This window comes from Bacillus sp. FSL W7-1582, from assembly GCF_038593325.1.
Classification (GTDB): domain Bacteria; phylum Bacillota; class Bacilli; order Bacillales; family Bacillaceae; genus Bacillus; species Bacillus altitudinis.
Map to the genome: position 1 here is coordinate 3,639,069 of NZ_CP151987.1, position 57,671 is coordinate 3,696,739.

The following is a 57,671-nucleotide window of genomic DNA, read 5'->3' on the forward strand; positions in this document are numbered from 1 at the left end:
AAACGCGATTTGATAATTCGGAGACAATGGGATTCCAATGAGGAACACTGCCATCAGCACCCCCGAAACCAAAATGACCGGCTTTCGTCCAAAACGATCTGACAGTACACCCGATAGACCATACGTGAGCACCCTGCCAATACCGAGTGCAGATATCATATAACTAATCCCCGCACTATTTGTATCTAATTGTTTGATCAAAAATGGCATATTAGAAGCCAAAATAATATTGACCATACCTAATAAAAAATAATTGATATAAAGACTAGAAGCCGTTCTCAAATACGGATTCCTCATGCTGACACACCCCTCAACACATTGCAATGAAGTGACAAATAATGGTTACGCTTACAAGATTCATGCGTGAGGAGAAACAGCTTTGCAACCTTCACGTACTTGAAACATCTCATCATTTCATACAGCTTACATGCCCTTCATTTATCAAGCATCTCTTCAAATTTTCACTAGCTCTTATTTTATATGAATGTGAAAGGTAATGATAGTGAATTGCTTAAATTTGAGGGAAATGCATATCCATATGCATATCTTTTCTTTTACGAGCTGAAACATTCATCAATAAAAAATAGGAGTGGGTATACACCACTCCTTAAAAGATTTCTGACACATCTATTCGTTCATTTCCAGTCCATTTTGACGAATCACATTCTGGTACCAGTAAAAACTTTTCTTAGGTGTGCGATTTAATGTTCCATTTCCATCGTTATCTTGATCAACATGGATAAACCCATAACGTTTTTCCATTTCTGACGATGAATAGCTGATTAAATCAAGAATCCCCCAGCTCGTGTACCCCATCAATTCGACTCCATCCTCAATCGCTTCTAACATCTGCTGGAAATGCTGTTCATGATAACTAATACGATAATCATCATTGATCGTTCCATCCTGCTCCACCTGATCGTTTGCTCCTAATCCGTTTTCAACAATAAATAGCGGTAATTGATAGCGGTCGTATAGATCATTTAAAGAAATACGAATACCAATAGGATCGATCTGCCATCCCCACTCACTCACTTCTAAATAAGGATTCTTTACGCCACCTATCGTATTTCCGCTGACCGTTTCCATCCCTTCACTGTTTTCAGTAGCAACAAGTGAATTGTAATAACTAAAAGAAATAAAATCGACGGTATGAACCTTTAATAACTCGTCATCTCCTAGCTGTTTCTCAATGTGAATGTTTTTTTCTTTGAACAGTCGATGGATAAAACGTGGATACTCCCCGCGCACCTGTACATCTGTGAAGAACATATTAAATTGATTGTTCTTCGATGCCTTTAAAACATCTTTTGGATTACAAGAATAAGGATACGTTGTTAATTTCGTCAGCATACAGCCAATTTTTGAACCCGGGATCATTTCATGGCAATACTTCACTGCCAGAGCACTTGCAACAAATTGATGATGTAGCGCTTGATAAACAGCCTGCTCTACATTATCAAAACGCTCTGACACGATTCCTCCACTTGTAAACGGATGGCGAACAATGCTATCAATTTCATTGAAAGTCAGCCAATACTTGACTTTATCTTTGTATCGATCAAATACCACTCGACTAAATTTCACAAAGAAATCAACAACAATGCGGTGAGACCATCCACCATATTGATTGACTAAGTATAGCGGCATTTCATAATGAGATAGCGTAACGAGTGGTTCAATATCATGTTTCTTCATTTCATCGAATAAGCGGTCGTAAAACAATAATCCCGCTTCATTCGGCTCTTCTTCATCTCCCTTTGGAAAAATACGTGTCCAGGCAATCGAGACACGCAACGTCTTTAATCCCATCTCTTTGAAGAGCGCCATGTCTTCTGGATAACGATGATAAAAATCGACACCTCTTCGTTTCGGATAACCTTCAGCGGTATCTGCACGCATCGCTTGTTGAATTTGTTCTTCATCCACTTTATTGTGCTTTTTATAGTCAGACTTGCTGAGGCCTTTTTTAAAAATCGCCACATCAGCAGTCGATAGCCCTTTTCCGTCTACATTCCATGCACCTTCTGCTTGATTAGCCGCAATAGCGCCACCCCATAAAAAACCTTCTGGAAACTTTCTAACTTGATTAGACATCTCTCTTCCTCCCTTAAGACGATCCATTATTTCTTAAAACCACTCGATTGACATGAATAATTAAATACATTTTTTCGTCATTGGATATGGTGTAATCCACATTTGTTTTAATATATTTCTCGATTTTCTCCACACATTTCACTTCTTCAGGGTATTTCCTCATGATTTGATCGATTAAATCATGGTCATCTGTTTCAAGCATTTTGTTCTCCAGCAACCGCTGAACAAAGAACTGTAAATGTGTTAAAAACCTGGAGTAATTAATCGTATCTGTTGGAATATCGATCTTATAATGCATTTTAATGATGTTTAGAATATCTTTGACCATATTGGTCATCATCACGATTTGATTCAAATTGTCTTCTGTCTGCTGCGCATTTACTAGATGAAAAGCAATATTCGCTGCTTCTTCTTCCGGTAATTGAATACCTAGTTGTTTTTTTATTAGATCGAGTGCGTGCATACCAATGCTAAATTCCTCGGGGTAAAATTTCTTCACTTCCCAAAGCAGGCGATTTTGTATCGTGAGATGTTCCTTAAAGCGCTTTGTAGCCATAAAAAGGTGATCTGTTAGAGAAATATAAAGATGCTCATTTAAGTGTGTGGATAATCGATGCTTCGCATAGGAAATAATCTCATCCGTTATGATTAAAAATTCCTCTGGAGTCTCTCTCATGAGCTCAGCTAAATCATTTGACGTGCTTTGATCTTCTAGCACATAAATCTTTTGTATATCTTCCTCTTGAATAAGACTGCCAGGCTTATTTTTAAACCCGATCGCCTTCCCCATTACGATGATTTCCTTTCCATCATCTCGTTTAGCGAGAACCACACTGGTATTCAGCACTTTTATAATTTCCATACCATATCACCTTCCTGGTTACATTCAAAATCTATTTATAAGACAGTTAAAAGTGGCTGCTGATGACCAGAAGGATTGGTTTTTCCCTCTTGGGTTAAAATTTCTAAATAATCAGCCGAATTTGTAATGATCACTGGTGTTGTTGTGTCATAACCAGCCTTTTGTATACTCTGATCATCAAATTCAATTAAAAGCTGGCCTTGCTTTACTGTATCACCTTTTTGAACATGTGAAGTAAAATGTTGTCCATTTAAGTTAACGGTATCAATCCCAATATGAATAAGAACTTCAACACCTAAGTCTGACTTTAGACCAATCGCATGATTTGTATGGAAAATCATTTCTACTTGCCCATCAAATGGAGCTACTACTTTTCCATCGCTAGGTTGGATCGCTGCCCCCTTACCCATCACTTCTTCAGAAAATACTTTATCATTTACTTTCGCTAATGGGATGACAGCTCCTTTGATCGGTGCATAAATGACCTCACGATTTCTTGTGTTTTCTGTTGTAGAGATAGGCTCATTGCTCTTCTGGACGACTTCATTTTCTGCATCTTTAAAGCCAATGATGTAAACAGCAATAAATGCGACTACCGCTGAAATGACTGCACCAATAATGGCAAACGTAAAGTTTGAAGTCCCTTTTTCAATGAAAATCGGCATAGTGGCAATTCCAGGTGAAACCATGACAAACGCTTTCAGTTTAATTAATCCAACAAATATACCTGAAACCCCTGCTCCAATCATACATGCAAGTAATGTTTTCTTAAGCTTTAAATGGACACCGTATAATGCAGGTTCTGTGATGCCAAATAAAGCAGAAATTCCTCCGGACATCGCAATTTGTTTTAACTTAGGATCTTTTGTTTTAAATGAAACTGCCAAAGCACCTCCACCTTGTGCAAAATTCGCCGCTAACATGGCTACTCCAATGAGCGCATCATATCCAGGCGAAGCAAGGGAAGCGATAACAACTGGATAGAACACCTTCTGCATGCCAAACATCACGATAAAAGGTAAGAAAACAGCTAAAATTGCAACAGCCGCCCATCCCGCAGTTTGTTGTATCCATAGCACTCCCGCTGCTAACCCTGCGCCCAGATACATACCGAGCGGCCCTAGAAACAGTAAACCAATCGGCGCGACAATGATCATTGTGATTAAAGGAACCATAAAAATTTTGACGGGTCCCGGTGATAATTTATCCGCAAGCCTTTCAACATAGGACATAAGCCAAACAATCAATATAATTGGAATAACCGATGCGCCATAAGATACAGCTTTCAAGGGTATTCCAGCAAAAGCAACTGGATCGCCACTGCTAAACAAAGCTGTTAAGTTAGGATGTAATAAAACCCCAGCCAAAGCCATGGATACCATAGGGTTTGTGCCAAATTTTTGCGAGCTTGTATAGGCTAACAAAATCGGCAAGAAGAAGAACGCCGCATCTGAAATGATTTTCAACACCAAATAGGTCTGACTATCTTCTTTCATCAAATTCAGCATCGGCAACAAAATCAACAAAGCCTTCAACATACCAGCACCGGCAATTGCAGGGATAATTGGTGCAAAAATGCCAGTGATTAAATTGGCAAAACGATTGAAGTATCCTTTGAAGCTATGATCTTTATTCTGGACAATTTGCCCGCTTGCTTCTGGGTTGTGATCAATAAGCTTTGCAAATTCTTTATAGACATAACCTACATCATTTCCAATAATAATTTGATACTGACCTGCTGTATCCGCTACTTGAATAACGCCATCAAGACGACTAATTTCTTCAGAGTTTGCACGTGAAGAGTCTTTTAATGTCAGCCTTAATCTCGTCATACAGTGGATCGCATTTTGAACATTTTCACTTCCACCAATATGCTTTAGAATGTCTTGAGCTAAGTCTTTATGGTTCATCAAAGTCACCGCTTTCATTTTTAATTATAGGAGCTCAGGCAACAAAAAAAGACCTGGATTGGGTGGGAATATACAAATACAGATATCCCATCCAATCTAGGTCTTGCCTGCCGAACAGTAACACGCCTTATTGAATGTACGCATTATTCTATTTTTAGCTTTTCATCGTTTCATGAAACCGCTTTTAACATGTTAATATCACTATAGTAAGTAATTTTTTAAACAAAAGCAACATTTTTCTTAAAAATCAAATAAAAAATGAATAAATATAGATCAAAGAGTCTGTTTTTATCAACCAAATGTACCTTTTCAGATGACTGATAGAGTGAGAAAGAATAAAACAAACTAAAAACGATGTCAACCTGACACCATTGAGAAACCCTGACTATCAAGAAAACCTTATCTCTTCGTCTCTACATCCCACTTTTAATCTCACAGCCCCAAATACTAAACTCATAAAAATATTCTGTACGCTCTATGCATAATCCAAAATGAAAATCCTCTGCTATTAAAATGAAATCTCCGTATCCACTTAAAAATTTGGTTTGCTCAAGAAGTTGATTTAAATGATGAAACACTTCATCCACATTCACTAAAAGTGCTTCAATTTCATGATCTCGGAAAAAAAGCAATCTCCCTTGTTTAGGAGTCTCTTTTATCCTCCCGACCATTTCATTTAACATTTGTGTAGACTTTTCAATATGCTCTAGATCGTTGTCTCCATGTATTTGACTTTTATGTTCTCTCGATTGCAGGAAAGTAAATACCTTCTGACAAAAAAATTGATTCTCTTCGACCTCCAAAAAAGGGGGTTCTGGAAGTGTCATATAACTTAATTCGTTTATTAAGTGCTTTCTTCTGCTTTTTCTTTTTAAGGTTTCGATTTTTGTTTTTCCTTTATTATTCATAGGAGCACCTCCACAAGGCGTATAAACATTGCTCTCTAGACATCTCCCCCTTGAAAATTCCACCAGGCTACACGGTGGAATGAACTGATTTCTAGATAACTATGCTTTTTTTCAAAATTTCCGGATATAAATCTAGGAAATCAATATAAATGGGGACTTTGTATAATTACATGTACGTAATAATGAATCTTATGTTGTTTAAAATCCCGAATAAATACATTCCTACTTACTCTTTTTACAATGTGACATTTTTCATCAGTGTAAATTAAATAATCTTGATCAGTATAAAACCAATCAAGATCTTATTTCATCATTAAATTTCAGCAATAACGGACTAATTTGAATGTATTTTTGAAATGAAATCTCGAAGAACTGTCTTTGCTGGTAGGTTCGCAGTAGTAGTCAACATTTGATTTATACGTTCTGTAATCTGAGGATGTTTCAGTACTATTTTTTTACCCTCTTCAATAGGATAACTTCTTAATGTATCAATACAAATCTCAAATAATTCCGCATCATTAGTATTCAGCAAATCCAATAAAATATGAAACTCATATTCATTGCACTCATTATCGAGACAGTACGCAATTTTTCGCTGCCACTCTATTAGTTTATTGAGTACCTGTTTTGATAGTTCTCCCCAATCGTTTAGGCTAAAATACAAGAGTATCTCACTTACTAGTATTTATCAGCGGATAAAATTTTATCCAGTTCTATATACATTTTTAATGCTCCAATGATGGTTCCACATATTTTGCTTTTTAAGCATTGTTTGGTTTTTATTCATTATAAGACCACCACCATAGAAACGGCAAAACAGAGAAGCAATAGCCTTATTAACCTCGTAGAAATACATACAGTTTTATTTCCACCAGTTATATGTAATTTCTTTTAAATGAAATTCTATAAAATCTATCACTTTGCTATAGTCATCAGAGCTAAACTCCTGAATAGGATTGTCCCAATCTGTATTTTTAACTATTAGAACAAGATAGTTGCCATCTGAAGATAAATCGGGATACCAACCTAAGTCCAATGTTATTGATGATTTCTCATGATAAAGCTGTAACAAACTTTCAGTGAACATAAACCATCTTTCATCTTCTGTTTCTAACTTTCTAGGGTCAATTTCCCAAAAATGATTATAACGGACATTCCAACCTTCAGTTATCCTCAAGGGATGAATGTTTACTTCCGGAATATCAAGTTTCACATGCTTTCTCATCTTTATCCGACCTCTTTGTTAATTTTATAGTTATTTTATTCCTAATTTGTTTAAATACTTATTTAATCTATCACCAGCTATTGGATGACCGTGATACACATTACCACTCGTTAGTTCTCCTCTAATCCAACTAGTAGATTTTCCATTATCATAACCAACAACTTTACCAGTATCATAAATGAAGTAAAAATTATTATTGCCATTATCAATGATATGCCCTCTTTGAAGAGCTTCTTTTTCTATCACTTTATTATTTATTTCAGGTAGGTATTGAGCATTTCGTCTTCCGGTTTCACTAAAACGTTTCGCTTCTTCGGCAGTTCTAGCCTTTAAATGCTTATTATCATGATGAGAATATACTGCACTATTTATCTTTATTCTAAAATCTTTTCTACCATAATAACTTTTATGAGCAATTTCATCATGCCTTTTTGAAATATTAGGTATACCTGAACTCTTTACACCCATCTTCCCATGAAACCCTTTTGCCCCAAACGGCAAAAGCATCCCAAGCGCTGCATTCATACTCGCTTCCTGCTGTTCTTTCGAGATCTTATTTCCAAACATATCTCGACCCGTAATCGCTTCGCTGAAGCCGTTTGTTGCGGTGAGGCCATATAAGCCTTTTTGTGATGTTTTCAGGGCGTCAAAAGACTTCTGTGATGTCTTGTAAATGTCTACTGCTCTGACTGCGGCGGACGTGGCTTGAGTCGTTTTATAAACGGCTTTACCGCCTTTGAAAATACGTCCTGCCCAGCCGACGATCGGGATGTATCCTGCTGCAGCCATGCCTCCTGCGGCGACTCGCTGTCCTGCGGTGAGTTCTTCACCTGTGATCGGATCGACACCTGTTGCAGCACGTTTTGCATCGTTCACGCCTGTCAATTCATTGACAATATTTCCTCCGTAATCAAGAGCTTTTTCATACCACGGACGGTTGGCGAGCGCTTCTTGTTCCTTTGCGATCTTGCGGGCTTCTTCTTGATCTTTTTTGATTTTTAGATATTCAGAAGTTTGCTTCTCAATATCGCTTTTTGCCTTGTAGATTTCGCTATTTTGATACGCTTTCTTGTCAAAATTCATAGGCGAAATGGATTTTCCGTCATTTGTGGCATTGATCATTTCTGCGTACAATGCCATTGTAGCCTTCTCCTCAGTCTCTGACAAAGCATATTCATCTTTTAGATTTTGATCAAGTTCTATTAAATCTTTAACCGTTTTCTTGCGTTCATCTTCCGCATCTGCAATCTTTTCGTCAAAGGTTTTACTATCAAATACCTCCAGAGAAATGAGGTCATCAATATCTTGAAAAATCGTTTTGAGTGCCTTTTTTTGATCCTTTACAATGCTTTTGGCGTTTTTGATGCCCATATGTACAGCGTTGTCTAAAAAGTGTTCTTCTACAAAGGTATCGCCGCCAAAGTTTGTATCATCAAGCGTTCCAGAAACACCTTCATGAAAGGCTTTTTGTTTATCAATGAAGCTAATAAACATGTCCACATTTCCTGCGAGCTCTTTGTAGAAGCTTTTAATGTTATCGGCACCTTTTCCAGTGAAGTCGTCACCGAGGTTGGCAACACCTTGTAATGCCTTTTTTAAATCTATCATTTGTTCGCGGAGTTCCTGATAGTGTTTTGCCCTTGTATCCATGGCACTGGTTAGTGCTTTTGCATCAAGTATCTTGCCCAGAAGAAGCCACTCCCTCCATTATTGATCATAAAGTCTATTTTACCGTGACCTCCAAAACTGAAAAATAGGCTAAATGACATAAAAAATGGAATGGACTTTCTATTCAATTTACCCTCTAATTTGGATAAACGAGTTTATCCATTGTAGAGATATAGAAAAGGCCAGACAGTTCATTATACTCTGTCTAGCCACATGTTCACGTCACTTATAGTCATTGATTGGTCCTTTATCCATCAAAACATCAATTTCATTTGAAGACTTCATTTTTAATTTAGGTCTGCGCTCGGAATTCGGCTTGCTGTAAAGCTCTAGTGGACGGATGATCACGCCATCATTTGTGTTTTGAAGTATACCAGGAACACAAGAATAAATTCGATCATTGTCATTTGCATGTTTTGCATAAATCGTGACAGACGTTCCTTGATGATTATCGATACTCATAGACACTCTATATCTATAGAAAGAACCTGTTCCATTTGATTGAGCAGAGTAAACAACGGGTACCACCGCAAGGATATCATCATTTAACCTTAGTTTAATGACTTCTGTTTTCATTGATTCACGATCTCTACCGACATCTCCCATATGCTCAACAGCCCCGTTACCGTAACTTTTGAGAGCGGGAACACCTTTTGCGCCAAACATGGCCACATCTATTTGTTTTCCTGACTTCGTATAGATCAACGCGTAAATATCATAATCGGTACCAGACTCCCAAGATACTGTAGCCGTAATCTCTGGTGTTTTGTCAATGATGATCGGTTTATGACCTTTGTCTAGACTAATTTTACCTTGAACTTTCTCTAAGCTAATAGGTGCAGAGACTTTCTCTTTAGCGGCTGTGTTCATTGGAGCAGGCTCATTAATTTGTTTTTCAGAAACCATTTGAGGAGGTGTAGAAACATCCTGTTCATCAGGTTCAACCTCCACCCCATAAAGCTTGCATAGCCCTTCCAATCCAGAATCGAAGCCACGCCAGATGGATCGTGCTTTCGTTTCACTATTTCTTATGTATAGCTCTACTACGACAATACCCTTTTCATTTGTAAAGCTTACTGGTGTTAGGTATAGCACCTCATCACCTGTTCGAATTTCTGCTTGCAGATTCTTCACATGAGAAAAGCCGATTCCTCGATCCTCTGTTAGTGTAATAGCCATCTTTGTGATTCCGACAGGCACTTTGCTCATATCAAAATTCAATTGATGTCTTTTCAACTGATCTGATATCTCTGCTGGTAAAAGTGTCGCGACACCCGTAGTACTCTCCGGCTGATTGTAAAAAATAATGCCATTATCTCCTTGAACTAGATCTGAATCTGTTAAGAGAAACGCCGTTAAAGAAATATCAATTGCAGATGACACTTCATAACTGATGAATAATTGCCCCTTTGGAGAGTTTAGTACGGTATTGGCACCCATTTGCAGAGTTTGATTCATTTCAACAACTCCTATTCTTTATCTACCATTTATCGTTTTTATAGACCAATTATACCGAATTATGTGATAGAACCTATTAAAACCTTTACCTCTTTTCAACCTCTACAATGATATGAGACAATGCCAACTAAAACCGCACTACTCTAGAAGGGAGAACCATTGTGTATAAATTAATTATTCCTGCTGTTATGGTGGTATTCAGTCTGTGGATTCTTCTTCAATTATCAATGAACATCAATATCTTTCAGAATCCAATGAACTATTTTACCGTCATTACCCTCTTTTTTCTTTGTATTCAGGAGTTATTGAAAAATAGACAATAAAAAGATCACTCAGGTACATACACTTTTTTCAGAGGTAATAAGGATCTTGTCTCAGCTGGCATATGTTCATACCAATGTACAATAAGATTTACGAGTTCTTCTAAGTCCACTAGATGAACCTCATTATGCTTCGCAACAGCTTTTGCATGAGAAGTAAACCCACCAGTAGAAACAAATAAACTGTTAGCATTCATTGGATTAGCACCTAATAATTGCTGCACCTCTGGCGAACTGGCTGAATTTTTCCGATGCTTTACTTGTACTTTAATAATAGGCTTTTCAAATCCAAATGCATCTTTATAAGCTAATACATCCACACCGCCATCTGGCCCTTTTGGACTCACGCGAACATTGTATGACATTGCTTGCAGTAAGCCTCCGACTAAGTCTTGCATTTGCCACGGGTCCAATTTATCTACTTTATCTTCAATCATGACAGTAGCTTTGCTGACTAAATCTTCGATAATTTCATCTTCTTCGGTTTCATCTTCAGGCGCTGATATAGATGTAGGGTTTTTGAGTAAATGTTCAATCTCTTTCCCCCAATCATCTACACGAAAAACAGTTGATATAGAACCGAGGCTGTTCTTAGCTGATTGACTGAGAGAATCTCGTTTAACTGCTATTGGTTCCCAATTTACCTGAATATGATTTGGATACATTTTATCTCCAACTGCTTCATCAAAAAAATGCGGAGCAATCACCGTACCTACTCGATATTCACGGCTTTCTTTTATGTACGTAATGATTCGATCTCCCTTTTTGATTTCTCTACTAAACCTCCATACCTGACTGACCCAGCTTCTTCTCGTAAAAGGTTTGTTCTCAGCGAATATGACATCAGCTCGAGCATTCATCTCTTGCTTTGTTTGATATTGTTTTGGATTACCTAATTTAGGCCACCCTATCGATGCAATGCCTTTCTCTTCCCAAATTGTAATTAATTCGTTTTGGTCACCCGCACGAACCATCCACCATTTCGTCATTTACTACCTCTCCCATTCCATCTATCTTCTCTTATTTTCATCATCAAATATTCTATCTAAATTATAAGACTTATTTCTTGTTAACAAAAGGATATGCGCACCATTTTTGTCGAAAGAAACACAAAAACCCGAACAAGCGTATACCACACTCATCCGGGTCTGCATTTTCCTTTGTTACACTTCTTCACCATTCGTTGCGATGACGTTTTGATACCAAGTAAACGAATCTTTTTTAAGACGCTTCATTGAACCTTTACCTTCGTTATCACGGTCAACATAAATCATGCCGTAGCGTTTTTTCATTTCACCGGTTGTGAATGACACGATATCAATGATGCCCCAAGGTGTGTAGCCGATGAGGTCCACACCGTCATATTCAACCGCTTTTTTCAGTGCTTGAATATGAGAAGCGAGATATTGAATTCGCTCTGGGTCATGAATAGAACCGTCTTCTTCCACTTGATCAATGGCACCAAAGCCATTTTCCACAATGAATAGCGGGATTTGATAGCGATCGTAAAAACGATTCAATGTATACCTTAAACCTGTCGGATCAATGGACCAGCCCCAGTCACTTGATTTGATATACGGATTTTCTACACCATGTGGCAGTGCTCCATTGACAATGTCTCCTTTGTGATCAGATACTGCATCGCTTTTGACCGTTGTTGACATATAATAGCTAAAGCCAAGATAATCTACTTTTCCTTTTCTTAAACTTTCTTCATCGCCTTCTTCAAATGGAATGTGATAGCCTTCGCGCTCAAATTCTTTTAACGCGTAGCTTGGATAGTAGCCACGCACTTGGACATCTGGGAAGAAATAGCGCTGTCTCATATATTCTTCTGCCAGCATGACATCCTCTGGGTTTGAGGAATATGGATAAATTGGCACGTGGGACACCATCGCTCCAATTTGAAAGGACGGATTGATCTCTTTTCCTTTTGCCACTGCCCATGCACTTGCAAGCAATTCATGGTGGCCCGCTTGATACATGACTTCTTTGGCATTTTCGCCTTCTTTGACAGATACCCCTGAATTTGTCCAAAGGAACAACGGGTTGTTGACGTCCATTTTGTTATTGATTTCATTAAATGTCATCCAGTACGTGACCTTGTCCTTGTAACGATTGAAGCAAACTTCCGCGAATTTCGCGAAATATTCAGCGACTTTTCTGCTTCGGAATCCGCCGTATTCTCTTGCCAAATGGAGGGGCATTTCAAAGTGAGACAGTGTAATGACAGGCTCGATGCCATGTTTAATCAGTTCATCAAACACATCATCATAAAACTGTAAGCCTGCTTCATTCGGCTCTTCTTCATCCCCTTTAGGGAAAATTCGGCTCCAGCCGATCGATGTTCGCAAGCATTTTAATCCCATTTCAGCAAACATGGCGATATCTTCTTTGTAACGATGGTAGAAATCAATGGCTTCATGGTTTGGATAAAAAGTTCCTTCTTCTATCGTTTCCGTGATCTGTCTTGGAACACCATGAGCACCTGCTGTCATGACATCTACAACACTCGGCCCTTTGCCAGCTGCATTCCATCCACCTTCGAATTGATGAGCGGCTAATGCCCCGCCCCATAAGAAATCTTTTGGTAAAGTCATTATCTATTCCTCCTATTTCACAATTGTCATCATGACGTCAGTTGGCTGACATGTCGAACGTTTCTCTACAATCACATCTTCGTATGCTTGAGTATTGGTAAGGATAACAGGTGTGATTGTTTGTAATCCTTTGCTTTCAATTGCTTCCTGATCAAATGTCATCAACAAGTCACCCTTTTTCACCTTGTCGCCTTCTTTGATATTGAGTGTAAATGCCGATCCATCTAGAGAGACCGTATCAATTCCTACATGAACAAGTAACTCCACACCAAATTCAGAACGCAGACCAATCGCATGTTTTGTTGGTGCAAGCATGACGACACTGCCATCAAACGGTGCAAACAGTTTGTTATCGGTCGGATGAATGGCAAAGCCTTTCCCCATCGCTCCAGAGCTAAATACGGCATCTGGCACTTCAGATAACGAAAGCACCTTTCCTGTAAGTGGAGCCGTGATCATTTCTTCATTGTTCATAGAAGCTTGTGTCGTTTCTCCGCCTTGATCTTTAACAGGTGTTTCACCAGCTGGCTGGTCTACCGTATCTTCCCCATAACCGAACAATTGAATAAGCACAACTGGTAATATCAGCGCAATGGCCACACCAATCAAAATACCAATGATAGACGTTGGATAATCTGCACTGATTCCGTTCACAATGGTCAGAGGGCCAGGCAGCCCTGCATATGCAAAGTAATAAGGCGTAAAGAAGCTGGCCACAATGGCACCAACTGCTCCAGAAATACACCCGAAAATAAACGGCTTTTTAAAACGTAAGGTGACACCGTAAATCGCAGGCTCCGTAATACCGAAGAGTCCTGTGATTCCAGCTGAAACCCCAACTTTCCGTGTTTCCCGATTTCTTGCTTTTAAAATAACTCCCAGCACCGCACCGACTTGAGCGATAACAGCGATGGTTTGATATGCCTGAAAGGAGTCACGTCCATATTGTTCAAAGTTCGCAAGTACCATTGGCGTGATGCCCCAGTGAACACCGAAAATCACGAGTACTTGCCAGAAACCGCCGATAATGGCCCCTGCCAGAGCTGGTACATTTTCAGCTAAGATATTGTATCCGTTTGCAATCCCATTTGCACCTGCTGTCGAAAGAGGACCGATTAATAGAATGGTTAACGGAACCATGACGACCATACATAGAAATGGGACAAATAGCGGTTTGACAACCTCATGAATTCGTTTGTTTAAGAATTTTTCTACATAGGAAAGAATCCATACTAAGAAAAGCGGTGGCAAGACGGATGATGTATAAACCGTTTCAGATAACGCAATCCCTAAAAAGGTCACACCTTCCCCTGATGCTACACGTCCAGCAATCTCTGTCCAAGAAGGACTGACAAGCGCTGCTGTACAAGCAACCGCGATATACATATTTGTTTTGAAATGCTTGGCTGCAGTTATCGCAATAAAAATGGGCAAGAACGTAAACGGTGCCCAAGAAATAAAGCTAAACACTTCATAAGTTCCTGTTTTCGAGAAGCTTGGAAATATCAAATTTATTAAGATAAGTGCACCTTGTAAAATACCAGCTGCGGCTAAAATATACACAAATGGCGCAAACACAGCGGACATGGTCGCAATGACCCGATTCAGAATCGTTCCTTTGTTTTCATTCGGCTGGTCATCATCCGACGTTTGGAGCTGAACAAGGTTGGAAAAATGCTCATATACCTCACCTACATGCTGACCGATCACAACCTGAAACTGACCACCGTTTTCCACCACTGTAATGACACCAGGCATGGCGTTGACTGCTTCTTTTGCCTTTGGATTAGAACGCTTCAGCACCAAACGCAGCCTCGTGGCGCATCTTGCAGCACTCACCACATTTTCTTCTCCGCCAACTGCTTCTAAGATGTCTTCTGCAAGCTTTTGATAATCCCTCACTTTTGACATATAAAACCCCCCTTTATCACTACTAGTATATGTACATTATAATTATACCGGTACAATTTATCAATACATATATAATTTGAGTTTGCATATCAAAGAGAAATCGGGATGTGCTATAATACAAAGACAATAAATCGTGAAAACAAAGAGGAATGGCTATGTTAAAGTATCAACAAATTGCGAGCGATATTGAAAAATATATTGTCACACATGAGCTGCAGCAAGGAGACAAACTCCCTGTGCTTGAGACGCTCATGAATCAATTTGCTGTGAGCAAAAGTACAATTATCAAATCATTAGATTTACTCGAAAGAAAAGGGATTGTCTATCAGGTGAGGGGCAGCGGCATCTTTGTGAGAAGGCACAGGCGCAAAGGCTATATCAGCCTTTTATCCAACCAAGGATTTAAAAAAGATTTAGAGGAATTTCAACTGACATCAGAAGTTCTCACGTTAGATACCGTCAAACCGCCAGAAGAAGCTGCGCTGAATTTAAACATTGAACCAGATGAGGATGTTTTCTACCTTAAACGCATTCGTTACATCAATGGACAAACTTTATGTTTAGAAGAGTCCTATTACCGGAAAACCATTATTCCTTACCTCAACACAGAAATTGCAGCCGATTCTGTATTTAAATTCATTAGTGAAGGCCTTGGTCTTAAAGTGGGCTTTTCTGACATGTACCTGCAAGTTGGCAAACTAAACGAAACTGAAGCGAAGCACCTCGGACTTAAGCAAAATGATCCTGCTCTTCGCGTCGAAACCGTCTTTCATCTCACAAACGGCCAGCCTTTCGACTTCTCGAAAATCACTTATAACTACATGCAATCCCAATTTTTTATTCAGGCGAATAATTATTATGGGTGATGGATGGAAAAAGCCCCTCATTTTTGAGGAGCTTTTTTTAATGCTGGTATCATTTGTAGTAGTTATAGTCATTGAATGTTGCGATCATATCTTCTTGTGTCCCTTTTTTCCCACGATTCGTATTAAAATATAACGTTCCGTCATCGAAATCAACAGCTTCTATCTCAAAAAGAGTAAATGCACTGCTCGTTATTCGGAAAGATAGGTCATTTCTAGTAAACAACTCTTTTGAAAAATCTTTTGTTGTTGTTCCCTTTTGCTCTTTGATCATTTGGTTGATATTTAACGGATACGTGAGAATAACACTCACATTAGAAGCCCCTGCGTTGGTATCTGGCTTAGATAAAGGGACATATAATGTTCCTTGGTAAAAAGAAATTCCTTGAAGAATGTACTTCGACACATCTACCACTGATTGATTGATCACTGCTTTTGTATAATTTAATGTAAATGTGGCCTCATACTCAAATTTCCCTGTTTGATCATTAAAATCTCCAATGAAAAAGCGATTGCCAGACCTCACAATAAATTTGTCTGCTCCAACAGAATACGTGATGCCGCTAACTGATAAATTCGTTCCCTGGTACTGAAGGACATAGGCTTTAGCCACTTTGTATGTACTTTTTTTCGTGTTTACTTGTAGCTTCACGATCTTTTTTACATACTTGACACCATCGGTCATAGGGGCTACATAAATACTAACTTGCTCATCTCCTTTTTGGGCTTTGACAGCTAAGTCATTGGCATGTCCTAAATCATAGCTAGTACTATTCGTGTCAGAGTTTTTAAGAAGCTTCACTGTTCTATTGCTTGACGAGCTGTTCATTTTAATAGAGTACAATTGTGTCAGCTGGGTTGAAGTATTTATTTTTGCAGCATAAATCATGTTATTGTTACGGTCGACACACATTCCTTGCATAGAGGTGTAGAATCCAGAGCCTGACATTCCAGTATACGTTGTATATGTGTTGAAATAACCGGATTGAGCTTGAACACTTGAAGACCACATACTGCAACAAAAGATAATAGCCGTTAGGACGACATATTTTATTTTTTTCAAGATTGGCACCATCCTATGATTGGAGTTATTTTGAAAATACGATCTGAACATAAAATCGTCACCCTTAAAATGAATGACGATTGTTATAGAAATTGAGTGTGATCATTTATTAGGAAAATCTACTTTTCAGCCTTAAACGTCTTTACTATCTTACTACTCTCTGACATTCCTTTTCCTGTAACGGTAACGTAGATCTTTCCGCCCTTAGCGCCTAGTTGTTTGATGGTCACCTTTACAACCTTACCTTTAGAGACCGTTGACTGACCAATTAATTTTCCTGATTGGTTATAGATTTTAACAAGGTCCTGTTTCGCTAATTTACTGACGGTGATCACGTCATTTTTCTTCTTGTTGTTGACGATGTTGATTTGGCTGCCTTTTAATGCAGAGGATGGCTCACCTTTAAAAGAAACAGCCTGTTTTCCGCTTTCCAACATCTTGTCACTGCTTCGTGTAACAAATACTTTTCCGCTCTTAGCCCCAACTTGTTTGACGTACAATTTGATGGATGAACTGTTAGCCGGTTTTGATGCGGCTAGTAGTTTGCCGTTTGTTGAATAAACTTTGATGACGTCTTTTTTCTTAAGCTTACTCACTGTAATGACGTCATTTTTATTTTTAAGATTATTGATTTTGATCTGGTTGACTTTTAGAGCGTCTGATTTTTCACCCTGATAGCGAATTGGTACTCGATTTCCCTCTTTTAGACCAGGTTCTTTCATGCTGATATAAAGCGTTCCACTTGTTTGACCCAATTGTTTCATGGAAATCGTCATGTTCGTGCTCGATGCAGTTTGCTGGGCAATCGCTGTTCCACCAGAAGCTTGTTTAAAGATTTTGATGACGGATTGTTTTTTGATTCCTTTTATCGTCACCGTATCGTTTTTACCTTTATTGTTCGTCACCTTCACTTGGGATGCTGCAAGCGGAGATGTGACGATTTTTTTGACGGTTACAGCAGGCAGGGAGACCTGTCTATTTCCACTTAGCAACGTGATCGTCACTTTAGATCCCTGTCTTAATTTTCCCGTTTTTAATTTGAAGTTTTTTCCTGGCGTAATGGCAAATGGTCCATATTTCTTTATCGTGGAACTTGTGCTGAGCTTGGACATCGCTTTAATTGTATTATTCGATGAATCAGATTGCACTTCTACAACAGCTTTATCCCCAAAAGTACTGATTCCATTAATGGTATCACTTGAGTCATCGATTTCTTCCACAAATACTTTCTGTACATCTTCTTGAGATTGATTTGCTTCAGTCGGGTTATCAGCCATGAACGACTTTACGGTCATTAAGTCGCCACCGATTAGCTTTGAAACAGGAACTTCATAAAACCCTTTAGCGTCTGTCTGACCTTCTCCAATGATTTGGTCCTCTCCATTTAGAATATGGATGATACTTTCTGGAGTTGCGGTTCCACTAATTGATGTTGATAGCTGGGTAAATGGGTTGATTGTTGGAGCCGTCGATCTGATACGAAAAAATCTTTCATTCAAAACATTGTCATATGCTGGTTCCATGACTTGTAATTTATTTTGGTCTAAGAGCTTTAGGGTATCTTTGTCTACACTAAATTCAAAATTTCCATCTCCATCTGCTGTCACCGATTGATTGATGACACCAGATTTCTCGTTTTTAAAGACGATCTTTGCATATGGAATTCCCGTTTGGCCTTTCACTGATTTAGACCATTTTGTCGTAGGAATAAGTGAGATTTTATTAGGATTAACAATTTTTTTGTAAACGTCGATATTGCTGCCAGTCGTCATTTTCACTGTTAGGAATGTGCCTGCATTTAGGACAGGAAGCTTTAAATGAATGGCATCATTAAATGTTCCTGAGGCAATCACTTCACCATCTTTCATGACCTCTACTTTTGTGTTCTTCACAGTTTTCCCAGTTAGCTCCTGAGAAGTATCATATATCGGATCTAATGAGGTAAACGATTCCTTGAAAACATACACTTTGTTTGAAGAAAGCTTTGTCCCATTTTGGTCATACGTATCTAGCTCTATCGTTTGGCCTGAACTAAAATTTGAAGAGAACAACTTAAAGTTTCCGTTACTATCTGCTGTTGCGTAGTGCATATATTTAGATTTCCAATTAGCAGGAACACCCCAATCTGCAAATGCGACAATCGCATTTGGCGTTGTTTTACCCGTCAAATAGTTATCACCATATTGATAACGATCAACCGTTGTTTTCGTTCCACCCTCTGCGGCACTTACATTTTCTTGTATATTCAAACTCAACATCATCATACAAAGAATAGAAGCTACTACTTTCAGGACTATTTTCATAAAGATATCCTCTCTTTTCCTATTAATGTTTTTATATACAAATATTATACATTTTAACCAATATAGGTACAAGGTTTAATGTTGAGTCTAAAGACTTGTATAAAATCCATATTCATAGATATAGAGGGCGATATCGAACGATTTTTCATTTTGCATTAATCATACAAATTCATCACATCAAAAAGATTCATTTTACGAATGCATCATACAAACTTATGATGAACATAACAACATGGTTAGGAGGATTCGTCAGATGAAAGATATTAGGGTGTATCATGTCGATGCGTTTACAACTGAGAAATTTGGAGGTAATGCCGCTGGGGTGGTGTTGGATGCGGAATGGTTAACGGAGGATGAGATGCAGAATATCGCCAAGGAGTTGAACTTACCCGAGTCCGTTTTCTTGCTGCCGGCACATGATGAGAAAGCCGATTATCGAGTGAAATATTTCACTCCAACGGAAGAGGTCAATTTCTGCGGGCATGCGACGGTTGGATTGACTTGGCTTTTAGCGACGGAGCTAGGGATGGCTAAAGAAAAATCAGGGGTTGTGTTAGAAACAAAGATCGGCCATGTTCCCGTTATATGGCACGAGGAAAATGGCAAAGTTGTGGATGTGGAGATGACACAGGTCACGCCAAAGACGCGAGATTTTATCATCGATGTAGAAGAGCTTAGTGACATGCTCGGTATAAGCAGTGACAGGATTGATCCATCCTATCCTATAAAATTAGCAAACACCGGAAACTGGCATCTCCTGGTTCCGCTGAAACATCAGGATGACATTGATCAAGCGGCACCAAACTTAGCAGCTTTAGGGAAAATGAATAAAGCGCAGGGTATCACAACGACTCATCTTTATACGTTTCAATCCACAAAAGACTGTGATCTTTATACAAGGGATTTTGCACCTGGCATTGGTATACCCGAAGATCCTGTAACGGGAGCAGCAAACGGAGCATTAGCCGGATATCTGTATTTGGAAGGGATCATTCCTCAGCAAGAAATCACTCATCTGCGCATTGCTCAAGGTGATGCCATCGGCAGACCAGGATTGCTTCGTATCACGGTCATTCCGAATGAAGCAAAGCCGGTGATTAAAGTTGCAGGTGCAGCGGTTATTACCATTCGTGGGGTAATCACGCTATAAATTGATCAGCTTGAATAGAGACTCTCGTTCAAGCTGAATCTATTTAAAATGATCTTTGACCACTTCAATCCATCTTTTAGTAGAGGGAGAGGCTGCGTTAAAAGATTTAAACGCCATATTGATTTCGCGATAAACACTGGTCTCAAGTGGAATTACGTTCGCATGAGGCACCTGAGGCGGCAAAATCAACTTCGGAATGATCGTGAGCCCAAGGCCTTCCTGAACCATAGAGATGAGCGTATTGTTGTCCCCAATCTCAAATAAAACATGGGGTTTTACGCCTCTTTCTTTTAATATTTTCTTAATGAGTTGATCACAGCCCGCTTTTGGCATAATAAATGGTTCATCTTGGAACGAAGCGACTTCCATCACCTTCTTTGTATGGAAACGATGACTCTCTTGCATGAGCACTACCAATTCATCTTGAAACAATGGAACAGTTTCCAAATCTCTAGATGGCTGTGTTAAAAACCCAAGATCAACTGTGCCAGACGCGATCCACTCTTCAATCTCTTCATAGCCGCCTTCGTATAACTCCAATTGGATATTGGGATAACTTTTCGTAAATCGATGTATCAGCTGCGGAAGCATTTTTGAAGAAAAACTAGAAAACGTGCCGATCTTAATACTCCCCACTTCCATCCCTTGAATCAACGCCGCCTCCTGCTCAAGCAATGACGCATGATGAATGATTTGGCGAATATGCGGCATCACCCGCTCACCTGCATCTGTCAGCGACAGCCCGTTTCGATTCCGATGAAGCAGCACAATCCCAAGCTCTGACTCAAGCTTCGCCATATTATGACTCACCCCAGACTGCGTCAGCCCAAGCTTCTCACCAGCTTTTGTAAAGCTGCCGCATTCAACAACTGTTTGAAATACTTTGTATGGGAATGTCATTCGTTTGCTCACCTCACTTTAGATCTTGGCAAAACCTACTGTTAGACATGTCTGTGATTTTTCGATTTAATTGTTGTTCGACCAATTGAAAACATGCCTGCTGAATCCATAAACGTTTAAATGTATAGAGTTGTTCTTTTTCATCGCCATGCATCTCTTCATCTTTTTCTAACTGAAAATCTGTCAATTCGATTTTGTCATGAACATGCATGTGAATAAAAACATGCGCATTGTGAAAATCATGCATATGCTCTACTAAAGCTGAGATATTGGTGATAAAGTCATCAAATATATCTTCTTCTAGCGTTTTCTTGAGATCTAGATGGCTGTGCACATCCATTGATATGTAATTATCTCTTTCATCCAGTTCTTCTTGAGTGGCCAGAGGATTATCATGAATCGTTGCTTTTCTATTTAAATCTTTAATCGAGAAATAGACGATGATGTCTTTATTATCGAGAAATTCATACTCCCATATCTCTGCATCTCTTAATCTTAAAATGCGGGTGAGGTTGTCCAACTTTTTAAACCCTCCAATTAATTATTCATCGTCGTCGATGAAGACCTCGACGCCGCTTCATCCGCCTTCACACAATCAATCGCAACAACCAATGCAATCATCACAGGCTCCATCTCTTCTTTCAAAATATCCACCTTATAGCTATCCCCCCAAGTAAACCATTCCTTCTTCACTTGACCGATCACTTCGCCGCTTTGCAGCACTTGGAAATTCATATCCCACCAGTTCCCTTGTACTTCGATTCCAGCAGCATCAATTGAATATTTGGCTTTGAAGAACGTAAACTCTTTTTTGATCGTCAATACCTCTTGTCCACCGACTTCTACTAAAAACTTCGGTAAAAAGCTAAACATTTTCTTCGTAATTACAGCGATGACGTCTCGTTCTGTATTCAAAATGGTGAATGTCTTTGGCACCTTCATAAAGCTGCCTTCGACCACATATACATCATTCTCCTGTTGATCCTTTACCGTAAACCGGCCGCTCAGACTAAATACCTTTTGCTTCATATACAGCTGCTTCATAAGTACCTCCGATTCAGTTCAAAAATTTATCCGTTTTTACCTTACCCCTGATTATACCAAAAAATAGAATGTGCAAAAAACCACCTGATAGCAGGTGGTTTTCGATTACTAATCCATTTTCAAAGATTCTTTTTCATATGTTTGAAAAGCATCTTCCATTCCCATGATGACCTCTTTAATTTTGACATAACCACTTGTGTAAGGAATAGAATCTCTAATCTCTTCCCACATAAAATGATAGAACTTCAGGTCATCTGTTTCACACATCACAAAATCTGTGTAATCCTTACCTGGAAGAGCTTCAGCATCAAAAAAGCGCACCGTCACATGTTCCTCATATTTTTGCATCAACTCTTGCAGCGAAGCCGCATGGGTTCTGCGCTCCTCTCGTGGTAATGCAAGCCAAGATGGATAGAACTCTAATAAAACAACCATCATATATTTCATCATCAAGCCCCTCGATTCTTCTATGATGTGATGATTGTACGCCAGATCTAGAGAATGTGCATTAACATAGGTTAATGTTCAGCAGGATGCAGTAGCCTGCTCAGCGAAACCGGAGAAATACCGATATATGAGGCAATATGATATTGAGCGATACGTTGATGTAACCCGGGATATTTCAATAAAAACGCCTGATATCGCTCAATGGCTGGCAAATATAGCAGTTCCCTCTCACGCTCTTCCTTTCTCGTATACAGCCTTTCTACACTCACCCGAACAAACCGCTCCCACATATGACTTCTGTCCATCAACATTTGAAGCAGATCATACGGAATTTCAATCACGATAGAATCCTCCATCGCTTCAATCGAATAAGGAGAAGGCTGCCCGTTGATCATACTTGCATAAGAAGTAGCAAAATCATCTTCCAACGTAAAAGCCACGTTGTACTCCCTTCCATCCGGTAACAAATAGAAGAGACGGAAGAGCCCCGTTATGCAGAAATAAGCATGCTTCACTGGATCGCCAGCCCTGATCATGCATGTACCTGCTTTTAATTGTTTAATCGCTGTTCCATCTTTGAAGACTTGCCAATGATTTTGTTCAATTGGATATTTCGATATTTTGGTTTTGAAGGTGTCGTATGGGTCAGTTATTTTGTCCATCTGTAAGTAACCTCTCGATTAATAGAAGAATTGATAAAAAATGGTGTCAGAAAACACTCGGGTTATAATGGAAATATAAGCGAAGATGAGGGGAGAAACAATGAAAAAAATCACTTTTTTTGAGTGGACCATCCATTTACAAGCAGACTTAACAGCGATTACAGATCATTATGAAAAGAAAATGGTCATTTTAGAGCCATCTATTGAACTAAATAGCATCATCTGGTTGGATGACAACAACGAGCTACAAATCAAACCTACTTGGGATTGTGTCATTTCAATTGATCCAACCAATAAATCACTGACAATCCGGCAAACAAAAGAAGTATTCGGAGATGTGTACGAATGAAAATAGGAGGAACTATGAAGAAAACCACTTTTTTTGATTGGACGATTCACTATCCTAACCATTTAACAGCAGTCAAAGATGATACAGAAAAGAAAATGGTTTTTCTAGAACAGACTGTTGAATTTAAAGGAATTATTCGTATTGATGAGAATGATGAACTGCAAATAAAGCCCACTTGGGATTGTGTCATTATTATTAATGCAAAACAGATGTCTGTCACAGTTCGTGATGCAGAAGACTTTGTAGGTTTACCATAGAAATAAAAAAGTCTCGTTTGAGGAAAATCACTCAAATGAGACTTTTTTTGTTTTAGTCACCATATTTATTTAATAACCATTTACAAAATAAGCGATCGTCTCTAACTCATCTTCTTTTAGTTCTCTGTTCACATGTGTTTGATATTCACTCTTGATTCTCTCCTGATCTCCATCATAAAGATCAGTGTATTTCGCCATCCTTCGAAGCTTGTCTGTTTCCTGACGAAACTCCTCTTTTGTCCACGGTCTTTGGTGCGATGGAATATACGTCTCCGCATCAAATGCATCTAACTCATCTAAAAGACGCAAGATTTCTTTTACCGTATAATGTACTTTTTCTGCATACATTTTCGGATAAATGCAATCACCAAGAAACAGGATTTTTTCCTCTTTCACATACACGATCACTGAATCTGCAGCATGATCGCCCCCAACATGCTGCACAACACAAGTGACCCCGCCAAGATCAATTTCCATCCGACGATCAAACGTCACATCCGGTAAAACCACCTGAATCTCTCGATGATTCTTATATTCTTCTTTTATCGCCTTCGCGCAAAACTCAATCTCCGTTCCTTCCCTCACCCGCTGATCAATCGCCTCATCTGACCAAGAAAACGGAAGAAGCTTCTCCATTTCCTTTCTGGTTTTTGCAGAAGCAATTGAAACCGCATGAGGCAGCGCTGGCAGACCAAAAATATGATCCCAATGCCAATGCGTGAGGACAACCATATCCGGCGTGGCGTTCTCTTGTTTTAAGGTCTTTTGGATAAAATAGTTTGCATGATCTTCTGAATTACCGGCATCGATCATTAATGTTTTGTTATTGCCTATGACCATGCCTAGGATGGGGCGGTCAGTGAGTGATACTGGTGTGATGTAGGAGAAGGTGTTGCCTATTTTTTTGATTGTGTGCATGGTGTGCCTGCTTTCTAATATTTTTAAGTTTTATCCCCGTTGAATTGTTATGCGCTACTTAATCAAATATTATTTCTTTAACAAATGTTTGGCTAACTTTCGATCTTCTTTATCATCCGTCTTAATGGAAATATGTTCAATCAATTCTCTTGTGGCCGCTTGCTGCGAATACGAAGGAGACCATTCTTTTAATACACTTAAAGCATGATACTGTAAATTTCCATCATCTGATCTAAGTGCAGCTTGAATCAATGGCAATCCTACACCTTCGTGTTCATATAAATCTTGCAAAATATATTGTAGACAAGCCACTTCATCATCTGAGAGGTTTGATAACGATAAATGTGTTTCTGCAAATGTACAAAGCTCTCTAATATGCTGGTGATGATTTGTGTCCATCACAGCAAAGTATATTTCACTATTTGTCGGATCTTTCTCAAGTAAAGCAAATAGATGCTCAATCACATCTAAACGATAAAAGAGAGCGATTTTAAGTGCTTTGGAGCTAAAATCCTGTTGTAACGAATCGATTGCAAGCTTTGGCCATCTACTGTCATTGATAAACGGTTGAACCGCTTTCTGGATAGCTTTATAATCGTCCTGTGTCCATGAATCATTCAATCGGTCTTCCCAAATCTCTTGTTCATCATTTAAAAACTCATTTATTTTCAATATTGGATAAAAGTCCTCAATTGTTTGGCAGTGCTTATGAGCATGGTGAATAAATCGGCAGAGAACTGAGCTTGCATTTGAATACTCATCGATTCCGTAGATAGAAACCTCATCTTCTAATAATGCTTGAATGATGAGACTCGCTCCATCGTATAATTCTTTGGAAATTTCATCTTCTGATAAAGCTGTTTCCAGATCACCATTAAGAGCACAAGTATAAGCTAAGTATTCATTCATGATTGTATTTTCGCAGCCCTTTGTTAGTAGCCATCGTTTTATTTCTGGTGTCGAGGCTTCCAATTGCTCAACAGCCGAAATCTTTCCCCATCCATCGACGGACTTTGCAAGACGCCAAACATGTTCGTTTCCTTGAATTGTGCCATTCTTCAATGCAAACACGACATAAGAAGTAAATTCTTCATGCATACCTATTGTGAATAAAAGCTCTTTGTATTTTTCACAGTTTGTACATCTCAGTATCATGACTGCAAATTTGACGACCTCCCGATGTGCCGCATGTTCAAGAAGCCATAACGCTTCTTGCTGTACACGGGATTCATCCCATTGTGTTTGCTGAAATCGTTCAATTAGCTCACTGTTGCGACTCGCCATATTGTTAGAAATGATTTTTTCATATGTTTTTTTTCTAGTTTCGTTTGTAGGATGATTCAGTTGTATTTCAAAAAGCTTCAATAGCTTCTTCACATAAAAAGGGGCAGGTCGTTCATCTACATAATAATCAGATAAACCCGGAGCCAATCGTGGTTCATTTTCGTCAAATAAATAATCTTCATCGGGTAAACGGTCGTCTACTATTTTATGATGTGATTGAATTTGTTGTTGAATAAAGGGAACGATTTTCTCTTTATGATCCCATGGTAGAAATTCTATCTTCATTGAATCATCTAAAACCGTTTCACGATCTACCTTCACCATACAACGAAATCGTACATACCCACCAAGTTTAACGGACACTTTGTGTTGCGTACCATCTTGAAGCTCCAATATCCCTGACAATTTTGAATAAGGGATCATATGAGTCAATAAACTTTTTCGTTGTTTTTTATCAACTGTCACACCATCAATGATTAGTTGCTCTTCTTTTATTTGGTTTGTAATTTCTATAGAATGCCCTTTATATTCAACTTTCCATGTTTTATTTATTTCTTTTTCTACATCTTTTATTACGTTACGTATTTCATGTTTAAAGTCGGCTTTAAAACTCATGGAAGTCTCCTTTAAGTAATTGTAGAGTGAATATGTTATCGTTCCCAATATCTGCTGTAATCGTTTTTGAACTAAGTTTCCATTATATATAATACGATATTTATTACAGAGGGTCTTCTTTTCTTCTTACATGAAAAAAGATATGGGAAATGAATAAATTCCCGTACCTTTTACTATTTAAAAATTATTGATTAAATGTCGGCTCTTTTTGCTTTGCATCCTCAAAATACTGAGTAAACGAAGAAACACCTGAATAAGATATTGATAGGTACTCTTTAGCACGAGTCATTCCTATATACATTAAAGACACTTCTTTTTCTTGATCCTCTTCATACTTTAATGGCATTAGATCTGCTTTGACAATAAAAACTGAGTGGAAGTCAAGACCTTTACTACTATCGAGAGAACAAATTTTGACTGTCTCTTCCTCTGGATTGAACTTATGTTTGGTTGCACCATTTTCAGTTATCCAATTGTAAGGAATATTCTTTGTTTGAAATGCCGATTGAATCGCTGATATATAATGGTTATTATATCCCTTTATACGATATAAAATAGCCATTTCAGAGTAAGGTATGTTCTTTTCATTATGTTGATCCACTATTTGTTTAGTAATCTCCTCTATTTCTTCTTTAAAGGTATTACATTTTAAAAGCTCTACTTCTGGCCCTTTACGTTTCGTCTTTTTTGGAGGGATGATTTCGATTGTCTCTGTCTGTTCTTGTTTTAATTTAAGATCTAAAGCTCTATGGCTATCGTAAAATTTCCATCCAAAATCCACAATTTGTGACGTATTACGATAATTTATATTTAAGATTCTAGATCTACCTCTAAAATCAAGCCCCGTATCTTTCACATAGCTTCTACTTTTCCGATAAATATCTTGCGCTCTATCTTCTACTAAAAGTAAAGATTGCGTCTCTTGATCTAAGCATAAGCTGATGAGATGCAGCCAGCTCCCTTCAAAGTCCTGCCCTTCATCAATTAAAATGGCATCATACTTTACAGGAGTTAAAGCATCATTTTCTATTTTTTCAATGTAATCATCTATTTCAAGTTCTGAAATACCATGATCTTTTTTAATCCAGTGATGAAAATTTAATATTTGTATATTATTTAAATTTGGTGTTTTTCTATGATCGGATGTCAGAAAATCATCTGGTTCTGTATATTTAGAATGAATCATTTGTTTAATATTTTGTTTCAAAGCTACATTGTAACAGAGTATTAATATCTTCCAATTCGGATGTTGTTCAGCTAACATTTTTGCTCGAGTCGCTAAGATTAAGGTTTTACCGCTTCCTGCTACTCCTCTAATTAGCCGATGTTTATCACCAATCTGTTTAGCCAAGTTTTCTTGATGCAGATCCATCGTTTTGATGTTTCGAAAAGATAATAACAGTTTTTCTTGGTATGGGACTGGTTCAACATCTGCCCCAACGCGTATTTCTTTGTATAGATGATAACGAATCCTTTCTAATTCGTCAGATGATAGTGGTGTATTTAACTTGAAAGGCACATGAAACATATCAAACAATTTTTCTATTAAGATCTCAGGATCAAAATGATCATTATCCGGATCAATCTGATCACGCGATAAAATAAAATGTGGATCAATAACCTCATATACTTTATTTTTTAAAAGTTGTTCTTCATGAAGCCTAGTGAAGACGACACCATAACCATAAGGAAACTTTAATTTAAACTGATATTTCCCTTCTGTATTGATTAAATCAATGTCTTTCTCAAGCATATCTTTTATTTTAAAAGCATACTCTCTTGATTGAACTAGGGGACTCTTCACTCTATGTAAATCACCAGAAGAATTTAAAATGCCCCAGGTATTGTCGTTTAGCTCTCTTATTGTATTTTTGGTGTAATCTTTTACTTCTAGAACTAATACTCCTAAATTAGGACCGATTATCACAAAGTCTGGTCTAAACCCATTGATATTAGGCTCATAATGTACAATATACTCTTCGGGTAGATATTCCTTTAATGTTCGAAATAAAATTCGTTCTCCTGCAGTAGCAGTACTTTTAATACTTTCTGGTAAAGTAATTGCCATTTATACTAACACCCCTCTATTATCCTTATACATCATATATCGGAATAATTTGGGTGTTTTAAATGATGTATAATACAATATATAGGATTATTTCAGCAATGGTCAGGATGTTTGTTATAAATATAGATGACAACTCAAAAAAGCTCTTAAATTATTAATTTAAGAGCTTTTTGTTAAAATTTCGCTTTGTATCTGTATATATTTTTAGTGACTTTTATTTTTATTGAATTTGTGAATGATCGCTTTATATACAATATACACCAGATACATTACATAGCCTAAAACAAATGTAATTACTAAATCTTTAAATGCCAAGCTTGTGCCTTTTTGTGTAATGATACTCCATATTAGGGGTAGTATTTCTACAGTGAATGCCAATGCAGCTCCTAATATTGAAGGTAATACGATAAAAGTAATAACAAATGATTTAAAAGATTTAAACATACTAATCTCCTTTAAGATTTTTAACAAGAGCAAGTCATTACTAGATTATCTCTTTTACTCCACATTTAGCAACAATAAAAGCAAATTTCATTGGCAATCCCCCAGGTAAAGCTACGCCAGCTAATTTTTTAATTAAAAATTTAGTAGCACTTTTACCAAGATATTTCTTAATGTTGTTATACATGATTGAAGAAGCTTTTTTCCAAGCATGTGATTTTAATGCTTTTTTGACTTGTTTGTTGTATGCCCGTTTTACTACATCTAATCCTATTGCACTTCCTGTAGAATTAACAATACATACTCCAAAAGATGCGACACTAAGTGAACTAGCTATCATTGCTTCTTGATTATTTGGCTCAGGTGAACCATATTCTGCTTCTACTTTATCAACATCCACTTTTATTATTTCACCTTGTTTATTTACAGTAGCAGCTTCTGTATATAAAAATTTAAGCTGTTCTGCCATTTCATTAATAATTTCTTCTTCGGTTAAATCCTCATCAGTTTCATCGTTATCGTTGTCATCTCTTTCTATATTATCTTGTGAACCCAAATTCTCAATACTCATTACTTGGAAATCTTTTTGTCCTTCAATATTGAATATTTCTTTTGCCTCAGAAAAAGGGGCAAAAATAGTTAATGTTAGTACGAATGCCAAAATAGTTAAAATAGCCTTTTTCAATCCAAATACCTCCATAAAATAAACACTAGATTTCATTCACCCGCATTATATCGGCGCTATATGTCTATATTTATATTAAAATAAGCTTAAAATTTATAATCCAAAAGTATTTCCAGGAAATGTTCGTGTAGTTTTTTCATAATAAATTTGCTGTTTATATGAATTAAATGTTCATAAGTTAAAAACAATTAGAATGAAAAAAGAGTAGGTAATAGCAATAAATTGCTATTACCTACTCTTGCACTTTTATATGTCAAAAAAAGCTACCTACTTATGATAAGGCTCCCCCCGCACAATCCGAAACGCCCGATAAATCTGCTCCACCAACACTAGTCTCATCAACTGATGCGGGAATGTCATCCTCGAAAACGACAGTTTCTCATTCGCACGCTGCATCACAGCGTCGCTTAATCCAAGGGATCCCCCTATAACAAAACACACCTTACTTTTTCCGTATGTTGCCAGCTTATCTATTGTATCGGCTAATTCTTCGGAAGTTTTCATTTTTCCTTCGATGGCGAGGGCGATGACGTGGGCGTCTGGGTTGATTTTGCTTAGGATGCGTTCGCCTTCTTTGTCTTTGATGATTTTCATGTCTTGATCGCTGAGATTCTCGGGTGTTTTCTCGTCTGCGAGCTCAATGATCTCGATTTTTGCGTATGCCTGTAATCGTTTTGTGTATTCGGCTATGCCTTGCTTTAAATATTTCTCTTTTAATTTTCCTACTGTGATAATTGATATATTCACAGGTCATCCCCACCTTAAGAACAAGTTATTCATATAAGTTATCAACAATTGTGGATAAAATTTGTGTATTTTGTGTCCGATCATTCGTTCCCCACTATATATATTGCAGGTTCATCGCACAATTCACAGGTTGTGGATAAGCTGTGTGTATGTTCGATTTTTCTGAATTCTGGCGGCGTTTCGTGATCATCTATGTACATGTCTAATACGGTTTCTATGTGTTCTGCACAAGCATAAAGTGATTTGTTCATAAGTTTCTAATTCCTCCAATATGTTGTCTCGTTATTCACAAGTGTTTCGCTCATTGTTCAATATAACCGATTTATTCACATGTTAATAGTCTTTTACCATTTTCCACACCTTTTATCCACAAACCAAATAAAAAAGCCTCCACTCCTGTGAAGGCTTCCTTCTATCAAAACGGATTGTAAAATCTCGTTCCTCTAACAAATGTAATCACTAGCGACACAATCAGTACCGCTCCAACAAACAATAACGCCGCATAATCTGCTTTTTGAAAGTCTTTCGCCGTAAACCATGTGCGCTTTTTATGCTTTCCAAACCCGCGCAATTCCATCGCATTGCTGATCGTTTCAATCCGCTCTAGGCTGGAGAAAATCAGCGGCATCACAATCGACAGCGCATTTTTAATCCGTTTTCCCAGTTTTTCATTCTTCGATAAATCAATGCCTCTTGCTTGCTGAGAAATGGCAATCGTTCGAAAATCACGCTGAATATCTGGGATGTAGCGCAGAGCAATCGCTACCGCATACGAAATCCGGTAGCTGACCCCGATTCTGCTGAGCGATGAGGCGAATTCACTTGGATTTGTTGTCACGATAAATAAAAGCGCCGCTGGCATCACGGTCACGTATTTCAGTGTAATGTTCAATTGATAGAAAAGCTGTTCAAGTGTGACATTGTACCAGCCTACAATGTGAAACAGCTCGTGCTTCGCTCCATAGATGGCGACACCTTGCTGAGGCGCAAAGACGTAAATGGCGATGTTATTGATGACAAGAAAAATCGCCAAGACAATCACTACGAAAGAGATATCACGAAATCGTACGTTTGATAGCTGAAAGAACACGATACTGGCAACTAGCATAAACACTAATACGCCTGTATCATATGTGAGCATCGCTGCGGATGACCAGAGGATAAAGCAAATGAGTTTGGTTGCCCCTGTCAGCCGGTGAATTGGCGATGGGCGATCGATATAAGACAGCATGTCTACAGCCATGTCATTCGTTCCTTTCTGTCAACCTCAATGAAGCGATCCACGAGTTCATTTGGATTCGGCCAGTCTGCTTTTAGCGCCAGTTCATACAGCGACGTTTCTTTTAAGCTCGCCTTTTGGACTAGCAGCTGATCTGTCAGCACTTTGGCTGGTGTATCATCTGCGATTTTTTCTCCATTTGAAATGACAATGGTTCTTGTTGTGTATTCGAGCATCAAATGCATATCATGGGTGATCATCAAAATCGTGACGCCCTGCTGATTTAATTGCTCTAAAAACGTCATCATCTCTGTGTAATGTCTAAAATCTTGACCGGCCGTTGGCTCATCTAAAATGATGATTTCTGGTTCTAACACAAGAATGGATGCAATGGTGACGCGCTTTTTCTGTCCAAAGCTGAGGGCTGAGATCGGCCAGTTCCGAAATGGATACAGCCCGCACACTTTCAGGACTCGCTCTACACGATCCTTGATGTCATCTTCCTGTACACCTCTTAAAACGAGACCGAGGGCGACTTCATCAAAAATCATTTGTTTCGAAATCATTTGATTTGGGTTTTGCATGACGACACCGATTCGTTCGGAGCGCTGTTTGATGGTGTCTCCTGAGATGTCATTGCCATTTAAAAGAATTGTCCCTTTTGTTGGCTTTTCAAATGCGCAGAGCACCTTGGATAGTGTCGTCTTGCCTGCGCCATTGGCACCGGCGATGCTGATCATTTCTCCTTTTTTGACGGTAAAAGAGATGTTGCTCAGCGTGTTTGGTCTTGTCGGATAATCAAAGCTCAGCTCACGCACTTCTAGTAAATCCGGCGCTTCATTCTGCTCGACTGATGGCTCAGATGCTTCCATCCATTGCTCGATTTTCTCTTTTGCCTCGTCATTTAAGGTGAGATGCTGTAAATTAGCGATCTGATCTCCTGCTGCAATCGGAATACCTGCATATTTCATCGCTCTCACATATAAAGGCTCACGTAAATACGCCGCTTCTAATACATTTGAGGCGAGCAATTCATCTGGTGTCATATCCGCTGCAATCGTGCCGTCATTGACGACGATGATGCGGTCGACATGGCGGAAGAGGACGTCTTCCAATCGATGTTCCACCATCACGACCGTTTTTTTCGTTTCTTTTTGCAGACGGTCAATGAGATCGATCACTTCTTTACCTGTTGCGGGATCAAGGCTTGCCAGTGGTTCATCAAACAGCAAAATGTCGACATCGTTGACAAGTACGCCTGCGATGGCGACACGTTGTTTTTGACCGCCTGACAGCTCATGCACGGATGATGCCAGTTTGCCGTCTACCTCTGTTAATTTTGCCGCTTTCTCGACACGTGTTTTCATTTCTTCGCGTGTGACTTGATCATTTTCTAGTGTGAACGCGATATCTTCTCCAACGGTCAGCCCGATAAATTGTCCATCAGGATCTTGCAGCACCGTTCCGACGAGCTGTGAGAGGGAGAAAATGTTCTCTTTCTCTGCATTTTTCCCGCCGATGTGAAGACTTCCTTCCATAGAACCTTTATAAGACGCAGGAACTAGCCCATTGATACAATGGGCTAGTGTGCTTTTTCCCGATCCAGACGGGCCTGCGATGAGAACTTTTTCTCCCTCATAGATGGTCAGGTTGATATCTTTCAATGTTGGTTCTGCCTGACTGCGATACTTGAATCCGAAATGTTCGAATTGAATCATCGGTTTCTTCATTTATGTGTTCCACCTTGCTTCATGATGTTTCTTTCGATAGACTGCCGCTTTTGCTTCTTGTTTTCGCATAAGCCGCAATGATGATGGTGCCTAATACACCGACTGTGATGATGTTTGAGATTCCTGCTACGATGCCTTGAACAAACACTTTATTTGCAGGTTCTGCATAGATCACAATGTCGAGTACCGGCGCAATGACAAACCAGCCTAATGCTTGTGCGCCGGCTTGGACGGCGTTGAAGAACGCAATTTTTTTCCAGCCAAAGTCTCCCTCTTCTACTTTTAATCGGTTGGAAATGAAACCGATCATCAAACCTACTAAACCTGAAACAATAATCCAGCTCCACCAAGGTCCAAATGTGGTGGCATCTTTAATGAGATGACCAATAAATCCAATCAATGCGCCTGCAATAGGACCAAATAGCACGGCCATTAATGCAAGGAACGCGTACGATGTTTCAATTTGTGTATTCGGAATCCCAGTTGGAATGGAGACGAAGCGTCCTAAAATGACAAAGACGGCTGCGCCAATCCCGATGGCAACGACAGTTTTCGTTGAAAGTTGTTTACCTGCCATGATGTTTCCTCCTCTTATTCGTATATAATGCGCGGAGCTTTGCGAATCGAAAGGCGCCAGCCTGTGCCTGTACCGATGTTATAAGCCTTTGCAAATGACCCTTGATTGATCGCCACGCCTAAATGATCGAGTGAATTGACATATACGAGTGGTTCGCCTACCTTTAAATCGGCAAAAGATCGTCCATAGGTCATGATATTTTTATACACATTTTTTGGCCCGTTGGCAATGGTAACTTCTATTGCATCCCCATAATTGATTGAAAGCTGTTCAAATAACGTATGATGAATGTTTGTCCATAGGTTTCCGAACCGCACATCTAAAATATCAATCGTCCCTGTGATCACTTCTTCTTCCGCATAAGCTTGTACGACTGGAAGGTGAATAATGTCCTCTATATTCGCCTTTGGCCCGACCTCTTCAAAAGAAATCACACCTGAAGCAATTCTCGCGCCTGTATAGGCGTAAATGTCTCTACCATGGAAAGTATGTGATTTTCCTGACTTCGGCAGACGGTTGATGGTTTCATCTAAATACCGAGCCTCCACGATACCAATATCCTGTGCGACATGCGTAAGTGTCCCATTATCAGGTGTGATGATGTAGTGTGAGCTTGTTGTTTTGACGACGAGGCTCTTTCGCTCTGATCCAACGCCTGGATCAACAACGGAGACAAATACCGTTTCTTCCGGCCAATATGTGACCGTCTGAAGCAAGCGATAAGACGCTTCCCAAATGTCGTATTGGGGAATGTTGTGAGTTAAATCAAAAATGCGGATGCCGCTGCTCACTGTATTGGCTACGCCGTACATTGCACTGACCGCTCCATCATCAATACCGAAATCTGATTGTAAAACCAATGCATGTTCACTCATGTTAATCTCCCTTTCATTTGAAAAAATGGTAGTGGTGTTTCACGTGGAACATTTGAACATTTGTATGAAAAAAAGTGGACAATAAAAAATACCCCATCCTTATCTATGAATCATAAGGACGAGGTATTTGTCTCGTGGTACCACCTTTATTTACTGTTTGCTCGCGCTAAACAGCCTCTACAAGTACAAAGCTCCAATTTGGCTCATATACTGTGGTTTTGATAACGAGTACCAACTCTCGTCGTCACCTACTAATATCATGGATATGTTCAGCACGAGGCTCAGAGACCATTTTTCGAATCATTATTTTTGCTTCTTTTCAGCTACCGAAGCTCTCTGTGGAAAAATTGATGATTGTACTTTCTCTCGTCATTGCCTGTTTAACTATCTTGAATTAAAGCTATCATACATGATGTTTTTTGATAAATCAAGATATTTTTCTGAACATTTTTAAAAATGAGTTAACTGTTCTGGAAGAGTCTTCTTTTTTATAAAATTTAAGCAAATGTTAAAGAGCGAGATATGGTGTCTTTCTTTTCTAGGGGTATAATAAAGATGAAGGGAGGTACAGTGTGTGTGGACCATCTGTATGAATGAATTTAAGCAGCTCTTCAAAAGCACAAAATCCATCTTAACTATTGTTATTATTTTCATTTTATCTACTTTTGTATCAAGTCTTCCATTTATAGCTGCTTATCAAGGGAAGTGGGAACAGGCAAAGGACCCTTATTCCATTGGGAATGAACTAGTGATTTCGTTATTTGGTTTCTTCCTTATTTTTTTATTATCTCATGATATTTTGAGCCGCGAAATTCATTTGAAAACCATTCGTTTTCTCGTCAGCAAAACGACCCGTTTAAACATTGTCATCGGGAAATATCTTGGGCTGATGCTGTTTTGGCTCAGTTGCATTATGACCACATATATATTAAATATGGTGATTTCACATCGTTTTCTGTTCTCTGATGCCTTAAAAATATTAACGTTTATCAGTGTCGGCATCTCCTGTGCTTTGTTTTTGTCCATGCTCTTTCCAACACCACAGAAATCGATGTTTGTTGGCATGTTGTTTTCCTTTCTATTTCCAATCATGAGCATGATGTCTGTTCTTTCTTCAGAACGGTTGATTCACTGGTTCCAATACGTGACGCCTTATTATTATGCGCGCTGGAGTGAACCGCTGACCTATGTGCTGATGAATGCCGCATTGACTGTTGTCTTACTCGTTGGAACGGCACTACTGTTTCAGAGGAGGGATGTCTAAGTGCTTCACACAAAAGGGCTGACAAAAAAATATCGGACAAAAGTCGCAATAAATCATATTGATCTTGATATCCATCAAGGGGATATCTTCGGCCTCATTGGACCGAAGGGTGCTGGTAAGACAACCTTTTTTAATATCATTACAGGGATCTCCCGCCCCACCTCTGGCACGTTTATCATGATGAACATGACGTCGTTAAAAAAAGTACGTCATCATATCGGTGTTCTGCCTGAATATACAGATTTATATGAAGGGCTGACTGCTATTGAGCATATTGCCTATTTATCGAAAATTACGGGTACTCGCCAGAAAACGAGCTATTATGAAGAATTACTCGAATTTGTTGGCTTACATCGTTATCATCAAGAGAAAGTCGGTGCCTTTACACCTGGGATGAAGAAGCGGCTCGGAATGGCTCAGGCCATCGCTCATCAGCCTGACTTTATTTTACTTGATGAGCCTTTTGCGGATATTGATGCAGATTCTATCTTACATATCCAGCGGGTGATTGAATCGTTAAAATTCGAAGGAAAAACCGTCTTTTTAACAGCAGACGAGCCAAGGTTCACCCAGCCTATTTGTACCAAAACAGCTTTCATATCTGAAGGAAAAATCGTGTCCTCAAGTACTCATCCTCAAGAGAAAACCATCACGTCCTCAACCATTCGTGCCACCTTCAAGCATGCATGGATTGATGATGAGGTGAAGCCTGTTCTCACGCAGTACTTACAAAGTGTGGGAACAGACCTTGTGATCAGAGATGACGAGACCTCATTGTTGATTCGTTCAGAAGCTCAAGTCCCAGCCATCATCCGTGCGTTTGTGAAATGCAAAGTCGATCTATACCGAGTCACGGCGCAAGATGCCATGATGTCCACGTAAAAAGTACCGTACGCTCACTGCACGGTACTTCTCTTTTTTTATAAAGGCTTGCTCATGTAAATCCCAGTCTCAGCAAAGCCCGTTTTCTCATAAAGTGAGCGGGCGATTTGATTATGGGCAAAGACATGCAGCGATAGTTTTTTCACACCTAATGACTTTGCCTGCTCTTCTAATGCCGCCATGGCCTGTTTTGCCAAGCCTTTTCCTCGATACGCTTCAAACAAAATAAAATTATAAATAAATCCTTCGTGCTGAGGATGATCTCGGTCATAGCAAAGCCATACCCATCCGATGGCTTCTTCTCCATGTAAGATGTTCCACAACTCATGATCCTCTGTCCGAAGGCCTTCAGGAAGCAGCCGGTCAAATTGTTCCTCTGCGTTCTTTTGCGCTTCTTCCTGATTCCACGTCCCTGCGAGTACCTTTTCTTCTGCGTACCGCTTAATGGCCGCCGCTATCAAGACGTCATAATCCGTTTGTGACATTGGCTGTAATGTGACCAATCGTATCTCCCCCTTTCCTTTATCATATGCCGGGCATGTCAAAAAAGCCAGTCCCCTATAGGAACTGGCTAGCCTCCGAACTGATCGGTTTGGGAGAGTTTGATCTCGACTGATTTTTTCTTTCCGCTTCGGTAAAATTGCACCTTTACCTTGTCGCCTACTTTCTTTTGATAAAGATATTTACGCAGATCGACGATATTTTGTACTTCCTTGCCGTCAAACGACGTCACGACATCCAGCTCTTTTAACCCCGCTTTTCCTGCTGGAGACAAAGGCTCGACACTCATCACGACGACTCCGGTTGTGACCTTTGATGGCAGTTTTAACGTTTCCTGCCAATGATAGCTCGCAATATCTGCTAGTGATTTCATCCCAACACCAAGGTACGGACGCTTCACCTCTCCATAGCGCTCTAAATCCTCTATGACAGGGATCACCAGATTCGCAGGAATAGACAGCCCAATCCCTTCCACCTCTGACTCAGCAATCTTCATTGAATTGATGCCGATTACTTTGCCGTCCATATTGATCAAGGCTCCGCCGCTGTTCCCAGGATTAATGGCGGCATCCGTTTGCAAAACTTCCGCATTCCAATCCGTCTGTCCGTCCCCATTAGAATCAACAGGGATCGCACGCTCCGTTCCAGAAATCACACCTTGTGTGACGGAGCCAGCAAATTCAAGGCCTAATGGATTTCCAATGGCGATGACAGGCTCACCTGGTTTGACATGGTCTGAATTGCCGAAGGCGGCGGTTTTCTTGATCTTATCACTTTTGACCGTAAGTACCGCTAAATCCATCAGCTGATCACTGCCGACAAGATTTGCCCCGATCCTTGTCCCGTCCTGAAGGCTCACTTCAAGCTGGTTTGCGCCTTTGATGACATGATGGTTGGTCACGATATAAAAGGTGTCTCCCTTTTTTTTATAAATCACACCTGACCCGCTGCCTGCTTCACCGCCTTCTTCCCAAAAGCTCGACTTTTGAATGTTAATGACGCCGACAACTGTATCCGACATACTCGATACCACTTTTGTGACCGCATCATTCACGTTCACATTGACGGTCTTTAAAGGGCCCTCTGATGCCTGCTGATCTCCAGCTGACTGCCATCCAAAGGGGCTGCCGCTCTGTCCAGACACATAGGGGAAAAAGAATCCCATTAAAAAAGCTCCTACCAATACACCGATCAGACCAGATAGGAAATATCCTTTTCTGCTTCGTCTCGGCTTCCACTCTACATCGCGATAATCCACTATGTTTCCTTCCTTTCAGTGAATAGATGATGTATATAGTGTTGGTAAGAAGCTCTTATCTTAATCATACGATTGTAAAAATCATACGGCGCAAAGCGGGGTTGCTTTTTTCGGGTCCGTATCATATAAATCAAAGCCGTCCCCTACAACAAAGCCCTTCATTTCAAGCGTCTGCTGGACCGCCATACGGGCTAAGTCCTTCATGTTGTTGTCTTGACTCAAGTGGGCCAAATAAATGCGTGAGGTGGCGTCTCCAATCACGTCTGTCATAGCAAGAGCTGCATCTTCATTGGATACGTGTCCGACATCGCTCAAAATTCTGCGTTTAATACTCCATGGGTAGCGCCCCATTTGCAGCATGCCGACATCATGGTTGCTCTCAAATACGAACGTATTGGCTGATTTAATAATCCCCTTCATCCGGTCACTCACATAGCCTGTATCCGTCATAAGGGCAAGTTTACGCCCGCCATAATGGAATACGTAAAACATGGGCTCTGCCGCATCATGTGATACGCCAAATGATTCAACATCGAGTCCGCCGAATGATTGAACCGTCTCCATATCAAAGTGGAATTTCTGCTCCGTATCCACTTTCCCTATATGTGACTCCATCGCCTTCCATGTTTTCGCATTTGCATAGACAGGAAGCTTGTACTTTCTTGCCATCACACCGAGTCCTTTAATATGATCTGAGTGCTCGTGTGTGACAAAAATTCCGTCCAAGTCTTCTGGCTTTCGGTCGATTTGACCAAGCAGCTCTACCATCTGTTTGCCGCTTAAGCCCGCATCTACTAAAAAAGCATGCTCGTCTGTTTCTAAATAAAAAGCGTTCCCCGTACTTCCGCTCGCTAGTACACTGAACTGCAAGCTCATGTTCTCTCACTCCAATGAAGATTTGTCTTCTTTCTCTATATGATCAAGGGTTGAGCCATCAATGGCATTGATCAAATATTCTTCCTCTGTCTTTTTCTTTGAACCAGTTGCCACGCCTTCAATCTCTACTCGCCATACAGGAACCATGACTTGAGTGCTTGCACCTGGGTATTGCGTGTAGTAGCCAAGCTCCACTTTTTTCACTGTCGTGTTTTGGCTCAGCATATTTTGTGTATATAAGTCCTTCACCGTTTCAAGCGCCGGGACAAGGGTTTCTTTTCTCACTTCATTAATCGATGTCACCATCGACTGCCGATACGAGACGACCTCGTTTTGATCGTTCACATCCAATGTGATCTTCCCGATGGTTTCGGTGTCATCAAGACCTTCTTGGAAGATGTATTTTCCTTTATACGTTTGGAAAAAGACGATTTCACCTGTTTCTTCATCGATGCTCCAGAGCTTATAATTCTTGCCATCCAGCAAACGCTGGCTCACAAGATTGGTCGCTGCTGTTTTCATATCTTTTTTCGGCAATGCAACTGGTTTATTGAAGGTCATTTCAAGCAGGGTGACAGGATCATCTTTCTCGGTTTTCGGGAATGTGCTTTTCGTCTTTTGATCAGCTAATCCGTCGACATCCTTTTTCGTATATTGCTTTTTCTCAGCTGTAATGCGGTATCCAATCTTCGCTTCATCTGATAGATTGCCATATTTGATTCCGTCTGCCTTCATTTCTTCCAGCGTATCTGTTTTTTCGATAATCGCAAAATGATCGGTCGAGCGCTTTTCAAAATATTGAAAACCTAGAAAGATATCGAGAACGAGAAAGGCTAGGATAAAGATCGTTTTGGTCTTATTCCACTCCATGATTCTCGCTCCCCTCTGTCAGCAAATCATTCGATAAAATGACGGTTTTTCCGTTATATTTCATACACCATACCGGCTCTAGCCAGACAAACATCGCTTGATCCTGATCTGATGCCGTGGATGTCGCTTGATAGGCAGGGAAAATCTGTTCAATTTTCTCTAAATCATCATACTTCGTCTGCTTGATGATCAAGTTTTTCAGCTCTGTCCCATTCATCAGTTTGACCTGTTCACTCTGACTCGCTTTGTTGCCAAGAATGTAGTTTGGACGCTTATAACTCAAGATGTCATCATTCGCCCATTGTACTTCAAGTGATGTCATACCAAATGGATGCTTTGTGCTGTTGACGATCGGCAGTCCATCCATAAACATATTAAATGACAGCTGTTGGTTGCTGTTAATGCCGAAGTATTGATAATTATCGGTAAAACTTCCGGTATCATTGAAATATTTCACGCTTCGCTTGATCAAATCTCCCGTTTGGAATACGGTACTAGAATTGATATTACGATGCTGATATTGGATGCGGTGGTCTTTTTGATTTGCTTCAAGACGACTCGTTCCATCTGTATACACCGTCCGGTTTAAATTAGACTCCTCCCCAACTAGACTTGGGTCTGTAAACAAAGCGTCCTTGAATTTGCTTGTCTTAATCGTTTCGATAAAGAACATTTTCGCTTCAAGCTGCTTTTGCTTCTGCGGCAGAAGGAAATCTCGTTTTGAATTTGTAGAGAAAGTATATAGGTCATAGCGCGGCATCTCGTTTTGAGCGGCTGCAATACTATCCATCAGATTACGATAGTTGGCAGATTCAATCGTCAGCTCAAGCACCGATTCCTTGCTGTATGAAACCAAATAGACTTTCTTATTGGCCTTATCCGGCTGAGCGAACGGCACAATCATCCGGTCAAATGAGTTGTATTCAATGGATTTATTCGGCCATTTAAACAGCGCTTGGAAAATATCAATCGGAATCGGATCATTGAACACAAGATCCAATGTCTTGCCTTGCCCCTCGCGTCCATAGAAGAAATTCTTAAATTTCTGCTCGGAATATTGGTCCGACACATCGGCAATCTCTTTGACATCCCACAGGCTTACATCATTCCAAAAGTTTTGGAAGAGTTCCTTTTGATCGACTTTGAAATGCTCTCCATTGGAATGGATGAACATCTCACGCGGCTTCACGACATCAATGAGACTCCGAGGCTCGTCGCTTGAAATCTTCTTCGTTTCCACGACCTGTGTGCCGGCATCCGCCTGATCCTGCATGACGGGCTGGAACATCCAAATATTCCATGTAAACACAAGACTGATCGCAATTAGGATTGTCAATATAATGGTTTTAAAGGTCTCACGCTTCATCCCAATCATCCTCTTGTTCTTCATTGTACGGAAGGGTAAAGGTTACCGTTGTTCCTTTTCCTTCAATGCTGTCAGCCCAAATATCTCCGCCATGAGCCTGAACCATTTCTTTTGCAATCGCAAGACCTAGGCCGGTTCCGCCAAGTTTTCTTGTTCTTGCCTTATCCACTCGATAAAAACGTTCAAAGATTTTATCCATATCCTTCTTCGGAATACCGATTCCTTCATCTTTGACACTGAATAACACAAGACCTTGCTCCTCATCCAAATCGACAGTGAACGTAATGTGTCCACCCTCTGGCGAGTATTTCATAGCATTGGAAATGATATTATCGAGCACTTGAGTGATTTTATCTTGATCAATTTCCACATATATTTCACGCTGCGGCAAGTTGCGGATGAAATCGACATGCTGCTCCTTCGTCATTTCAAAACGATCAATGACGAGCGAGATAAACCTGATAAAATTCGTCCACTCACGATTGAATTGATAATCCTTGCTGTCGAACTTAGACAGCTGGAGCAGGTCATTCACAAGTCTAATCATGCGCTCTGTTTCATTTTGCGTGACACTGAGGAACCTTGGCGCAAGCTCTTTATCACCAATCGCACCTTCAGCGAGTGCCTCAAGATAGCTTCGCATCGTCGTAAGCGGTGTGCGCAGCTCATGCGATACGTTCGCCACGAATTCACGACGTTCCGCATCAATTTTTTCCTGCTCGGTTACGTCATAAATGACCGCGATCAAGCCATCAATCTTCCCATGCTCTTTCTGAATCACTGAGAAATTGACACGCAAAACAGACAGTTGATCTTCACGTTCAATTTCTAGCAGCATGGAGTCTTGATTTTCGACTAAATCTTCAAATGTATGAGTATCTTCTAAGCCAAGCAAGGATGTGATCGGCATCTCTAGAGCTGTTTCACGTGAAACATTCAAAAGCTCTAGTGCCGGGCTGTTTAATAGAATAATGGCCCCGTTTTGATTCGTGGCAATGACGCCATCGGTCATATAGGCGATAACAGAAGAAAGCTTTTTCCTCTCACCCTCTGTCATCAGCTGCGCTTCCTCCAGCTCTCTCGTCAGATGGTTAAATGTCGTTGCTAGTTGACCAATCTCATCATGTCCATACTTTCGGACCTTTCTGGAAAAGTTCCCTTTGGCGAGCTCGATCGCTTGCTTTCTCATATCCGAAATTGGGTGTGTAATGGTTCTGAATATGAATATACCAAGTAGAGCAGTCGTCCCAAGTGCGATGAGTGTACCCGTCGCCAAAATGGTGTTGATCGTTCGCATTTGGTTAAAAACACTTTCCATGGATGAGACCACATAAATGACACCAACAGTTTCTTGGTTCTCATTTTTCACGGCTGTCGCTGATATGCGGACTCGTTTATTCGATTCTGGGTCATAGAATTTTTTTTCGTAGTCTTTGCCAACCGCGAAAATACGGCTAATGATTTGATCTGTGATTTTCTTCCCGGCAATCTCTTGACTGCCGTTATTCACAGAGGCAATGACCTCTCTGCTTTCGTCAATATAGCTGACTTCAGAAATTTCATTAGACTCATCTTTGTTGTTAAAATCGTTTAATATCTTTTGAGCATCCTCTTTTAATTCTGCCTTGCTTTTCGATGAATCTTGTTCTAGGTAATACGATAACGAGTAGATTCGCTGATTCAAGGAATTATCATATGAATTAATTAAGGACTGCTCTAGCTGCTTCACAAAGTACACGCCAATGATCTGCATGGCGACAATGATCAGCAGCACATAAATCAAGGTCAATTTAAAGTGAATCGAGCGAAAAAAACCTACTTTACTCATAAGAATCTTAGTCCTGCTCTGGGTTTCTTAAATAGTAGCCGACGCCTCGTCTTGTCACGATCCAGCTCGGGTGGCTAGGGTTGTCTTCAATTTTTTCACGAAGACGGCGGACTGTCACGTCTACTGTACGGACATCTCCAAAGTAATCGTAGCCCCAAACCGTTTGCAGTAAGTGCTCACGTGTCATGACTTGTCCAATATGTTTCGCTAAGTAATGAAGCAATTCGAACTCACGATGCGTTAATTCAATCGTTTCGTCACGCTTAGACACGACATACGCATCTGGGTAGATCACAAGTGAACCAATCTCGATATCATTTGATTCAGATTCTTCCTCTGATTGCGGAGCAGCCGTCTGTCTTCTTAAATTTGCTTTTACACGTGCAAGCAGCTCGCGTGTACTGAATGGCTTTGTGACATAATCGTCCGCGCCAAGCTCAAGACCAATGACTTTATCGATTTCAGAGTCTTTTGCTGTCAGCATGATAATCGGCATATCATATTTCTTTCTCACTTCACGGCATACTTCAACGCCATCTTTGTTCGGCAGCATAATGTCGAGCAAAATGATGTCTGGCTTAATTTCTTCTACCATTTCAAGGGCTTCATTTCCGTCATACGCACAATGAACCTCGTAGCCCTCTTTTCTTAAGTTAAATTCCAATATATCCGCAATCGGCTTTTCATCATCTACGACAAGAATCTTTTTTTCCATTGTGATTTCCTCCTGCATTTTTAGCATCTATGTCATTCCATTTTGCATGTCTCATTACGCCTTCTTCATTTACGAAAAAAAAGGCTCACTGTCTATTATAACGTTTTAAGAGGCAAAGATAAAAATAATAACGGCTTTCTTTGCTAGTAAACGTTGGATAGAAGAACCCCGCCCAAAAGATTTGATGACTTTTTCCTTTTTTATTGAAACTTTTCCAGTCACCAAACGTCTATATACATGTAACGTCTTCTTCTTATGGAGCCGGGCCCTACCTAGGTCCGGCTTCTCCCTTTTTATGCCTTCTTTTCATAATAAAAACGCACCTGCGATTGCAGATGCGTTTGGAAGTGGCTCGGGACGGAATCGAACCGCCGACACACGGATTTTCAGTCCGTTGCTCTACCAACTGAGCTACCGAGCCATCATCAAAAGATGAATATGTATAAATGGCGGTCCGGACGGGACTCGAACCCGCGACCTCCTGCGTGACAGGCAGGCATTCTAACCAACTGAACTACCGGACCTCAGTAACTTGCCCGAAAAAGCAATCGTGGTGCTCCTTCAAGCAAGTGAGGAAAAATTAGCTTAACGCTAAAGTAAATCAATGACCCGTACGGGATTCGAACCCGTGTTACCGCCGTGAAAGGGCGGTGTCTTAACCGCTTGACCAACGGGCCAAAACATGGTGAGCCATGAAGGACTCGAACCTTCGACCCTCTGATTAAAAGTCAGATGCTCTACCAACTGAGCTAATGGCTCTCGGTTTGTGAAAAGTAATTCTGAAGAAGTTGTACTGCGTCAAACCAATCGCTTTAAAAAAGCTGGAACATCGCATCCTAACAAGTTTCAGAGACCTTTGCAACAACGAGATTTATAATATCATAGAGTAATTACATATGGCAATACGTTTTTCGACATTTTTTTAAAAAAAGTGTCGGATTTGATATCTTCTGTTAAACCGCCTAATCCTGCAAGCGCCTTCATTCAATCAATGGCTACTGCCCAATCCAGCACACAGAAACGTTTGATTCCGACCAATATTGGTTATACAAGAAACAAACAGCATGGTGATTGAAAAAGGAGGAAGCATAGGATGAGTTCATTTAAATTAGGAGATAAAATGCCCGATTTTTCACTGCCAACAGTGCAGGGCGATCACATTGAGTTTTACAAACATTTAGAGGAGCATCAAAGCTGGCACCTTATCGTTTTCTTTAGAGGATCATGGTGCCCAGTATGTGTCGAGGAATTAAAAGAGCTGGAAAAACAGCAATCCTATTTTCAAGACAAGGATATTCACTTAATGACGATCTCAACGGATAACCCTGAAGACTTGAAAGAATTTGCAGACAAAGAGGGACTTTCTTTCCCCATCATGTCTGACCAAGACCTCACATCATTGAAAGCCTATGAAGTCTTCTATCACGGGGAAGATGCCCCATACGAAGATCATGGGGTGCACGGAGAACCTGCCTATTTCTTATTAAATGAAAAAGGCCAAGTCCTCTATCAGCAAAGACAAACAAGTCCATTTGGCAGACCACATGCCAACGAACTGCGCAAAATCATTCAATACATTCGTAAAAATTTAAAAGGCCAATATAAAAGCCTGAAGTAAGGAAAAAGCCCTCGTGATGAGGGCTTTTTTTATGAACGCCTTTTATTATATAGCCAATCTGCGGTGAAAAAAACAAAGAGACCCGCCATAAGAATGATAAAAGTGACAGGTGGTTTATTACCCTGGAAATACTTGTACAGCGCATGCCCTCCTAATGCGAGAAGATAAAAGACAAATGCTGTTACAGCTGCTTTATGTGTATTCGCTTGTTCTCTTTTCGTCGTTTTTTTGAAAAACATTGTATCTATTCCCCTTTAAGATGCTTTCTTCATTGTCACCCGGCGAAGTGCCTGTGATCGGATATACTCCATTGGTCCAATCCGCCAGACGTTTAAGCAAAGGGCTGAAATGGCGATTTGCAGCAGGGAGATCAACAACCATGACAAGACGATAAGGGGGGCGTTGATTTGACCGCCAAGACCCAATCCCCAGCTGTAAAAAAGAAGCGAGCAGATGACATTTTGCAGGATATAGCAGCTAAGCGCCATTTTCCCTACATATTCAAACCAAGTCCACATGAACCATGACTCCGTGCGTGCTAGAAGCTTCGCCACGACAGCAATATAGAAAATAGAGAGGAATGGCGAAAACACATAGCGCACCACGAATTCCACTATGTCATTTGGTACAAAGACGAGCGCATTCAGCGGCAGTCCAATCCACAAACCCATTCGGAACAATGTTTTCCGCAGAGTTTGCCCACGCTCATTTGCATAAAATACACCGGCTCTCATCATCCGCACACCTAATAAAAACAAAAAGGTATTCATTGGGATAATAAAGATTGCTTCTTCTCGGTACATCAAAAAGTGCTGTAATCGGTCTTGAACTTGAGATATCCATGTCTCCGGCAGTTGTTCTTCGTACGCTGGTTCACTGCTCTCGTCATAGGATTCATTTTCCAATTCAGAGAAAGAAAATACAACGAGAAAAGCCGTCACCAACAAATGAATGACACCCGAGACAATCATGCCTTTTTTGATGCGCCGACTCCCTCCACGGACAATAAACGCCACAAGCAAACCCGTGACGGCGTAACTCATGAGCACATCATATTCCATCACTAGCGCAAAATGGACAAAGCCTTCAATAAATAAAAATAAAAGAATCCATAAATATGTACCCGGCCAAGTCGTATTTTTTCTTTTCGCCTGCTGGTATTTCAGCTCTAGCCCTACGCCAAACATGATTGTGAGCAGCGATAGCATTTTGCCATAAACGAACATAGAGACAAGACTTTCAAGAAAACTGCCATTTTCATATTCATCCGCAATCTGATCTGTCGCAAAGGTATCCCCTGCGTATGCAAAAAACCAGACGTTTGTACCCAATGTACCTAATATCGCAAAACCTCGTAAAATATCTAATAATCGTATTCTTTCTTTCACTAGAACGCTCCTTCCCTTTTATACAGTTATCATATTTTGGTAATATCGGGAAGTCAGTTCCGTAGAAATTAAGGAATATTTAAACAAAAAAAACACCAGTAAAATGTGTAATTTTACTGGTGTCTGATCAGTCTATAATGATGGACGGTACACGCTGCGGACAACGTTCGTTTGGGAACGGTCTGGTCCGACTGAGAAAATAGAAAGTGGAATACCTGTTAATTGTGAAATGCGCTCTAAGTAATGACGGGCATTTGCAGGCAGTTCACTTAAATTCTTCACGCCTGTAATATCCTCTGTCCAACCTGGCATTTCTTCGTAGACAGGTTCACATTTCGCTAATTCATTTAGACTTGCTGGGAATTCTTCAGTGATTTCTCCGTTCAATTTATAAGCAACACAGATTTTCAATTTCTCAATCCCTGTTAGTACATCGATGGAGTTAAGAGATAAATCTGTAATTCCGCTCACACGGCGCGCATGACGGACAACAACACTGTCAAACCAACCAACACGGCGCGGGCGGCCAGTTGTCGTACCGTATTCACGGCCAACTTCACGGATTTGATCGCCAATTTCATCATGGAGTTCTGTCGGGAATGGGCCATCACCTACACGAGTTGTGTAAGCTTTTGATACGCCGACCACATGTTGAATTTTCGTAGGACCTACACCAGAACCAATCGTCACGCCTCCAGCCACTGGGTTAGATGACGTCACGAACGGATATGTCCCTTGATCGATATCAAGCATAACGCCTTGTGCCCCTTCAAAAAGAACACGGCGGCCTTCATCTAGAGCATCGTTCAATACAACAGATGTGTCCACGACATATTTTTTCACTTGCTGACCATATTCATAATACTCATCTAAAATATCTTCAATTTTGAAGCCTTCTGTGTCGTACATTTTCTCTAAAAGACGATTTTTCTCTTCTAGATTACGGGCAAGCTTCTCTTCAAATACTTCACGATCTAATAAATCTGCGATACGGATTCCGACGCGGGCAGCTTTGTCCATATAAGCTGGTCCGATTCCTTTTTTCGTCGTACCGATCTTGTTAGCCCCTTTCCGCTCTTCTTCTACCTCGTCCAATTTTAAGTGATAAGGCAGAATGACATGGGCTCTATTGCTGATTCTGAGGTTATCTGTACTCACATTCCGTTCGTGAAGATACGCAAGCTCAGTGACCAACGCTTTAGGATCAACCACCATTCCATTACCGATGACACAAGTTTTCTCTTTGTAAAAAATACCGGACGGAATGAGGTGTAGCTTGTAAGTCACTCCATCAAATTTGATTGTGTGACCTGCATTGTTTCCCCCTTGATAACGGGCAATCACCTCTGCATTTTCTGAAAGGAAATCGGTAATTTTCCCTTTCCCTTCGTCACCCCACTGCGTACCTACTACGACTACTGAAGACATATCGTGCACCTCCGTTAACCTTTCAAAACGTTATCTCTTTCAAACACATTTATTTTATCAATGGACAATGAAAAAGTCAACGTGAAATCCGAACATTAATATCTTGAAATCAAATTTTGTTCGTTTTACATGTGAGGAAAAGCGCTTTAATTGCTCATTCTACGCTTAAACAAGGAGATTTCGATCAAAATTACTGTTTTTCTCATTTCCGTTTGTTCAGTGATTTTCAATCAATTGAATCATCGAACTTGCCATAAAGTCGGGTGAGTATGGTCTACCTTTTCTCAGCCACCACTCAGCTGTTCCAACATAAGCAGAAATGACAAATTGCTTCTGCATCTCGAGAGGAACGTGTTGTGGATCAGGTGTTGAACCTGTGACTTCTTCTAGCCCCAAAGTAAAACTTTCTTCAAAAAAAGCACTGGCCGTCTGATGAATATTAAGCTCTCTTCCCCTTTTCAAGAGAATCTGATACTCCTCTTCATGTTCCTGCAAATGCTGATAAAAGCGATAAATATACACATATGCTGCATGATCGCTCTTCCACTCACTTTCATGTACAGGAGCAAAAATAGCGGTTTTCATGACATCAAACATCTCATCCATGACCTGCTGAGCTAGGTCAAACTTATCCTCATAATGCTGATAAAAGGTGGTGCGATGGATTCCTGCCTTGTTCGTCAAATCTTGTACAGAAATCTTCCCCCATTCCTTCTCCTTTAATAACTGAAATAACGCTTTTCTTAATTGTTGCTTTGATTCAGTTGCGCGCTTATCCCCTCTGTAGCAGTCCGCCACAAGCCGCTCTCCCCTTCCCATTTTCTTCAACAGATTTCGCCTTTCTGTTGGTTGAATCCTTTCTACTGATGAATTACCTTTAAATCTAACACAGTGAAAAAAAGGAATCATCTGACAACCCATAAGGAGTGATGATCATGGAAACAACAACACCTAGTGCCGTTCAGAAAGCGTTATTAAGAGGGAAAAATAAGCAGGACCCGTATCACCCATTTGATTGGTACGCCAAAATGCGTCAAGAATCCCCTGTTCATTTTGATGAACACAGCCAAACATGGAGCGTCTTCACCTATGAAGAAGCAAAGCGAGTCACCATCGATAAAGATACCTTTTCTAGTCAACCTCCTCAAGACCACCGGAAACATTCACTGATGAAAACAATGGTCATGATGGACCCGCCAAAACATACACGAATCCGTTCCATTGTGAGCAAAGCCTTTACACCCCGGGTGATGAAATTGTGGGAACCACGCATTCAAGAGTTAATGGATGATCTCATTGCACAAATAGAAGGTAAGGAAGAGATTGATCTTGTTCAAGACATCTCCTATCCGCTTCCTGTCATAGTCATTGCAGAGCTTTTAGGTGTGCCAACAGAACATAAACAATCCTTTAAAGAATGGTCCGATATTCTCGTCAGCATGCCTAAAAGTGAACATGAAAAAGATGTCGTTGAATGGCAAAAAACACGGGATCAAAGCGAAGCGGACATGATGGCGTTTTTTGCTGACATCATTGAAGAGAAGCGGCAGAACCTTAGTGAGGATTTGATTTCGCTTTTAATCCAAGCGGAGGAAGATGGAGATAAGCTGTCCGCAGACGAATTAATTCCTTTCTGCAATCTTCTCCTGTTAGCAGGCAACGAAACGACCACCAACCTGATCTCCAATATGATCTTTAGTTTGTTAGAAAATCCGGGGTCGTATGAAGCGCTCGCTCAATCACCTGACCTCATTCCTCGAGCTGTGGAGGAGGCTGTCCGTTTTCGTGCCCCTGCGCCTACCATCGTCCGGTATGTCACAGAAGACACCGAACTTGGAGGAAAAGTCTTGAAAAAGGGAGACAGTGTGATTGTCTTTCTTGCTTCTGCGAACCGGGATGAGCGTCAATTTCCAAACGCACATGAGTACGATATACACAGGCACACTAATCCCCATATTGGCTTTGGCCACGGCATTCATTTCTGCCTAGGCGCACCACTTGCTCGCCTGGAAGCCTGCACTGCCATCAAAGCCATACAGTCACGATATGAATCACTAGAGCTTCTCTCTTACGTCCCAATGACAAGCAGCGGTATGTATGGACTAAAAGCACTGAAGCTCCGTGTCACGCCTCGTTGCTAACAAAAAAGGCTCCCACAAGATGGGAGTCTTTCTTAATCAGGTGTAATTCCTTCTGTATTCATGAGCACCACTCGATATCCATCTGGATCTTCAATCGTCACGCCTCCTCGATCCCAGTACGGGTTCGTAGAGGTGACATGCCGTCCGCCAAATGCGATCAGTCTCTTTTTCATCTGCTGAAATTCTTCTTCATCCGGAATATAGAATACAAGCAGCTGCTCTGGGTGGGGAACAGGCAAGCTTTCGTCTTCTTCATGTTTGGTGATTTCCAGATGAACATGCTGGTGAGGAAGCCCAAGCATGACCCCATCATACCCTTCATGCTGATCAAATGAGCCTATTCGTTTCAGCCCTAAACCTTCTTCATAAAAAGAAACAACCTCTTTCATATTGACAGTCGGACGTGCGATGCGTAATTGAGCGGCTTCGAATTGTTGAAACTTCATCAGTCATCACTCCTTTTCTCTCCCTTTAGTATACGCTCTCTTTTTCTCCCACTCCTCCTCATTTCGACTGTTTTTCAGTCATTCTTTCGATGTAGATGGATCAAAAAAGCCCAGCTTCTTGAGCTGGGCTTTAAGCACCGGGCGGAACACCCGCATCGTCAAATCTTCTCTCTAAGTTGACGAATTTGTTATATTCTTTCACGAAAGCCAGTGATACCGTTCCAACTGGACCGTTACGCTGTTTCGCAATAATAATTTCAATAATGTTCTTATTCTCTGATTCTTTGTCATAGTAATCATCACGATAAAGGAACGCCACAATATCGGCATCCTGCTCAATACTTCCTGATTCACGAATATCAGACATCATCGGACGTTTGTCCTGACGCTGCTCTACCCCACGAGAAAGCTGTGATAAGGCAATGACCGGCACTTCAAGTTCTCTTGCTAGTGACTTTAAAGCCCTAGAAATTTCAGATACCTCTTGCTGACGGTTATCGCTTGATCGTCCACTCCCTTGGATGAGCTGTAAGTAGTCAATCAGGATCATGCCAAGCCCGTTTTCTTGCTTCAAACGACGGCATTTCGAGCGAATTTCACTGACTCTAATACCAGGTGTATCATCAATGAAAATCCCACTGTTTGATAGCGAACCCATCGCCATTGTCAGCTTACCCCAGTCCTCTTCTGTGAGGTTACCGGTTCTTAGGTTTTGTGCATTGATATTTCCCTCGGCACAAAGCATACGCATGACCAGCTGCTCAGCGCCCATCTCTAAACTAAAGATGGCGACACTTTCATCTGTCTTGGTCGCGACGTTTTGTGCAATATTTAACGCGAAGGCTGTTTTCCCTACGGACGGACGAGCCGCTACAATAATCAGGTCATTTCGCTGGAAGCCAGCTGTCATCCGATCAAGCTCTGAGAAACCCGTTGGAATCCCAGTGATATCACCTTTTCGATTATGAAGCTGTTCAATATTATCATATGTCTGAACAAGAACGTCTTTAATGTTTTGGAAAGCTCCTGAGTTTTTACGCTGAGCCACTTCCATAATGGTTTTTTCAGCATCACTCAATAGATCTTCTACTTCATCCTCACGCGTATATCCATCCTGTGCAATGGTTGTCGCTGTACGGATCAGACGTCTTAAAATGGATTTTTCTTCTACAATTTTTGCATAATATTCAATGTTTGCGGCAGTTGGGACAGAGTTCGCAATATCTGTTAAATACGAAATCCCGCCTACCTCTTCTAGTAAGTCTGTATTGGCAAGTTCTGATGTCACCGTGACAAGGTCAACCGGTTCCCCTCTATCACCAAGTACAAGCATCGCATTGTAAATCTTTTGATGCGACATTCTATAGAAATCCTCTGGAATTAATACTTCAGAAGCGAGCGTTAGCGCAGATGGTTCTAAAAAAACAGCACCTAATACGGCCTGCTCGGCTTCTATATTTTGCGGCGGCAGCCGGTCATCGAGAAGTTCCGTCATGCCAAGCACCGTCCTTTCATAAAAAAATACGCTACTCATCATTTTAACATTTTCATCAATAAAAAAGTGAAAAACATCAACTATAGTCAAAATTACCATGTCGATGTTTCATTGAACAGCGAAACAACACACTTCAAATAGAAAAGACTCTGTAACATAAATTGTTATAGAGTCCTTTGTATCGCTAATGGGATTTGTAGCTGTTGTTGTTCACACATGTGATCGATACTCCAACATGGCATGAACACGCACATGATCAAATATTGAAAATATCACGTGCGTTTTTTAATCTATCGTTTTCTTAACTCCGTAATTCACCTTTTGTCCAATGTCATATAAAGACCCGTTTTCATACCCAATAGATAACACCAAATCGGGAATAGAATCATACCCGTTCTTCGCTAAATCAAAGAGTTGTGCACCATAATGTGATGCAGCAATACGGGCATTTTCTGCTGTGTATGGGTTTTTCAGAAGTTCTTCTTTGTAGATATCAAAAATATTCGCTCCGGTATCCGTTACAAATTGACCGTTTACAATGCTTAAATCTTTTAAATTGTAGCCTGTTACCGTTTTGATTTGATTGACAAGGTGAAACTTTGCAAGTGAATCCGGCGTGAATTGAGTCGAATCATCATTTCTACTTTTCATAATATGGAAAAATAGTTCTCTTGTATTGTTGCTTGTATTTAATATGTCTTCTATTTGTTTGATCAATGATTCATCAGTTGATCCGCTCACCACTAATTTGAAATGATTTGGATCAATGGTAAAAGTTAAATTGGCGTTTTTAGGAATGTTCAAACCATTGGTAGAAAACAAAGCTTGCAGTTGTTCGTTCACCTTTTGGCGATTTAATAGTTTCTTTTCTACACTTTCCTGGGTAGGATCGTACCGTTTTTCATTACGGAAAATAGCATCATTGAAGTCATATTGTCCACCTTTATTATTCCTTGCCCAACTCATTTCCATCGTATAAGCAGCTTCTCTCTCCACTTTAGTTAGATCACTTCTGAAATAAGAAGAGTATGGATTTCGATACTTATCATATATATGGCTCTGAGGATCTTTGAATCGTTTATTTTGTTCATTTATTTTTTCGTATTTTTCATCTAATATTTTCATCCGCCTATCAGATTCGGTCATCACTTCGTTTGTACTTTTAATAGCTGATTGGCTATTGAAGTCGGTAAGGTGCTGATTGTTTAGAACAGTTGCTGCGTTTGATGTATTGATCTTCACTTTGATACTCCGTAATTCACCTTTTGTCCAATGTCATATAAAGACCCGTTTTCATACCCAATAGATAGCACCAAATCGGGAATAGAATCATATCCGTTTTTGGCTAAGTCAAAGAGCTGTGCACCATAATGTGATGCAGCAATACGGGCATTTTCTGCTGTGTATGGGTTTTTCAGAAGTTCTTCTTTGTAGATATCAAAAATATTCGCTCCGGTATCCGTTACAAATTGACCGTTTACAATGCTTAAATCTTTTAAATTGTAGCCTGTCACCGTTTTGATTTGATTGACAAGGTGGAACTTTGCAAGTGAATCCGGCGTGAATTGAGTCGAATCATCATTTCTACTTTTCATAATATGAAAAAATAGTTCTCTTGTATTGTTGCTCGTATTCAATATGTCCTCTATTTGTTTGACCAGGGTTTCGTCTGTTGATCCACTCACCACTAATTTGAAATGATTTGGGTCAATGGTAAAAGTTAAATTGGCGTTTTTAGGAATGTTCAAACCATTGGTAGAAAACAAAGCTTGCAGTTGTTCGTTCACCTTTTGACGATTCAATAGTTTCTTTTCTACACTTTCTTGGGTAGGGTCGTACCGATTTTCATTACGGAAGGCGGCATCATTAAAATTATAATACCCTCCTCTCCCATGGTTAGCCCAACCAATTTCCATAGAGTAAGCAGCATCTCTTTCTGGTTTGGTTAGGTCACTTCTGAAATAAGGAGAGTATGGATTTCGATACTTATCAAATATATGACCATGAGGATCTTTGAATCGTTTGTTTTGTTCATTTATTTTTTCGTATTTTTCATCTAATATTTTCATCCGTCTATCAGATTCGGTCATCACTTCATTTGTACTTTTAATAGCTGATTGACCTTTAGAATCTATTTGGTTCAGATTGTTCGAAGAACTGGCTGTATATGACGTATTAATATTCATTTTGATTCTCCTTTTTTAAGAAAATAGTGATTATTAAATATATCGGCAATTCAGTTAAAATTTGTTAGTTTAATGTCGATATAGTAATTATTACAAGTAGGGTTAATATATGACAAATACTATCTTTAAACGTTTATTATTACCAGCATTATTATTGGCGCTTGTTACTAGTTTTTTTGCACCTAAGTCAGCGGAAGCAGCAATTACCGGGAATAACAGTCCTAACACTGCAAGTTCAATGGGATATTGGAAAAATAGTCGTTCAGACACGACAATCTTACCTGAAGGTGAAAATGAAGCGTATTATCAGTTTACGATCAATAAAGGTGAAAGAGTTTATGTCAGAAGTTCGTATAATAAGCAATATACTGGGATGAAAATCGAGGTTTATAACTCAAAATATTCTGATGCGAAAACAGAAGTAATTAATCCTGATTCAGTAACACCCTTTATTTTTGCAAATACTGGTGACGTGACTTCAACTTCAGAAACTTATTTTGTGAAAGTAACCCGTGGTACATATACCGGAGACATGTATTTTTCTGTTTCCATTCAAGATCGTATCAAATCTGGAAATGGGACATTCAATTTTACGGGGACGGCTACAAACTTGGGGAATTCTTCTTTAAATTTTTTAGGGGTTGATTCTTCTGTCATTACAATGGATTTAACGAACAATTCTTCTATTCCTAAAAGTGCAATTGTCAAATCGATTACGACAACTAGCACTCAAACACCCAACCAAGGGAATGTCACACACAAACTAATGGCTAGTGATAGTAACATTTGGTATCAATCACTTTTCTCCTCTGCAACAAGTGGTTCTTATCGTATATCTCTGGATGATCAATTAAGAGTCGCTCAAAAATGGAGCTTTAAGTACAACGCAAAAGCTACCGCGAGATCTACTATGAGCAATGTCAAAGCCGATATCCGTTACGAATATGATGTCACAGATGGATTTTAATTGAATGATGTTTACAGATATGTACACCAATATGATCAAAAAGTAAGGGCACATCCCTTACTTTTTTTATTGCCTCAATTTTGATGTTATATGTTATTTCGCCACTTTTAAAACAGCCCCTCCTCTTTCAACACGCTCTCTAGCAGAACCCCGACTGACCATTTCATTTTGTTATGAATGAAAATGTTAAAAAGAAGAGTAGTGTATTTTTGTATGAAAGGACGGTGCTTGGTATGGCGGAACTTCTCGATGACCGGCTGCCTACGCAAAATATAGAAGCAGAGCAGGCCGCATCAATGAATTGGGCGAAATTAACATTTACATAACTTTATGAACATTTGACTTTATAATTAATAACTATTATTATTTGGTTTGCTCACATGATAATTGAGAATCATTTTCATTTGAAGTTTTCAAGTAATACTCTCATCCAACCAATATTCACAAGTCTGCTTTTATCACCATATGAGGATCATTTTGAGGAAGGGAATTTTTATATATGTTGAAACACCCTGAAGGACTGGGTACTGAGAATTCACTTTTCGGAGAAAGCCGTCCCTTTTTTATACCTGGGACGGAGCAACTGGATATCACAGCACACCCATACAGACTTTTTATATTTAAACCGAATGCTACTCCTCCAGCGGCTGGTTTTCCAGTCATGTACGTACTTGATGGAAATTCGCTTTTTGGCACAATGGTCGAAGCCATTCGTTTACAGTCAAGAAGACCTGAAAAAACAGGAATCATACCTGCAATCATTGTTGGAATTGGCTATCAAACAGAAGAATCCTATCATCCGCTTAGGCATTATGATCTCACTTTTACCGCCCCTGATGCTTCCATTGGGAGGAAAAGAAAGGACTTCTCCAACCATACATATGGCGGCGCTTCTACTTTCTTTTCTTTTTTAGAAATGACGGTAAAGCCCTATATCGAACAACGCTTTCCGATCAACCAAAGTCGTCAAACACTGTTTGGGCATTCTCTTGGTGGTCTTTTTGTATTACACACACTATTTGAGCACCCTGATGCTTATCAGACATATATTGCAGGGAGCCCTTCTATCCACTGGAACAAAAAATTATTTCTAGAAAAAGAACACCAATTCACCAACTATATACGTCAGGTGCCTATGGATGTCAGGCTGCTTGTAGGTGTAGGTGAGTTAGAAAAACATCATCCATGTCAAATGAATGATCATGCCAATTCACTAGCAAATCGTATGTTGCCTTTATCGTCATACGGCTTGCATACTGCCTATCACGAGTTCCCTGAAGAAGGAC

At 39.9% G+C, this 57,671-nt stretch carries 55 protein-coding genes, 4 tRNA genes and 1 other annotated feature (2 of these 60 cut by a window edge); of the genes, 11 read left to right on the forward strand and 48 right to left on the reverse strand.

The features are described from left to right. From NSQ11_RS18740 to NSQ11_RS18775, 8 genes are all read right to left on the reverse strand, one after another. Positions 1–297, reverse strand: the start of a protein-coding gene (locus NSQ11_RS18740; protein WP_017368408.1) for an MFS transporter. 897 nt of this gene lie to the left of the window's left edge; only the first 297 of its 1,194 coding nucleotides appear in the window; it begins with the start codon at positions 295–297; its stop codon lies beyond the left edge, outside the window. A 330-nt stretch (positions 298–627) separates the two neighbouring features. Beyond that, positions 628–2,097: a 6-phospho-beta-glucosidase gene (gene ascB / locus NSQ11_RS18745; RefSeq protein WP_017359940.1), complete on the reverse strand. Its 1,470-nt coding sequence runs from the start codon at positions 2,095–2,097 to the stop codon at positions 628–630. Positions 2,098–2,110: 13 nt separating this feature from the next. Then, entirely contained in the window at positions 2,111–2,959 is an 849-nt protein-coding gene (locus tag NSQ11_RS18750; protein ID WP_017359941.1) for a PRD domain-containing protein, read from the reverse strand. 35 nt (positions 2,960–2,994) lie between these two features. After that, positions 2,995–4,869 (reverse strand): beta-glucoside-specific PTS transporter subunit IIABC, encoded by a 1,875-nt coding sequence (locus NSQ11_RS18755; RefSeq protein ID WP_017359942.1) that lies wholly within the window; start codon positions 4,867–4,869, stop codon positions 2,995–2,997. Between the two features lie 413 nt (positions 4,870–5,282). Next, entirely contained in the window at positions 5,283–5,777 is a 495-nt protein-coding gene (locus NSQ11_RS18760) for a hypothetical protein (RefSeq protein WP_017359943.1), read from the reverse strand. 862 nt (positions 5,778–6,639) lie between these two features. Then, entirely contained in the window at positions 6,640–7,002 is a 363-nt protein-coding gene (locus NSQ11_RS18765) for a hypothetical protein (RefSeq protein ID WP_046527526.1), read from the reverse strand. A gap of 30 nt (positions 7,003–7,032) precedes the next feature. Then, entirely contained in the window at positions 7,033–8,691 is a 1,659-nt protein-coding gene (locus NSQ11_RS18770; RefSeq protein ID WP_080964590.1) for a T7SS effector LXG polymorphic toxin, read from the reverse strand. 201 nt (positions 8,692–8,892) lie between these two features. After that, positions 8,893–10,128, reverse strand: a complete 1,236-nt coding sequence (locus NSQ11_RS18775; protein ID WP_035390067.1) for a TerD family protein — start codon at positions 10,126–10,128, stop codon at positions 8,893–8,895. A 161-nt stretch (positions 10,129–10,289) separates the two neighbouring features. Here NSQ11_RS18775 and NSQ11_RS18780 point away from each other — a divergent pair, with 161 nt between their 5' ends. Continuing rightward, positions 10,290–10,451 carry a hypothetical protein gene (locus tag NSQ11_RS18780; RefSeq protein ID WP_090756420.1) on the forward strand — a complete coding sequence of 54 codons (162 nt, stop codon included), beginning with the start codon at positions 10,290–10,292 and terminating at the stop codon, positions 10,449–10,451. 5 nt (positions 10,452–10,456) lie between these two features. On the opposite strand, the gene NSQ11_RS18785 is transcribed toward NSQ11_RS18780, so the two are convergent. From NSQ11_RS18785 to NSQ11_RS18795, 3 genes are all read right to left on the reverse strand, one after another. After that, entirely contained in the window at positions 10,457–11,437 is a 981-nt protein-coding gene (locus NSQ11_RS18785; RefSeq protein ID WP_046527586.1) for a restriction endonuclease, read from the reverse strand. Between the two features lie 174 nt (positions 11,438–11,611). After that, positions 11,612–13,051: a 6-phospho-beta-glucosidase BglA gene (gene bglA, locus NSQ11_RS18790; protein WP_342501365.1), complete on the reverse strand. Its 1,440-nt coding sequence runs from the start codon at positions 13,049–13,051 to the stop codon at positions 11,612–11,614. Between the two features lie 9 nt (positions 13,052–13,060). Then, a complete protein-coding gene (locus NSQ11_RS18795) occupies positions 13,061–14,959 on the reverse strand; it encodes a beta-glucoside-specific PTS transporter subunit IIABC (protein ID WP_025208296.1) in 1,899 nt (632 codons plus the stop codon). A gap of 155 nt (positions 14,960–15,114) precedes the next feature. Here NSQ11_RS18795 and NSQ11_RS18800 point away from each other — a divergent pair, with 155 nt between their 5' ends. Beyond that, positions 15,115–15,825: a GntR family transcriptional regulator gene (locus NSQ11_RS18800; protein ID WP_046527583.1), complete on the forward strand. Its 711-nt coding sequence runs from the start codon at positions 15,115–15,117 to the stop codon at positions 15,823–15,825. Positions 15,826–15,874: 49 nt separating this feature from the next. Here the strand turns inward: NSQ11_RS18800 and NSQ11_RS18805 are convergent, their stop codons facing one another. Both NSQ11_RS18805 and NSQ11_RS18810 read right to left on the reverse strand, forming a co-directional pair. Continuing rightward, complete coding sequence (locus NSQ11_RS18805) at positions 15,875–16,885, reverse strand: hypothetical protein (protein ID WP_335357900.1); 1,011 nt, start codon at positions 16,883–16,885, stop codon at positions 15,875–15,877. Positions 16,886–17,004: 119 nt separating this feature from the next. Next, positions 17,005–19,188, reverse strand: coding sequence for a hypothetical protein (locus NSQ11_RS18810; RefSeq protein WP_046344858.1), 2,184 nt, complete (start codon positions 19,186–19,188; stop codon positions 17,005–17,007). Positions 19,189–19,441: 253 nt separating this feature from the next. On the opposite strand from NSQ11_RS18810, the gene NSQ11_RS18815 reads away from it, so the two are divergent. After that, a complete protein-coding gene (locus NSQ11_RS18815) occupies positions 19,442–20,338 on the forward strand; it encodes a PhzF family phenazine biosynthesis protein (RefSeq protein WP_048002605.1) in 897 nt (298 codons plus the stop codon). A 39-nt stretch (positions 20,339–20,377) separates the two neighbouring features. Here the strand turns inward: NSQ11_RS18815 and NSQ11_RS18820 are convergent, their stop codons facing one another. From NSQ11_RS18820 to NSQ11_RS18840, 5 genes are all read right to left on the reverse strand, one after another. Beyond that, a complete protein-coding gene (locus NSQ11_RS18820; protein WP_046527580.1) occupies positions 20,378–21,238 on the reverse strand; it encodes a LysR family transcriptional regulator in 861 nt (286 codons plus the stop codon). Between the two features lie 13 nt (positions 21,239–21,251). Beyond that, positions 21,252–21,758, reverse strand: a complete 507-nt coding sequence (locus NSQ11_RS18825) for a hypothetical protein (RefSeq protein WP_048002014.1) — start codon at positions 21,756–21,758, stop codon at positions 21,252–21,254. A 17-nt stretch (positions 21,759–21,775) separates the two neighbouring features. Next, complete coding sequence (locus NSQ11_RS18830; protein ID WP_048002606.1) at positions 21,776–22,282, reverse strand: LURP-one-related family protein; 507 nt, start codon at positions 22,280–22,282, stop codon at positions 21,776–21,778. Positions 22,283–22,390: 108 nt separating this feature from the next. Further along, the gene (locus NSQ11_RS18835; RefSeq protein ID WP_039962871.1) at positions 22,391–22,729 is read right to left on the reverse strand and encodes a darcynin family protein; all 339 of its coding nucleotides are present in this window, start codon (positions 22,727–22,729) and stop codon (positions 22,391–22,393) included. Positions 22,730–22,800: 71 nt separating this feature from the next. Then, the gene (locus tag NSQ11_RS18840) at positions 22,801–23,391 is read right to left on the reverse strand and encodes a Crp/Fnr family transcriptional regulator (RefSeq protein WP_048002607.1); all 591 of its coding nucleotides are present in this window, start codon (positions 23,389–23,391) and stop codon (positions 22,801–22,803) included. A 100-nt stretch (positions 23,392–23,491) separates the two neighbouring features. Between NSQ11_RS18840 and NSQ11_RS18845 the strand changes: the two genes are divergently transcribed. Together NSQ11_RS18845 and NSQ11_RS18850 are read left to right on the forward strand one after the other, a co-directional pair. Next, positions 23,492–23,740, forward strand: a complete 249-nt coding sequence (locus tag NSQ11_RS18845) for a hypothetical protein (protein ID WP_008347450.1) — start codon at positions 23,492–23,494, stop codon at positions 23,738–23,740. A 14-nt stretch (positions 23,741–23,754) separates the two neighbouring features. After that, positions 23,755–23,997: a hypothetical protein gene (locus NSQ11_RS18850; RefSeq protein ID WP_048002608.1), complete on the forward strand. Its 243-nt coding sequence runs from the start codon at positions 23,755–23,757 to the stop codon at positions 23,995–23,997. 69 nt (positions 23,998–24,066) lie between these two features. On the opposite strand, the gene NSQ11_RS18855 is transcribed toward NSQ11_RS18850, so the two are convergent. The 11 genes from NSQ11_RS18855 to NSQ11_RS18905 all read right to left on the reverse strand — a co-directional run bounded on the left by NSQ11_RS18855 (position 24,067) and on the right by NSQ11_RS18905 (position 35,156). Then, positions 24,067–24,915 (reverse strand): MBL fold metallo-hydrolase, encoded by an 849-nt coding sequence (locus NSQ11_RS18855; protein ID WP_335357911.1) that lies wholly within the window; start codon positions 24,913–24,915, stop codon positions 24,067–24,069. 69 nt (positions 24,916–24,984) lie between these two features. Continuing rightward, on the reverse strand, positions 24,985–26,814 hold the full coding sequence (locus tag NSQ11_RS18860; RefSeq protein ID WP_342501200.1) for a hypothetical protein: 1,830 nt from the start codon (positions 26,812–26,814) through the stop codon (positions 24,985–24,987). Between the two features lie 184 nt (positions 26,815–26,998). After that, the gene (locus NSQ11_RS18865) at positions 26,999–28,882 is read right to left on the reverse strand and encodes a nuclease-related domain-containing DEAD/DEAH box helicase (protein WP_065461444.1); all 1,884 of its coding nucleotides are present in this window, start codon (positions 28,880–28,882) and stop codon (positions 26,999–27,001) included. Between the two features lie 204 nt (positions 28,883–29,086). Next, positions 29,087–29,326 carry a hypothetical protein gene (locus NSQ11_RS18870; RefSeq protein WP_065461447.1) on the reverse strand — a complete coding sequence of 80 codons (240 nt, stop codon included), beginning with the start codon at positions 29,324–29,326 and terminating at the stop codon, positions 29,087–29,089. 40 nt (positions 29,327–29,366) lie between these two features. Continuing rightward, complete coding sequence (locus NSQ11_RS18875) at positions 29,367–30,008, reverse strand: hypothetical protein (protein ID WP_065461450.1); 642 nt, start codon at positions 30,006–30,008, stop codon at positions 29,367–29,369. Positions 30,009–30,275: 267 nt separating this feature from the next. Beyond that, complete coding sequence (gene rlmH / locus NSQ11_RS18880; protein WP_035704171.1) at positions 30,276–30,755, reverse strand: 23S rRNA (pseudouridine(1915)-N(3))-methyltransferase RlmH; 480 nt, start codon at positions 30,753–30,755, stop codon at positions 30,276–30,278. An 80-nt stretch (positions 30,756–30,835) separates the two neighbouring features. Beyond that, complete coding sequence (locus tag NSQ11_RS18885; RefSeq protein WP_008360116.1) at positions 30,836–31,006, reverse strand: CxxH/CxxC protein; 171 nt, start codon at positions 31,004–31,006, stop codon at positions 30,836–30,838. A gap of 164 nt (positions 31,007–31,170) precedes the next feature. Then, complete coding sequence (locus NSQ11_RS18890) at positions 31,171–31,998, reverse strand: energy-coupling factor transporter transmembrane component T (RefSeq protein WP_060781597.1); 828 nt, start codon at positions 31,996–31,998, stop codon at positions 31,171–31,173. Then, entirely contained in the window at positions 31,989–33,704 is a 1,716-nt protein-coding gene (locus NSQ11_RS18895; protein ID WP_335358007.1) for an ABC transporter ATP-binding protein, read from the reverse strand. The genes NSQ11_RS18890 and NSQ11_RS18895 overlap by 10 nt, the downstream gene beginning before the upstream one ends. Before the next feature lie 19 nt (positions 33,705–33,723). Then, positions 33,724–34,281: an ECF-type riboflavin transporter substrate-binding protein gene (locus tag NSQ11_RS18900; RefSeq protein ID WP_335358008.1), complete on the reverse strand. Its 558-nt coding sequence runs from the start codon at positions 34,279–34,281 to the stop codon at positions 33,724–33,726. 14 nt (positions 34,282–34,295) lie between these two features. Continuing rightward, positions 34,296–35,156 carry an S-adenosyl-l-methionine hydroxide adenosyltransferase family protein gene (locus tag NSQ11_RS18905; RefSeq protein WP_007497378.1) on the reverse strand — a complete coding sequence of 287 codons (861 nt, stop codon included), beginning with the start codon at positions 35,154–35,156 and terminating at the stop codon, positions 34,296–34,298. A gap of 111 nt (positions 35,157–35,267) precedes the next feature. After that, positions 35,268–35,538 (reverse strand) — a binding site (T-box leader). Between the two features lie 192 nt (positions 35,539–35,730). On the opposite strand from NSQ11_RS18905, the gene NSQ11_RS18910 reads away from it, so the two are divergent. Both NSQ11_RS18910 and NSQ11_RS18915 read left to right on the forward strand, forming a co-directional pair. Continuing rightward, positions 35,731–36,420, forward strand: a complete 690-nt coding sequence (locus NSQ11_RS18910; RefSeq protein WP_008347476.1) for an ABC transporter permease subunit — start codon at positions 35,731–35,733, stop codon at positions 36,418–36,420. Next, complete coding sequence (locus NSQ11_RS18915; protein WP_035390097.1) at positions 36,421–37,302, forward strand: ABC transporter ATP-binding protein; 882 nt, start codon at positions 36,421–36,423, stop codon at positions 37,300–37,302. A 38-nt stretch (positions 37,303–37,340) separates the two neighbouring features. Here NSQ11_RS18915 and NSQ11_RS18920 read toward each other — a convergent pair whose 3' ends face one another. The 11 genes from NSQ11_RS18920 to NSQ11_RS18970 form a co-directional block, all read right to left on the reverse strand. Then, positions 37,341–37,805, reverse strand: a complete 465-nt coding sequence (locus NSQ11_RS18920; RefSeq protein ID WP_048002614.1) for a GNAT family N-acetyltransferase — start codon at positions 37,803–37,805, stop codon at positions 37,341–37,343. A gap of 68 nt (positions 37,806–37,873) precedes the next feature. Continuing rightward, positions 37,874–39,061, reverse strand: a complete 1,188-nt coding sequence (locus tag NSQ11_RS18925; RefSeq protein ID WP_048002615.1) for a S1C family serine protease — start codon at positions 39,059–39,061, stop codon at positions 37,874–37,876. 81 nt (positions 39,062–39,142) lie between these two features. Continuing rightward, entirely contained in the window at positions 39,143–39,937 is a 795-nt protein-coding gene (locus NSQ11_RS18930; RefSeq protein WP_007497388.1) for an MBL fold metallo-hydrolase, read from the reverse strand. Between the two features lie 6 nt (positions 39,938–39,943). Continuing rightward, positions 39,944–40,807 (reverse strand): two-component system regulatory protein YycI, encoded by an 864-nt coding sequence (gene yycI / locus NSQ11_RS18935; RefSeq protein ID WP_024718467.1) that lies wholly within the window; start codon positions 40,805–40,807, stop codon positions 39,944–39,946. Next, positions 40,794–42,173: a two-component system activity regulator YycH gene (yycH, locus tag NSQ11_RS18940; protein WP_024718466.1), complete on the reverse strand. Its 1,380-nt coding sequence runs from the start codon at positions 42,171–42,173 to the stop codon at positions 40,794–40,796. The genes yycI and yycH overlap by 14 nt, the downstream gene beginning before the upstream one ends. After that, a complete protein-coding gene (walK, locus tag NSQ11_RS18945; RefSeq protein WP_017359977.1) occupies positions 42,163–44,001 on the reverse strand; it encodes a cell wall metabolism sensor histidine kinase WalK in 1,839 nt (612 codons plus the stop codon). The genes yycH and walK overlap by 11 nt, the downstream gene beginning before the upstream one ends. A gap of 7 nt (positions 44,002–44,008) precedes the next feature. After that, on the reverse strand, positions 44,009–44,716 hold the full coding sequence (gene yycF / locus NSQ11_RS18950) for a response regulator YycF (protein WP_017359978.1): 708 nt from the start codon (positions 44,714–44,716) through the stop codon (positions 44,009–44,011). Positions 44,717–45,064: 348 nt separating this feature from the next. Next, positions 45,065–45,137 (reverse strand) — tRNA-Phe (locus NSQ11_RS18955). A gap of 26 nt (positions 45,138–45,163) precedes the next feature. Then, positions 45,164–45,240: transfer RNA gene (locus NSQ11_RS18960), tRNA-Asp, on the reverse strand. Positions 45,241–45,321: 81 nt separating this feature from the next. Next, a tRNA-Glu gene (locus NSQ11_RS18965) sits at positions 45,322–45,393 on the reverse strand. Positions 45,394–45,399: 6 nt separating this feature from the next. After that, positions 45,400–45,475: transfer RNA gene (locus tag NSQ11_RS18970), tRNA-Lys, on the reverse strand. Positions 45,476–45,809: 334 nt separating this feature from the next. On the opposite strand from NSQ11_RS18970, the gene NSQ11_RS18975 reads away from it, so the two are divergent. Continuing rightward, positions 45,810–46,334: a peroxiredoxin family protein gene (locus NSQ11_RS18975; RefSeq protein WP_007497396.1), complete on the forward strand. Its 525-nt coding sequence runs from the start codon at positions 45,810–45,812 to the stop codon at positions 46,332–46,334. Positions 46,335–46,363: 29 nt separating this feature from the next. Here the strand turns inward: NSQ11_RS18975 and NSQ11_RS18980 are convergent, their stop codons facing one another. From NSQ11_RS18980 to NSQ11_RS18995, 4 genes are all read right to left on the reverse strand, one after another. Further along, positions 46,364–46,573, reverse strand: a complete 210-nt coding sequence (locus tag NSQ11_RS18980; RefSeq protein WP_019743180.1) for a hypothetical protein — start codon at positions 46,571–46,573, stop codon at positions 46,364–46,366. Positions 46,574–46,588: 15 nt separating this feature from the next. Further along, complete coding sequence (locus NSQ11_RS18985; protein ID WP_144610813.1) at positions 46,589–47,722, reverse strand: DUF418 domain-containing protein; 1,134 nt, start codon at positions 47,720–47,722, stop codon at positions 46,589–46,591. A gap of 132 nt (positions 47,723–47,854) precedes the next feature. Beyond that, the gene (locus NSQ11_RS18990; protein ID WP_007497400.1) at positions 47,855–49,150 is read right to left on the reverse strand and encodes an adenylosuccinate synthase; all 1,296 of its coding nucleotides are present in this window, start codon (positions 49,148–49,150) and stop codon (positions 47,855–47,857) included. 216 nt (positions 49,151–49,366) lie between these two features. Then, complete coding sequence (locus tag NSQ11_RS18995; RefSeq protein ID WP_282833467.1) at positions 49,367–49,969, reverse strand: TetR/AcrR family transcriptional regulator; 603 nt, start codon at positions 49,967–49,969, stop codon at positions 49,367–49,369. 116 nt (positions 49,970–50,085) lie between these two features. On the opposite strand from NSQ11_RS18995, the gene NSQ11_RS19000 reads away from it, so the two are divergent. Then, complete coding sequence (locus tag NSQ11_RS19000; RefSeq protein WP_048002618.1) at positions 50,086–51,291, forward strand: cytochrome P450; 1,206 nt, start codon at positions 50,086–50,088, stop codon at positions 51,289–51,291. 32 nt (positions 51,292–51,323) lie between these two features. Here NSQ11_RS19000 and NSQ11_RS19005 read toward each other — a convergent pair whose 3' ends face one another. From NSQ11_RS19005 to NSQ11_RS19020, 4 genes are all read right to left on the reverse strand, one after another. Next, positions 51,324–51,737: a VOC family protein gene (locus tag NSQ11_RS19005; protein WP_017359894.1), complete on the reverse strand. Its 414-nt coding sequence runs from the start codon at positions 51,735–51,737 to the stop codon at positions 51,324–51,326. Positions 51,738–51,867: 130 nt separating this feature from the next. Continuing rightward, positions 51,868–53,232, reverse strand: coding sequence for a replicative DNA helicase (dnaB, locus tag NSQ11_RS19010; protein WP_003214779.1), 1,365 nt, complete (start codon positions 53,230–53,232; stop codon positions 51,868–51,870). Positions 53,233–53,517: 285 nt separating this feature from the next. Then, a complete protein-coding gene (locus NSQ11_RS19015) occupies positions 53,518–54,474 on the reverse strand; it encodes a DUF4885 family protein (RefSeq protein ID WP_342501201.1) in 957 nt (318 codons plus the stop codon). Beyond that, a complete protein-coding gene (locus tag NSQ11_RS19020) occupies positions 54,471–55,418 on the reverse strand; it encodes a DUF4885 family protein (RefSeq protein ID WP_242731370.1) in 948 nt (315 codons plus the stop codon). Before NSQ11_RS19020 ends, NSQ11_RS19015 begins: the two co-directional genes overlap by 4 nt. 109 nt (positions 55,419–55,527) lie before the next feature. Between NSQ11_RS19020 and NSQ11_RS19025 the strand changes: the two genes are divergently transcribed. Beyond that, positions 55,528–56,385: a hypothetical protein gene (locus tag NSQ11_RS19025; RefSeq protein WP_008347513.1), complete on the forward strand. Its 858-nt coding sequence runs from the start codon at positions 55,528–55,530 to the stop codon at positions 56,383–56,385. A 499-nt stretch (positions 56,386–56,884) separates the two neighbouring features. Then, positions 56,885–57,671, forward strand: the 5' portion of a protein-coding gene (locus NSQ11_RS19030) for an alpha/beta hydrolase-fold protein (RefSeq protein WP_242731372.1). Its footprint extends 95 nt past the window's final position; 787 of the gene's 882 nt are visible here — the first part of the coding sequence; it begins with the start codon at positions 56,885–56,887; its stop codon lies off the right edge, out of view.

Bases quoted from the DNA above. Each gene is read 5' to 3' on its own strand.
- NSQ11_RS19000 (WP_048002618.1), top strand. From the start codon at position 50,086: ATGGAAACAACAACACCTAGTGCCGTTCAGAAAGCGTTATTAAGAGGG.
- NSQ11_RS18820 (WP_046527580.1), bottom strand. From the start codon at position 21,238: ATGACATTCCCATACAAAGTATTTCAAACAGTTGTTGAATGCGGCAGC.
- NSQ11_RS18775 (WP_035390067.1), bottom strand. From the start codon at position 10,128: ATGAATCAAACTCTGCAAATGGGTGCCAATACCGTACTAAACTCTCCA.
- NSQ11_RS18865 (WP_065461444.1), bottom strand. From the start codon at position 28,882: ATGGCAATTACTTTACCAGAAAGTATTAAAAGTACTGCTACTGCAGGA.
- NSQ11_RS18845 (WP_008347450.1), top strand. From the start codon at position 23,492: ATGAAAAAAATCACTTTTTTTGAGTGGACCATCCATTTACAAGCAGAC.
- NSQ11_RS18905 (WP_007497378.1), bottom strand. From the start codon at position 35,156: ATGAGTGAACATGCATTGGTTTTACAATCAGATTTCGGTATTGATGAT.
- NSQ11_RS18900 (WP_335358008.1), bottom strand. From the start codon at position 34,281: ATGGCAGGTAAACAACTTTCAACGAAAACTGTCGTTGCCATCGGGATT.
- NSQ11_RS18850 (WP_048002608.1), top strand. From the start codon at position 23,755: ATGAAGAAAACCACTTTTTTTGATTGGACGATTCACTATCCTAACCAT.
- NSQ11_RS18815 (WP_048002605.1), top strand. From the start codon at position 19,442: ATGAAAGATATTAGGGTGTATCATGTCGATGCGTTTACAACTGAGAAA.
- NSQ11_RS18840 (WP_048002607.1), bottom strand. From the start codon at position 23,391: ATGGACAAAATAACTGACCCATACGACACCTTCAAAACCAAAATATCG.
- NSQ11_RS18760 (WP_017359943.1), bottom strand. From the start codon at position 5,777: ATGAATAATAAAGGAAAAACAAAAATCGAAACCTTAAAAAGAAAAAGC.
- NSQ11_RS18860 (WP_342501200.1), bottom strand. From the start codon at position 26,814: ATGAGTTTTAAAGCCGACTTTAAACATGAAATACGTAACGTAATAAAA.
- NSQ11_RS18830 (WP_048002606.1), bottom strand. From the start codon at position 22,282: ATGAAGCAGCTGTATATGAAGCAAAAGGTATTTAGTCTGAGCGGCCGG.
- NSQ11_RS18990 (WP_007497400.1), bottom strand. From the start codon at position 49,150: ATGTCTTCAGTAGTCGTAGTAGGTACGCAGTGGGGTGACGAAGGGAAA.
- NSQ11_RS18800 (WP_046527583.1), top strand. From the start codon at position 15,115: ATGTTAAAGTATCAACAAATTGCGAGCGATATTGAAAAATATATTGTC.
- NSQ11_RS18755 (WP_017359942.1), bottom strand. From the start codon at position 4,869: ATGAACCATAAAGACTTAGCTCAAGACATTCTAAAGCATATTGGTGGA.
- NSQ11_RS18895 (WP_335358007.1), bottom strand. From the start codon at position 33,704: ATGAAGAAACCGATGATTCAATTCGAACATTTCGGATTCAAGTATCGC.
- yycH (WP_024718466.1), bottom strand. From the start codon at position 42,173: ATGAAGCGTGAGACCTTTAAAACCATTATATTGACAATCCTAATTGCG.
- NSQ11_RS18890 (WP_060781597.1), bottom strand. From the start codon at position 31,998: ATGGCTGTAGACATGCTGTCTTATATCGATCGCCCATCGCCAATTCAC.
- NSQ11_RS18765 (WP_046527526.1), bottom strand. From the start codon at position 7,002: ATGAGAAAGCATGTGAAACTTGATATTCCGGAAGTAAACATTCATCCC.
- NSQ11_RS18750 (WP_017359941.1), bottom strand. From the start codon at position 2,959: ATGGAAATTATAAAAGTGCTGAATACCAGTGTGGTTCTCGCTAAACGA.
- walK (WP_017359977.1), bottom strand. From the start codon at position 44,001: ATGAGTAAAGTAGGTTTTTTTCGCTCGATTCACTTTAAATTGACCTTG.
- NSQ11_RS18995 (WP_282833467.1), bottom strand. From the start codon at position 49,969: ATGGGAAGGGGAGAGCGGCTTGTGGCGGACTGCTACAGAGGGGATAAG.
- yycI (WP_024718467.1), bottom strand. From the start codon at position 40,807: ATGGAGTGGAATAAGACCAAAACGATCTTTATCCTAGCCTTTCTCGTT.
- NSQ11_RS18785 (WP_046527586.1), bottom strand. From the start codon at position 11,437: ATGACGAAATGGTGGATGGTTCGTGCGGGTGACCAAAACGAATTAATT.
- NSQ11_RS19020 (WP_242731370.1), bottom strand. From the start codon at position 55,418: ATGAATATTAATACGTCATATACAGCCAGTTCTTCGAACAATCTGAAC.
- NSQ11_RS19005 (WP_017359894.1), bottom strand. From the start codon at position 51,737: ATGAAGTTTCAACAATTCGAAGCCGCTCAATTACGCATCGCACGTCCG.
- ascB (WP_017359940.1), bottom strand. From the start codon at position 2,097: ATGTCTAATCAAGTTAGAAAGTTTCCAGAAGGTTTTTTATGGGGTGGC.
- NSQ11_RS18930 (WP_007497388.1), bottom strand. From the start codon at position 39,937: ATGAGCTTGCAGTTCAGTGTACTAGCGAGCGGAAGTACGGGGAACGCT.
- NSQ11_RS18835 (WP_039962871.1), bottom strand. From the start codon at position 22,729: ATGAAATATATGATGGTTGTTTTATTAGAGTTCTATCCATCTTGGCTT.
- NSQ11_RS19025 (WP_008347513.1), top strand. From the start codon at position 55,528: ATGACAAATACTATCTTTAAACGTTTATTATTACCAGCATTATTATTG.
- NSQ11_RS18810 (WP_046344858.1), bottom strand. From the start codon at position 19,188: ATGAAAATAGTCCTGAAAGTAGTAGCTTCTATTCTTTGTATGATGATG.
- NSQ11_RS18870 (WP_065461447.1), bottom strand. From the start codon at position 29,326: ATGTTTAAATCTTTTAAATCATTTGTTATTACTTTTATCGTATTACCT.
- NSQ11_RS18975 (WP_007497396.1), top strand. From the start codon at position 45,810: ATGAGTTCATTTAAATTAGGAGATAAAATGCCCGATTTTTCACTGCCA.
- NSQ11_RS18855 (WP_335357911.1), bottom strand. From the start codon at position 24,915: ATGCACACAATCAAAAAAATAGGCAACACCTTCTCCTACATCACACCA.
- yycF (WP_017359978.1), bottom strand. From the start codon at position 44,716: ATGGAAAAAAAGATTCTTGTCGTAGATGATGAAAAGCCGATTGCGGAT.
- NSQ11_RS18885 (WP_008360116.1), bottom strand. From the start codon at position 31,006: ATGAACAAATCACTTTATGCTTGTGCAGAACACATAGAAACCGTATTA.
- NSQ11_RS18980 (WP_019743180.1), bottom strand. From the start codon at position 46,573: ATGTTTTTCAAAAAAACGACGAAAAGAGAACAAGCGAATACACATAAA.
- NSQ11_RS18795 (WP_025208296.1), bottom strand. From the start codon at position 14,959: ATGTCAAAAGTGAGGGATTATCAAAAGCTTGCAGAAGACATCTTAGAA.
- dnaB (WP_003214779.1), bottom strand. From the start codon at position 53,232: ATGACGGAACTTCTCGATGACCGGCTGCCGCCGCAAAATATAGAAGCC.